Annotated in this window: 53 protein-coding genes, 4 tRNA genes, 1 pseudogene and 1 riboswitch (1 of these 59 running past the window's edge); of the genes and pseudogenes, 10 read left to right on the forward strand and 48 right to left on the reverse strand. The window is 49.5% G+C overall.

Annotated features, from left to right (window positions below):
* Together DWY84_RS07820 and DWY84_RS07825 are read right to left on the reverse strand one after the other, a co-directional pair.
* Positions 1 to 707: RNA-guided endonuclease TnpB family protein (locus tag DWY84_RS07820; protein ID WP_182434928.1), on the reverse strand; the 707-nt coding region annotated here is incomplete at its 3' end.
* A complete protein-coding gene (locus DWY84_RS07825; protein ID WP_118532094.1) occupies positions 670 to 846 on the reverse strand; it encodes a transposase in 177 nt (58 codons plus the stop codon). The genes DWY84_RS07825 and DWY84_RS07820, both read right to left, overlap by 38 nt.
* Between DWY84_RS07825 and DWY84_RS07830 the strand changes: the two genes are divergently transcribed.
* Positions 800 to 1,657 carry a hypothetical protein gene (locus DWY84_RS07830; RefSeq protein ID WP_182434930.1) on the forward strand — a complete coding sequence of 286 codons (858 nt, stop codon included), beginning with the start codon at positions 800 to 802 and terminating at the stop codon, positions 1,655 to 1,657. The two genes, DWY84_RS07825 and DWY84_RS07830, sit on opposite strands and share 47 nt — an antisense overlap.
* Positions 1,658 to 1,886: 229 nt before the next feature.
* Positions 1,887 to 2,489, forward strand: a complete 603-nt coding sequence (locus DWY84_RS07835; RefSeq protein ID WP_118532098.1) for a Type 1 glutamine amidotransferase-like domain-containing protein — start codon at positions 1,887 to 1,889, stop codon at positions 2,487 to 2,489.
* Positions 2,490 to 2,626: 137 nt separating this feature from the next.
* Here the strand turns inward: DWY84_RS07835 and DWY84_RS07840 are convergent, their stop codons facing one another.
* The 12 genes from DWY84_RS07840 to ribD all read right to left on the reverse strand — a co-directional run bounded on the left by DWY84_RS07840 (position 2,627) and on the right by ribD (position 10,510).
* The gene (locus tag DWY84_RS07840) at positions 2,627 to 2,857 is read right to left on the reverse strand and encodes a hypothetical protein (RefSeq protein ID WP_207665124.1); all 231 of its coding nucleotides are present in this window, start codon (positions 2,855 to 2,857) and stop codon (positions 2,627 to 2,629) included.
* A gap of 280 nt (positions 2,858 to 3,137) precedes the next feature.
* On the reverse strand, positions 3,138 to 3,497 hold the full coding sequence (locus tag DWY84_RS07850; protein ID WP_243024792.1) for a TIGR02452 family protein: 360 nt from the start codon (positions 3,495 to 3,497) through the stop codon (positions 3,138 to 3,140).
* A gap of 283 nt (positions 3,498 to 3,780) precedes the next feature.
* A tRNA-Thr gene (locus DWY84_RS07855) sits at positions 3,781 to 3,853 on the reverse strand.
* Between the two features lie 39 nt (positions 3,854 to 3,892).
* Positions 3,893 to 3,964, reverse strand: a tRNA-Glu gene (locus tag DWY84_RS07860).
* A gap of 27 nt (positions 3,965 to 3,991) precedes the next feature.
* A tRNA-Pro gene (locus DWY84_RS07865) sits at positions 3,992 to 4,065 on the reverse strand.
* Between the two features lie 115 nt (positions 4,066 to 4,180).
* On the reverse strand, positions 4,181 to 5,665 hold the full coding sequence (locus DWY84_RS07870) for an AAA family ATPase (protein WP_118532104.1): 1,485 nt from the start codon (positions 5,663 to 5,665) through the stop codon (positions 4,181 to 4,183).
* Between the two features lie 106 nt (positions 5,666 to 5,771).
* Positions 5,772 to 6,305, reverse strand: a complete 534-nt coding sequence (locus DWY84_RS07875) for a DUF3877 family protein (RefSeq protein ID WP_118532106.1) — start codon at positions 6,303 to 6,305, stop codon at positions 5,772 to 5,774.
* A 78-nt stretch (positions 6,306 to 6,383) separates the two neighbouring features.
* Positions 6,384 to 6,794 carry an ACT domain-containing protein gene (locus DWY84_RS07880; RefSeq protein WP_118532108.1) on the reverse strand — a complete coding sequence of 137 codons (411 nt, stop codon included), beginning with the start codon at positions 6,792 to 6,794 and terminating at the stop codon, positions 6,384 to 6,386.
* A gap of 108 nt (positions 6,795 to 6,902) precedes the next feature.
* Positions 6,903 to 7,370 carry a 6,7-dimethyl-8-ribityllumazine synthase gene (gene ribE, locus DWY84_RS07885; protein WP_118532110.1) on the reverse strand — a complete coding sequence of 156 codons (468 nt, stop codon included), beginning with the start codon at positions 7,368 to 7,370 and terminating at the stop codon, positions 6,903 to 6,905.
* Positions 7,371 to 7,419: 49 nt separating this feature from the next.
* Positions 7,420 to 8,619 carry a bifunctional 3,4-dihydroxy-2-butanone-4-phosphate synthase/GTP cyclohydrolase II gene (locus DWY84_RS07890; protein WP_118532112.1) on the reverse strand — a complete coding sequence of 400 codons (1,200 nt, stop codon included), beginning with the start codon at positions 8,617 to 8,619 and terminating at the stop codon, positions 7,420 to 7,422.
* Positions 8,620 to 8,721: 102 nt separating this feature from the next.
* Positions 8,722 to 9,426 carry a riboflavin synthase gene (locus tag DWY84_RS07895; protein WP_118532114.1) on the reverse strand — a complete coding sequence of 235 codons (705 nt, stop codon included), beginning with the start codon at positions 9,424 to 9,426 and terminating at the stop codon, positions 8,722 to 8,724.
* The gene (gene ribD, locus DWY84_RS07900) at positions 9,407 to 10,510 is read right to left on the reverse strand and encodes a bifunctional diaminohydroxyphosphoribosylaminopyrimidine deaminase/5-amino-6-(5-phosphoribosylamino)uracil reductase RibD (RefSeq protein ID WP_118532116.1); all 1,104 of its coding nucleotides are present in this window, start codon (positions 10,508 to 10,510) and stop codon (positions 9,407 to 9,409) included. Before ribD ends, DWY84_RS07895 begins: the two co-directional genes overlap by 20 nt.
* Positions 10,511 to 10,740: 230 nt before the next feature.
* A riboswitch (FMN riboswitch) is annotated at positions 10,741 to 10,855 on the reverse strand.
* A 148-nt stretch (positions 10,856 to 11,003) separates the two neighbouring features.
* Here ribD and DWY84_RS07905 point away from each other — a divergent pair.
* Together DWY84_RS07905 and DWY84_RS07910 are read left to right on the forward strand one after the other, a co-directional pair.
* A complete protein-coding gene (locus DWY84_RS07905; RefSeq protein WP_118532118.1) occupies positions 11,004 to 13,067 on the forward strand; it encodes a M28 family peptidase in 2,064 nt (687 codons plus the stop codon).
* Between the two features lie 114 nt (positions 13,068 to 13,181).
* Entirely contained in the window at positions 13,182 to 13,817 is a 636-nt protein-coding gene (locus DWY84_RS07910) for a GNAT family N-acetyltransferase (protein WP_118532120.1), read from the forward strand.
* Between the two features lie 53 nt (positions 13,818 to 13,870).
* On the opposite strand, the gene DWY84_RS07915 is transcribed toward DWY84_RS07910, so the two are convergent.
* From DWY84_RS07915 to DWY84_RS07940, 6 genes are all read right to left on the reverse strand, one after another.
* Positions 13,871 to 14,587 carry a transglycosylase domain-containing protein gene (locus DWY84_RS07915; protein ID WP_118532122.1) on the reverse strand — a complete coding sequence of 239 codons (717 nt, stop codon included), beginning with the start codon at positions 14,585 to 14,587 and terminating at the stop codon, positions 13,871 to 13,873.
* Between the two features lie 232 nt (positions 14,588 to 14,819).
* The gene (locus tag DWY84_RS07920; protein ID WP_118532124.1) at positions 14,820 to 15,386 is read right to left on the reverse strand and encodes a chromate transporter; all 567 of its coding nucleotides are present in this window, start codon (positions 15,384 to 15,386) and stop codon (positions 14,820 to 14,822) included.
* On the reverse strand, positions 15,383 to 15,949 hold the full coding sequence (locus tag DWY84_RS07925) for a chromate transporter (RefSeq protein ID WP_118532126.1): 567 nt from the start codon (positions 15,947 to 15,949) through the stop codon (positions 15,383 to 15,385). The genes DWY84_RS07920 and DWY84_RS07925 overlap by 4 nt, the downstream gene beginning before the upstream one ends.
* An 87-nt stretch (positions 15,950 to 16,036) precedes the next feature.
* The gene (nrdG, locus tag DWY84_RS07930; RefSeq protein WP_118532128.1) at positions 16,037 to 16,564 is read right to left on the reverse strand and encodes an anaerobic ribonucleoside-triphosphate reductase activating protein; all 528 of its coding nucleotides are present in this window, start codon (positions 16,562 to 16,564) and stop codon (positions 16,037 to 16,039) included.
* A gap of 16 nt (positions 16,565 to 16,580) precedes the next feature.
* Positions 16,581 to 18,260 carry an ABC transporter ATP-binding protein gene (locus tag DWY84_RS07935; RefSeq protein WP_243024796.1) on the reverse strand — a complete coding sequence of 560 codons (1,680 nt, stop codon included), beginning with the start codon at positions 18,258 to 18,260 and terminating at the stop codon, positions 16,581 to 16,583.
* A 76-nt stretch (positions 18,261 to 18,336) separates the two neighbouring features.
* Entirely contained in the window at positions 18,337 to 20,088 is a 1,752-nt protein-coding gene (locus DWY84_RS07940; RefSeq protein ID WP_118532129.1) for an ABC transporter ATP-binding protein, read from the reverse strand.
* A 185-nt stretch (positions 20,089 to 20,273) separates the two neighbouring features.
* On the opposite strand from DWY84_RS07940, the gene DWY84_RS07945 reads away from it, so the two are divergent.
* Positions 20,274 to 21,113, forward strand: coding sequence for a YihY/virulence factor BrkB family protein (locus DWY84_RS07945; RefSeq protein WP_118532131.1), 840 nt, complete (start codon positions 20,274 to 20,276; stop codon positions 21,111 to 21,113).
* 19 nt (positions 21,114 to 21,132) lie between these two features.
* Here DWY84_RS07945 and DWY84_RS07950 read toward each other — a convergent pair whose 3' ends face one another.
* The 3 genes from DWY84_RS07950 to DWY84_RS17385 all read right to left on the reverse strand — a co-directional run bounded on the left by DWY84_RS07950 (position 21,133) and on the right by DWY84_RS17385 (position 23,714).
* On the reverse strand, positions 21,133 to 22,068 hold the full coding sequence (locus DWY84_RS07950) for a M14 family metallopeptidase (RefSeq protein WP_118532133.1): 936 nt from the start codon (positions 22,066 to 22,068) through the stop codon (positions 21,133 to 21,135).
* Positions 22,065 to 23,018: a M14 family metallopeptidase gene (locus DWY84_RS07955; RefSeq protein WP_243024793.1), complete on the reverse strand. Its 954-nt coding sequence runs from the start codon at positions 23,016 to 23,018 to the stop codon at positions 22,065 to 22,067. Before DWY84_RS07955 ends, DWY84_RS07950 begins: the two co-directional genes overlap by 4 nt.
* A gap of 129 nt (positions 23,019 to 23,147) precedes the next feature.
* Positions 23,148 to 23,714, reverse strand: coding sequence for an alpha-E domain-containing protein (locus tag DWY84_RS17385; protein WP_178716653.1), 567 nt, complete (start codon positions 23,712 to 23,714; stop codon positions 23,148 to 23,150).
* Between the two features lie 237 nt (positions 23,715 to 23,951).
* Between DWY84_RS17385 and DWY84_RS07965 the strand changes: the two genes are divergently transcribed.
* Positions 23,952 to 24,827 carry a LysR family transcriptional regulator gene (locus tag DWY84_RS07965; RefSeq protein ID WP_118532137.1) on the forward strand — a complete coding sequence of 292 codons (876 nt, stop codon included), beginning with the start codon at positions 23,952 to 23,954 and terminating at the stop codon, positions 24,825 to 24,827.
* 83 nt (positions 24,828 to 24,910) lie between these two features.
* On the opposite strand, the gene DWY84_RS07970 is transcribed toward DWY84_RS07965, so the two are convergent.
* The 16 genes from DWY84_RS07970 to DWY84_RS08045 all read right to left on the reverse strand — a co-directional run bounded on the left by DWY84_RS07970 (position 24,911) and on the right by DWY84_RS08045 (position 45,155).
* The gene (locus DWY84_RS07970; protein ID WP_118532139.1) at positions 24,911 to 27,268 is read right to left on the reverse strand and encodes an ATP-dependent DNA helicase; all 2,358 of its coding nucleotides are present in this window, start codon (positions 27,266 to 27,268) and stop codon (positions 24,911 to 24,913) included.
* Positions 27,269 to 27,351: 83 nt separating this feature from the next.
* Positions 27,352 to 27,422 (reverse strand) — tRNA-Trp (locus tag DWY84_RS07975).
* Between the two features lie 174 nt (positions 27,423 to 27,596).
* The gene (gene radA / locus DWY84_RS07980; protein ID WP_118532141.1) at positions 27,597 to 28,964 is read right to left on the reverse strand and encodes a DNA repair protein RadA; all 1,368 of its coding nucleotides are present in this window, start codon (positions 28,962 to 28,964) and stop codon (positions 27,597 to 27,599) included.
* A 28-nt stretch (positions 28,965 to 28,992) separates the two neighbouring features.
* Entirely contained in the window at positions 28,993 to 29,406 is a 414-nt protein-coding gene (locus tag DWY84_RS07985; RefSeq protein WP_118532143.1) for an endosialidase, read from the reverse strand.
* Positions 29,407 to 29,545: 139 nt separating this feature from the next.
* The gene (locus DWY84_RS07990) at positions 29,546 to 32,014 is read right to left on the reverse strand and encodes an ATP-dependent Clp protease ATP-binding subunit (RefSeq protein WP_118532145.1); all 2,469 of its coding nucleotides are present in this window, start codon (positions 32,012 to 32,014) and stop codon (positions 29,546 to 29,548) included.
* A gap of 19 nt (positions 32,015 to 32,033) precedes the next feature.
* Positions 32,034 to 33,068, reverse strand: a complete 1,035-nt coding sequence (locus DWY84_RS07995; RefSeq protein ID WP_118532147.1) for an ATP--guanido phosphotransferase — start codon at positions 33,066 to 33,068, stop codon at positions 32,034 to 32,036.
* Positions 33,065 to 33,685 carry a UvrB/UvrC motif-containing protein gene (locus DWY84_RS08000; RefSeq protein ID WP_118532149.1) on the reverse strand — a complete coding sequence of 207 codons (621 nt, stop codon included), beginning with the start codon at positions 33,683 to 33,685 and terminating at the stop codon, positions 33,065 to 33,067. The genes DWY84_RS07995 and DWY84_RS08000 overlap by 4 nt, the downstream gene beginning before the upstream one ends.
* A 14-nt stretch (positions 33,686 to 33,699) precedes the next feature.
* Positions 33,700 to 34,083 carry a GntR family transcriptional regulator gene (locus DWY84_RS08005; protein ID WP_118532151.1) on the reverse strand — a complete coding sequence of 128 codons (384 nt, stop codon included), beginning with the start codon at positions 34,081 to 34,083 and terminating at the stop codon, positions 33,700 to 33,702.
* 102 nt (positions 34,084 to 34,185) lie between these two features.
* A complete protein-coding gene (locus DWY84_RS08010; RefSeq protein ID WP_118532153.1) occupies positions 34,186 to 35,799 on the reverse strand; it encodes a cadherin-like beta sandwich domain-containing protein in 1,614 nt (537 codons plus the stop codon).
* 80 nt (positions 35,800 to 35,879) lie between these two features.
* Positions 35,880 to 38,132, reverse strand: coding sequence for a cadherin-like beta sandwich domain-containing protein (locus DWY84_RS08015; RefSeq protein WP_118532155.1), 2,253 nt, complete (start codon positions 38,130 to 38,132; stop codon positions 35,880 to 35,882).
* Between the two features lie 226 nt (positions 38,133 to 38,358).
* On the reverse strand, positions 38,359 to 39,771 hold the full coding sequence (locus DWY84_RS08020) for an oxaloacetate decarboxylase subunit alpha (RefSeq protein ID WP_118532157.1): 1,413 nt from the start codon (positions 39,769 to 39,771) through the stop codon (positions 38,359 to 38,361).
* A gap of 67 nt (positions 39,772 to 39,838) precedes the next feature.
* On the reverse strand, positions 39,839 to 40,987 hold the full coding sequence (locus DWY84_RS08025; protein WP_118532159.1) for a sodium ion-translocating decarboxylase subunit beta: 1,149 nt from the start codon (positions 40,985 to 40,987) through the stop codon (positions 39,839 to 39,841).
* Positions 40,988 to 41,026: 39 nt separating this feature from the next.
* Positions 41,027 to 41,389 (reverse strand): biotin/lipoyl-containing protein, encoded by a 363-nt coding sequence (locus DWY84_RS08030; RefSeq protein ID WP_118532161.1) that lies wholly within the window; start codon positions 41,387 to 41,389, stop codon positions 41,027 to 41,029.
* A 21-nt stretch (positions 41,390 to 41,410) separates the two neighbouring features.
* Positions 41,411 to 42,187, reverse strand: coding sequence for an OadG family protein (locus DWY84_RS08035; protein WP_118532163.1), 777 nt, complete (start codon positions 42,185 to 42,187; stop codon positions 41,411 to 41,413).
* 17 nt (positions 42,188 to 42,204) lie between these two features.
* Positions 42,205 to 43,653 (reverse strand): carboxyl transferase domain-containing protein, encoded by a 1,449-nt coding sequence (locus DWY84_RS08040; RefSeq protein ID WP_118532165.1) that lies wholly within the window; start codon positions 43,651 to 43,653, stop codon positions 42,205 to 42,207.
* Between the two features lie 155 nt (positions 43,654 to 43,808).
* Positions 43,809 to 45,155 (reverse strand): D-alanyl-D-alanine carboxypeptidase family protein, encoded by a 1,347-nt coding sequence (locus tag DWY84_RS08045; protein ID WP_243024794.1) that lies wholly within the window; start codon positions 45,153 to 45,155, stop codon positions 43,809 to 43,811.
* 115 nt (positions 45,156 to 45,270) lie between these two features.
* Between DWY84_RS08045 and DWY84_RS08050 the strand changes: the two genes are divergently transcribed.
* The 3 genes from DWY84_RS08050 (at position 45,271) to DWY84_RS08060 (ending at position 49,008) form a co-directional block, all read left to right on the forward strand.
* Positions 45,271 to 46,545: a DNA polymerase IV gene (locus tag DWY84_RS08050; protein WP_118532167.1), complete on the forward strand. Its 1,275-nt coding sequence runs from the start codon at positions 45,271 to 45,273 to the stop codon at positions 46,543 to 46,545.
* A gap of 4 nt (positions 46,546 to 46,549) precedes the next feature.
* Positions 46,550 to 47,452: an RluA family pseudouridine synthase gene (locus DWY84_RS08055; RefSeq protein WP_118532169.1), complete on the forward strand. Its 903-nt coding sequence runs from the start codon at positions 46,550 to 46,552 to the stop codon at positions 47,450 to 47,452.
* Positions 47,453 to 47,571: 119 nt separating this feature from the next.
* On the forward strand, positions 47,572 to 49,008 hold the full coding sequence (locus DWY84_RS08060) for a DUF1576 domain-containing protein (RefSeq protein WP_118532171.1): 1,437 nt from the start codon (positions 47,572 to 47,574) through the stop codon (positions 49,006 to 49,008).
* 55 nt (positions 49,009 to 49,063) lie between these two features.
* On the opposite strand, the gene DWY84_RS08065 is transcribed toward DWY84_RS08060, so the two are convergent.
* From DWY84_RS08065 to DWY84_RS08080, 4 genes are all read right to left on the reverse strand, one after another.
* Entirely contained in the window at positions 49,064 to 50,497 is a 1,434-nt protein-coding gene (locus DWY84_RS08065; RefSeq protein WP_118532173.1) for an RsmB/NOP family class I SAM-dependent RNA methyltransferase, read from the reverse strand.
* Between the two features lie 126 nt (positions 50,498 to 50,623).
* Positions 50,624 to 51,025: a DUF6465 family protein gene (locus tag DWY84_RS08070; RefSeq protein WP_118532175.1), complete on the reverse strand. Its 402-nt coding sequence runs from the start codon at positions 51,023 to 51,025 to the stop codon at positions 50,624 to 50,626.
* Between the two features lie 148 nt (positions 51,026 to 51,173).
* A complete protein-coding gene (locus DWY84_RS08075; protein ID WP_118532177.1) occupies positions 51,174 to 51,482 on the reverse strand; it encodes an AzlD domain-containing protein in 309 nt (102 codons plus the stop codon).
* Complete coding sequence (locus DWY84_RS08080; protein WP_118532179.1) at positions 51,472 to 52,194, reverse strand: AzlC family ABC transporter permease; 723 nt, start codon at positions 52,192 to 52,194, stop codon at positions 51,472 to 51,474. Before DWY84_RS08080 ends, DWY84_RS08075 begins: the two co-directional genes overlap by 11 nt.
* 185 nt (positions 52,195 to 52,379) lie before the next feature.
* On the opposite strand from DWY84_RS08080, the gene DWY84_RS08085 reads away from it, so the two are divergent.
* Complete coding sequence (locus tag DWY84_RS08085; RefSeq protein WP_118532181.1) at positions 52,380 to 53,306, forward strand: LysR family transcriptional regulator; 927 nt, start codon at positions 52,380 to 52,382, stop codon at positions 53,304 to 53,306.
* A 25-nt stretch (positions 53,307 to 53,331) separates the two neighbouring features.
* On the opposite strand, the gene DWY84_RS08090 is transcribed toward DWY84_RS08085, so the two are convergent.
* From DWY84_RS08090 to DWY84_RS08110, 5 genes and pseudogenes are all read right to left on the reverse strand, one after another.
* Entirely contained in the window at positions 53,332 to 54,423 is a 1,092-nt protein-coding gene (locus DWY84_RS08090; RefSeq protein ID WP_118532183.1) for a M20/M25/M40 family metallo-hydrolase, read from the reverse strand.
* A 26-nt stretch (positions 54,424 to 54,449) separates the two neighbouring features.
* The gene (locus DWY84_RS08095) at positions 54,450 to 55,262 is read right to left on the reverse strand and encodes a M55 family metallopeptidase (RefSeq protein WP_118532185.1); all 813 of its coding nucleotides are present in this window, start codon (positions 55,260 to 55,262) and stop codon (positions 54,450 to 54,452) included.
* A gap of 124 nt (positions 55,263 to 55,386) precedes the next feature.
* Positions 55,387 to 55,629, reverse strand: a pseudogene (locus DWY84_RS08100) (oligopeptide/dipeptide ABC transporter ATP-binding protein); the annotation flags it as partial.
* Between the two features lie 223 nt (positions 55,630 to 55,852).
* Positions 55,853 to 56,947: a P1 family peptidase gene (locus DWY84_RS08105; protein WP_118532187.1), complete on the reverse strand. Its 1,095-nt coding sequence runs from the start codon at positions 56,945 to 56,947 to the stop codon at positions 55,853 to 55,855.
* A gap of 19 nt (positions 56,948 to 56,966) precedes the next feature.
* Positions 56,967 to 57,671, reverse strand: partial view of an aminotransferase class IV gene (locus DWY84_RS08110; RefSeq protein WP_118532286.1) — the 3' portion only. Its footprint extends 129 nt past the window's final position; 705 of the gene's 834 nt are visible here — the last part of the coding sequence; its start codon lies beyond the right edge, outside the window; it ends in the stop codon at positions 56,967 to 56,969.

Below are 57,671 nucleotides of genomic sequence, written 5' to 3' on the forward strand. Positions count from 1 at the left end.
ATCCGTGCCACTTTCTTCTTTTGCTTTTTATAACGGTTACTTCCTAGTTCACAGTGGCTCAGTTTACGCTGCTCCCTTGCCAGCTTCTTCTGGGCTTTTGAGAAAAAATGAGGATATGCTGCATGATTTCCATTGGAATCCACATATAATTCCTTCATGGAAAAATCAAGACCAATCACGGATTCTGCTTTCCTGATTTCGTTCACTGGTTCCTCGCAGGAATATAACAAAGCAACATAGTATCGTTCATCTGCTTCCTGAGTGATGGTTGCACCTTTCAACTGGTAACCTTCCTCAATCTTCCGATGCTGTCTGATATGGACCCAGCCAGCTTTTGGAAGTTTTAACCTTCCATTCTGTAAGGCGATGTTTTCATTCACACAATTAGTTGTATAACTTCTCACAGGTTTCTTTTTTAATTTGAATTTCGGAAAACCAACTGAGTCATCACGAAAGAAATTTTTATATGCAGTCTGCAAATGCAGCTGCGCATTGCACAGTGCCAGACTGTCTACTTCCTTCAACCACGGAAACTCGGATTTATATCTGGCCGGTGTCACGCTTAAGTTCTTTCCCGTTTTCTCATAGTAAGCTTTTTTCTCCGCAAGCATCCGGTTATAAACAAAACGAACACAACCAAATGTCTTTGCAAATAATTCCCTTTGTGATTTATTCGGATAAATCCGAAAACGGTACACGGTGTTCACTTTTACCCTCTCCCTGTGTTTCAATGTACTGACGGATGACCTCAATCGGGGCACCTCCGGCACTCAACAGGCAAAAACTCTGGCTCCAGAACATGAGCGGCACATCATTATTTTTGATTTGGATGATTGGTCTTCTCATCGAACTGGACGTCTTCCACAATAAGAAGAATATCCCGTTGGTGAAGAGTAATCATATCGGACCGCAGATCCTATTCTGGGCAGTTTTGGTAATCACCTCATTCATTGCATTCGGAGTGTTCTACAGTTCCATCAGCACAGATTTTAAACTTGCTATGGAACAGGTAGATACCAGCAAAACCGAAACTAATAAAGCCACAGAAACTATAAGTGAAGTAACAGAAACGTCACTATCTGTCGATGTGAAAAATGAGGAAAATACATCCGCTCCAGAATCTTTACCTGAAACTGAATCTGCAAATGAAGAAACAGACACCAGCACCGTGGTTTCCAAATTAATAGAAAATGAAACATATTATTTTGATGACGCTGTATTCACGGTTAATGGAATACAGCTAACTATGCACAGCATAACGCTTCATAGAGAGTACAAACCAGAGGGATACAGCCTCGAAGTTGCATACTCACTACAAAACCAAAACGCTACAGACGCTACCTTTGAGTTTTCTTCTCAATCCGGGAATGATTTCACTCTGGAAGGGCAAAAGGCCAGGATGACCAAACAAGCAACCCATTCTAACGGCCATTGTACTGATTACCATCTGAAAGCCAATGAAGAAACAGAATCCCTCATCGGTGATTTCTATGCACTTTCGAGTTCAGCTGGAAAAATGATCAACGGCGAAAGTTTTGAAGCGATTGATATATCAAACGCTTATACCGGTCAGAATCTGACGATTCATTTTCGGGTTAATGGAATATGTAATGGCCAAACGGAAACATTGACACTCTCTTTTGATATTGATCTGTAAGAACCACCAAAGCCGAGATGGAAGTTTTATTCCAACTCGGCTTCTATTCTTTATTTATATTTCAATGACCTACTGCTGTCGCTGCCCGTTCCGGGCGTTTTTGTTATCTTCCTCTACTTTTCTTCTTTGGTTTTTCCTGTTCCTGTTCTTTTCCGCCATCTTTCCAGTAAATTGTTTTTGTGGTATGATTTTGAGAGAGACAAATTGGGATTTATAAAGGAGAATATTGATGAAACTATTTTTATGTTCGCATTTTTCAAGTGTAGGAAGTCTGATAAAGGAAGAAATTGAAAATAAGAAAGTCGCATTTATTCCAACAGCTTCGCTGCGTGAAGGCTACACCGGTTATGTCGGCTCGGCTCGAAAATTATTCAAAAAGTTGGGAGCAATCGTAACTGAAATTGATATTTCAACGGAGGCTTATTCAACGATACAGTCTGTTTTTGAAGATGCAGATGTGATATATTTTACCGGCGGAAATTCTTTTTTTCTTATGGACCGGCTCCGTAAAACGGGAACTGATGGGCTGCTGAAAAAGGAATTGGCAAATGGAAAATTGATGATCGGCGAGTCGGCAGGCGCAATTATATGCGCTTCAAGCATCCAATATATCCAGCAAATGGATGAAAAGCCGGAGGACTACTCACAAGAAGATGATGCAGGGCTTGATTTGATTGATTTCTATGTTCTTCCGCATTATCTTACAGCACCATTTAAGAAAGTTACTGAGAAAATAATGACTGAATTTTCGGATTTGAATCTATGCCCAATTAACAACCGTCAGGGAATTGTAATTGACGGTGAAGGTTCAAAGGTTATTTGCAAAGACTAATTTGAAAATTCCAGTTTGTAGAGAACAACCAGAAAGATGCCGGGATGAAAACCATCTCGGCATTCTTGCGCTCTGCTGTCGCCGCCCGAAAGAAATAACCGGGCGTATTTCTTTCTTTTCCCCTTCTTTTTCCAATATCAATACCAATAATCATACGGATTGCTGATCGGCTTCTTTGCGGAGCTGGGCTTTGGAAGGCTCTGCTCCGCTTCTTCGTGCGTGGCAAAGAGGCGGTTGCGCCGCACCTGAATTCCGCCGCCGCTGTCAGTAAAGCGCACCAGAAAAAGCCCTTCGGAGCAGCGCTTGATTTGCACCTCGCGGATGGTGCAGTTGGATTCGATGATGTATGCCTTATCTCCTACCTTCATGGGGTTGATCACGTCCTTACTATCTTATGACATAAGCATAGCAACATTTTTCGGACATGACAGGGTGAAAGCAAAAACTCCCGACCATTTTCTGGCCGAGAGTTCCTTCTTATTTTTAGGTCTCGAATTTTTCTTTTTGCGCAAGCTAATCATTTCCCCAATTTGTTGATATTCCGTTCTGGATTCGTCCCAGGCCTTTTTGAAGTCGGGATCCATTTTTCTCAGCAACTCTATATCTTCTGAAACATTTATCGTTCTAAATGGTATTGCAAATTTCCCTTTACTTCTCCAAACCGCTCAGCACTCTCTTAAACACTTTAAAATTCGTATCATTCTGCGGCGGACAGTAAACTGCAAACTCTATGGTTTTGAAGGCATGTAGATATTCTGCCATCACTTCTTTGACTGCTCGTGCCACCACCTCTGGTTTATTCTGATAAGCTCCGCACCCAAAAGCGCCGAGAATCACGACTTCCGCATCATTCAGAACCGCTACATCCAGAATCCTGGACAGTCTCTTCTTATGGATTTCCAAAAGTTCCTTATCAGTGATTTTTACTATAGGAGTGACATTGTTTCGGATATCATGGAAACTTTTCTTTACGCGTAGATCCGGAGCCGCGCAGATAATTACATCCACATCATATAGAATATGGAGGATTAGAAAAACACCGAGAGAACTTTTTCTTACTTATAAATACTTATTAGCAATTAAAATATCTATTTTTCGATAAAAATAAGTTTTTTCTGGGGGAAAAGTGGGGGAAAGGTATTTTTCCCCCAGATTTCCCCCAGTTTCCCCCTAAAAACTTCTTAAAATTGCTTATTCATACTTAATCTTAAAAGTATAAAAAAATCTCCCCAAACCGCTGGAAACTCTTGATTTTCCTTGCTTTCTGGGGAGATTTTCTTTTTTCTCCATAAGCTCCTGGCCGGACTCGAACCGGCGACCCACGCATTACGAATGCGTTGCGCTACCAACTGCGCTACAGAAGCGACCTAACAAAAATGCTTTGGACTTACATCCAAAGCATATGACCTCATCGGGAATCGAACCCGAGTTTACGCCGTGAGAGGGCGTCGTCTTAACCGCTTGACCATGAGGCCATTTCTTCAGTCATAAGCTGAAGTGAGTCGAGGCGACAAGATTCGAACTTGCGACCTCTGCGTCCCGAACGCAGCGCTCTACCAAACTGAGCCACGCCTCGCTACGTTCTGTAGTATAATATAAATTGTGTTAATTGTCAACAACAATTTGAATTTTTTTGTTTTATATTTTTCAGTTACCCGGCATACGTGTGAAGAATGCCGGGTAACGAACTATCATCCCAGCAGATTCATGACCATTTCCCGGTCAAATACCACCTCGGACACATGATCGACTTCTATCTGATACAGCGCATTTGCCGCGATGTGCTCGGCCGCCTGCTCCAGATCGCGGATTCCGCTGGTTCCGGCGAAAAACTCCACAACTGCATCCAGTCCGTCTGGCGCTACCACGCACTCTCCGGCCTTTAAGCCCATACGCTTTAAAACCTTTGGCAGAGCAAACCGGGAGAAAATAATTTTCTTTTCTTCTGCCGTATAATCCGGAATATCAATCACTGCAAAACGTGACATCAGCGGAGCACTGATCTGGGCTTTGTCGTTGGCGGTCGCAATGGGATACACGCCCACAGTCGGGATCGTACACTCCATGTAATTGTCCGTGAAACCGAGATTATCCAACAGGGTTAACAGCACATCTGCCGGATTGCCGTTGCCCTTGCCGGATGCCGCCTTGTCCAGCTCATTGATGATAAACACCAGATTGGACTCACCGGCCATGGAAAACGCATCCATGATGATGCCGGGCTTTGCATTGGCATAGATACGGGAGCTTCCTGTAAGCTGTTCCGGATCATTGATAGAACTCATATCCAGGGTAGTCCACGGCAGCTTCAGGATCCGGGCTACCGCATAGGCAATCTGGGATTTACCGGTTCCAGCCGGTCCTACCAGCAAAAGTCCATAAGCCGGAAGCGTGTGGGTCCGGTTGATCTGAATGATGGTCTCAATGATACGCTGTTTTACCCGCTCCATGCCGTAAAGCTCTTCATCCAGAATGCGGCGGGCCTCCTTCGGGTCGATGGACTCAAAATAATTGCTCTTCCACTGCACATTCATCATGATGGAAAGAGCACGCTGGGCATGGCGGCGCTCCTCCGGAGACACCTCATGAGATCGTGCCACTGCCAGGTTTCTTCTTGCCCAGAGACGAATATTATCCGGCAGAGTTCTTCCCGCGCAGTTCATGAAATCAGTGATGCTCTGCAGGCTGGTGAGCTTCATGTCATCTCCGGCCTCTTCCAGACTATCATCCGTTTCCTCCTCGCCCGGCGCATCACTCGCAAACAGACGCTCGATCATAAACTGCAAAAAGCCGTCCTCCGCGGACAGCTTGGTGCCTCCGCCAAATGCCGTCTCCCGGATTCTGTAGACCGCATAGCCCTCTGGCCGGTTTTCTCCAGACAGCCGTACACTGATGTGATTCTCTCCCAGCCATTTCAACAGACTGACAAAACGGGCATCGATTTTTAAAATATCGGCACTGATCGTGCCGTCTTCTTCATGAAATTCAAAGGTGGTGCGCTTGACCGGATTTGTAAACATTCCGCAAGAATGATGCTGCCATTTCCGCCTGCTGTTATCCAGAATCAGAATCGGCTTCTCCGGAGATGCCTCCGGCTCACTGGACTGAAATGTGGTATATGTACATTCTGCCGGATTCTTTTTATCCGGCGCGTCATTGAAATCAAATACTGGCATACTCGTCCTCCCATTATCGCATGTATAATTATTGAAATAATTGTATATTTAATCACTGTATCAGTGTAACACGGTTTTCCAAAATCAACAAGTGGTTCCGCAATTCCTAAAAGTCAAAATCCGCATAATCCTCTGGAAGGAAACGATGATAAATAATATGACAGCCTTCATCCTTAAAGCAGTAATAATAAGGATCATCAGCGCCTTCTCCAAAACGAATCAGAATGTCAAATTCCTCATTATTCACCGGCTCCACGGTCACCGGCCAGGGCTGTTTCTCAAACAAAGCTTTTATTTCGTCCATAGTGCATCCATGTGTTCCCACCAGATTTACCAGATCATGAATAAATTCATTCGGACTGGTATGCTCCTTCACATACACAACGCCCTCCTCCGGGATCAGGAAGCAGAAGCGGTCCTTTTTCGCCGTAACAGTCACGCCGCCAAGGTGCTCCTTCGTCTCCTCGCCAAATTCGGACAACAGAGCCAGCATCTCCTGTTCTCCCAGATTTTCTCCGGTCAGATGGACCAGGGAGCTGAGCGGATAATACAGGCGGATGCTTTCCTTCCGGTAGCCCAGCTTCGCCTGTTCCTCCTTGATCATATCGATGATATTCTGTTCCAGTTTTTCAAATCTCATGTCCTATTCTCCTGCAAACAACAAAAACGGGGATGTCGGGCTTTCGGCCTTACATCCCTCGTTTTTCTGGTATTTTATTTATACTTCAGTCATCTGGAAACCCTTCGCTGCCAGACATTTCTCCACAAACTCGCAGTCATCGGTATGAAGTACCATGACCGGCTTGCCAGACTGACGGTTAAAGGACAGATACTGATAATTCACATTGATGTTGCTCTCCAAAAAAGCAGCCAAAACCCGGTTTAAGCTTCCGACTTCATCTTCCACCTCAATCCCCAGTACATTGGTCAGGCGGCATAAGTATCCGGCCTTCTGTAAGATTTCCTGTGCCTTTTCCGGATCGGTAACCACCATGCGGATGATTCCATACTCGGCGCTGTCGTTGGTGACAGAACCAAGTATGTTGATCTGTGCCTCAGTCAGAATTCCGGTAACAATTTTCAGCGCACCTTTTTTATTTTCCGCATAAACAGAAACCTGTTTTAACATTGCAAATTTCCTCACTTTCCAGTTCTTTATTATCTATTGTAACCGAAAAATGAAATTCGTCAATATTTTATTGCTTCACACTGCAAAAGTGCCGGTGTTTCCATACATTTATGCCTCCAGCGCGCGGATCAGGTTCACCATTTCAATGGCTCCGGTTGCGCACTCGTACCCCTTATTTCCGGCCTTGCTTCCGGCACGTTCAATGGCCTGCTCAATGTTATCCGTAGTCAGCACACCAAACATCACTGGAATATCACTGTTTAAGGAGACATTCGCGATGCCCTTGGAAACCTCGCTGCACACATAATCGTAGTGGCTTGTGCTGCCGCGAATGACAGCGCCTACGCAGATCACTGCGTCATACTTTTTACTCTTTGCCATTTTCGAAGCGATCAGCGGAATCTCAAAAGCACCAGGAACCCAGGCCACATCGATATCCTCCTCTTTCACGTCATGACGCTTCAGCCCGTCCAGGGCACCTCCTACCAGCTTTGAGGTAATGAACTCGTTAAATCTTGCTGCCACAATTCCCACGCGGATCCCCTTTGCTACCACATTTCCTTCCAGTACTCTCATGATATTCGTCCTTCTTTCTTCTATAATATAATATTTTTTCAATAAGCGTTTAGTATCTCAGCAGATGTCCCATGCGCTGCTGTTTTGTTCTCAAATAGAACAGATCATACTTCGTGGCGCTCATCTGAATCGGCACCCGCTCTTTGATGGTCATGCCAAACTCGGAAAGCTGGTATACCTTATCCGGATTGTTGGTGAGAAGCCGCATGCTTTTCACACCAAGATCTTTTAAAATCTGCGCTCCAATATAATATTCCCGCTCATCTCCGGCAAAACCAAGAGCCAGATTGGCTTCCAGCGTGTCCATGCCCTGTTCCTGCAATTCATATGCCTTCAGTTTATTGATCAGGCCAATTCCACGGCCCTCCTGACGCATATAAAGGAGAATTCCCCGGCCCTCTTTTTCAATCTGGGTCATGGCGGCGGCAAACTGCTGCCCGCAGTCACAGCGCAGAGAACCAAAGGTGTCACCGGTTAAACATTCTGAATGAATACGGGCAAGGACATTCTCTCCATCTCCGATTTGTCCTTTTACCAGTGCCACATGATGCTCTCCATTTAAACGATTCACATAGCCATATGCGGTAAATTCCCCATATTTGGTTGGCATCCGGGTTACGGTTACCCGGTCTACCAGATTCTCGTGACACTTCCGGTATGCCTGCAAAGCCTGGATGGTGATGAATTTTAGATCCCATTTCCGGGCCAGCTCCTGCAATTCCGAAGTCCGCATCATCGTGCCGTCTTCCCGCATGATTTCGCAGCAGAGTCCGCATTCTTTTAAGCCTGCCAGACGGCAGAGGTCTACAGTAGCTTCCGTGTGCCCGTTGCGCTCCAGAACTCCGTTTTTCTTTGCCACCAGCGGGAACATATGTCCCGGTCTGCGGAAATCTTCCGGCTTCGCGTCATCTGCCACACAGCGCAGGGCTGTCACGGACCGTTCCGCCGCGGAAATGCCGGTCGTGGTATCCACACAGTCAATGGAAACGGTAAATGCGGTCTCATGATTGTCTGTATTGTTGGAAACCATCTGCGGGAACTGAAGCTTCTCTGCATATGCCGCGGACATAGGCATGCAGATCAGACCCTTTCCGTGAGTCGCCATAAAGTTAATATTCTCCGTGGTGGCAAACTCTGCCGCACAGATAAAATCCCCTTCATTCTCCCGGTCTGCGTCGTCTGTCACCATAATGATATGTCCTTTTCGAAGCGCTTCCAGCGCTTCCTCTACTGTATTGTACTGAATCATAATGCTGTTCTCCTCTCACTATATGTTTTCTTTCGGTTTATCTTCCGTAACTACTACACAAATTCGTAACTGTTCAGTATCACAGTCACGGGCAAAAATCCATCAAAAGCCATATCTGGTCAAAAATTCTTTTGTAATACCGCCTCTGCCTAAATCTGCTCCGGAATCTGTTTCTGCGGATCTCATTTCCGTTCCAGCCTTCCACTCCGGCTGCGCTTTCATTGGCTGCAGCAGTCGCTCCACATATTTTCCAATGATGTCCGTCTCCAGATTGACCAGGTCACCTGCTTTTCGTTCTCCCAGCGTGGTCACCGCATTCGTATGCGGAATGGTGGAAACAGAAAAGCCATCCGTTGTCACCGCCGCCACAGTCAGGCTGATGCCGTCTATGGTAATGGAACCCTTCTCCACGATATAGCGCAAAAGCTTTGAGCTGGTACTAATAGTAAACCACACTGCGTTGTCATCCTGCCGGATTTCCCGGATTATTCCGGTTCCATCCGCATGTCCGCTGACGATATGTCCGCCAAAACGGCCGCCCGCTGCCATGGCCCGCTCCAGATTTACATGCATGCCAGGCTTTGCTCCTTTTAATGAGGAGCGGTTCAGGGTTTCATGCATCACATCGGCCGTAAATCCAGAGGGTGAAAGACTTGTGACCGTCAGACAGATTCCATTTACCGCAATGCTGTCCCCCACCGCTGCGTCCGAAAGAACGTGTCTGGCCTGAATGGAAAGCACCGCGGAATGGGCGCCCCAGACGATTTTTTTCAGCGTTCCGATTTCCTCAACAATTCCCGTAAACATCCTGCACCTCACTTTCAATCAGCAGATCTTCTCCAAGATGGCGGATTTCTTTTATTTTCAGATGGACCGCTTCGGCCGGGTCTGCAACGCCCTGACCTTCCACCGGTGTTTTCGCCTCCGCGCCGCCAAAGAGCTTCGGTGCCACATAGGTATGCACCTCCCGCACGATTCCGCTTTTAAATGCAGCCCAGTTTAAGGTTCCGCCTCCTTCTAACAGGATGCTGTCAATCTGTTCTTCTCCAAGCTTCTTCATAAGCAGCTTCAGATCCACATGCCCGTCTGTCTGGGGAAGCGTGAGGATGCGGCATCCCGCTTCTTCATAGGGCTGATACCGGGCACGGTCTGTCTCGCAGACGGCCAGGATGGTCGAAATCTCCTTTGCCGTTCTTACAATCCGGGATGTGAGCGGTGTCCGCAAATGCGTGTCGCAGATAATCCGCACCGGATTCCTTCCGCCCGGCATCCGGCAGTTTAACATGGGGTCATCGGCCAGTACCGTTCCGACCCCCACCATAATGCCGCGGTATCGGTGTCGCTCCTGCTGCACATAAGCCCTGGCCTCCTCTCCGGTGACCCACTTTGAAGCACCGGTGTAGGCCGCGATCTTTCCATCCAGGGTCATGGCATATTTCATGACCACATAAGGCGCTTTTCTGCGGATGAAATGAAAGAACACCGGATTTAACTGGTCGCATTCTTCTTTCAGCACATGGGTTTCCACGGCAATACCCCGCTCCCGCAGATACTGAATTCCCTTTCCAGCCACCAGCGGATTCGGATCATCGGAACCAACGAAGACTCTCTTTATGCCAGCCTGTACAATAGCCTCCACGCATGGCGGCTGCTTTCCATAATGGCAGCAGGGCTCCAGCGTCACATAAAGGTCGGCCCCTTCTGCCGGTTCCAGACAGGCTCTGAGGGCATTCCGCTCTGCATGATACTCGCCGTATCTTGCATGATATCCTTCCCCAATGATTCGGTCATTCTTCACAATCACAGCACCCACCAGCGGATTGGGACTGGTCCAGCCCTCTCCCCTTTTCGCCAGCTCTATGGCCCGGCGCATATATTCCTGATCTGTCAAGATCACATTCCTCCCTTTGCAGTTCTCAGGGAAAGATAAGAAAAAAGCAGATCTGAAGTTTTGCTGCTTCAGGATCTGCTTTCTGTGTTTTCCATGGTTTTGATGTTTCCGTACCAGATTTTTGTTTCCGTAACCATGTTTTCTTTATGAAACAAAAAAGCTCTGGAATTTTCATTCCAGAGCGGTGATTCTATCGTGATACGGCACATTTCTTTCAAAAACGCACACCATCTTTTCTTCTTTCATCCAGACTATACTGTCGGCTTCGGAATTACACCGAATCATACCTTGCGGCTCGTGGGCTTTACCACCGGTGGAGAATTGCACTCCGCCCTGAAGACTTATTTTGTTTTGTTAGTTGAATATTACCACTCAATTCACACAAAATCAAGTAGTTTTTTCATAATTTTTCTTTTTTCCCCTTTTTTCTTTTCTCTGCAGCCAATCAGTGCTATAATCTTGTTTGAATGTAAAAGACGGAGGTTGCATATACATGAACTTGCAGACATCAATTTTGAAAAACCTTGATATAGATTACTCCTACCATCTGGCCAAGCGCATGGAGCAGTTTCGCACCAATCCGGTTTTGGGGTACCGCCCGGCCGGTTCCCGGGCCGAATTCGAGACCGGAGAAATGCTGAAGCAGGAAATGGAGGCCATTGGTCTTTTCGACGTAAGAAAAGACGCCATCAAAGTCGATGGCTGGGAATTTAAAAAAGCAGTGCTTTCCTACACTGCGGAAGATGGCAGCCGCCATGAGATCCAGCTTGGTGCTTACCAGACCACCTTTGTGACCGAAGGGCCAAAAGAATTTTCCCTGATGTATCTCGGAAAAGGAACCGCAGCGGACTATGAAGGCAAAGATGTCACCGGGAAGCTGGTTCTGGTTGATATTAACCAGAGGGATGAGTGGTGGATCAACTACCCGGTCTATCAGGCACATTTAAAGGGGGCTGCTGCCCTGATTGCCGTGCAGAGCGGCGGTTATGGCGAGATCGATGATGAAGCGTTAAACGCCCAGGATATTGCCGGACCGGAAGACGCCCCGGCTTTCTCCATCTCCAGAAAGGACTCTGACCCGTTAAAAGAGCTGCTGGAGCACACCCAGGAAATCACCGTAACCCTGGACGCGGACAGCCGTGTCACCCGGGACTGCACCACCTACAACATTGTAGGAACCATTCCTGGAAAGCATCCGGACCGCATGGTCCTGTTATCTGCCCACTATGATTCCTACTTCAGCGGTTTTCAGGATGACAATACTGCCATCGCACTCATGTTCGGGATCGCGAAGGCCCTTCTGGCAAGCGGATTCAAACCCAACAATACCATCGTGATCTGCGCTATGGCCGCAGAGGAATGGGGCGTTGTGGATTCCAACTTCGACTGGTCCACCGGTGCCTACGAGCAGGTATTCACCGCGCATCCGGAATGGGTGGGAAAGGTCATCGCTGACTTAAACTTTGAGCTTCCGGCCCTGGCCCACGGCACCCGTGCCCGCATCCGGAGCTGCTATGAGTACACCCGGTTCCTGGAGGAGTATTTATCCGAGCTTCCGGATCTGACCCAGGCTTATCCGGAGGAAACCCGCGTCACCTCCCCCATTGAAACCTGGTCCGATGATTTTTCCATGGCCATTGCCGGTATCCCGTCCATGGTCAACGACTTTACAGGCGGAAGCTTCATGGAGACCCATTATCACTCCCAGTTTGACAACGATGATTTTTACGATGAGCAGGTTTACCGGCTCCACCATGAACTGTTCGCCCTGCTGATTGCGGCACTGGATGAAACCTGCGTCATTCCGTTATGCTTCGCCCCAGTCATGAAGCGGGCTCTGGATGGTTATAACATATCCAGTGATGTTCTCCGCCCCTTTGTTGCCATGGATCTCATCAGCCCCATGACACTGGCTTCCCTGGTCGAAAAGATTTCCGGCCTGGAAAAAATACTTGCTGACGCAAAGGATGTAGCAGAAAGCCGCTACGAATCCCGCAGGAGCTTAAACAGCCGCTACCGTGCGCTTCTGTCTGACGACAAAGAAGAAGAGGCCGAATGCCTGTATCTGGAAGCCCGTGAAGCCGAGGATGAGGCCCTGCGCCGTTTCAAATGCGCTCAGGACGAGCTGGTACGCATCGACTGGTACGGCAACGTCCACTACCCACATGAGATCCTGCTGCAGAACATCCGCCTGATTGGCGGTGCCATTGCCAACTTAAAAGAGCAGAATCTCTCTTCTGCTCTGAGAAAGCTCTATCAGGTAGACAACAATGCCTACGCTTTCATGTTCGATGAAGAAGTTTATAACCATTTCACCGATTACGTACTAAACCAGCCTCAGGATCGTTTGAAGTGGGGCTACAAGCGCCTGATGCCGCATGAAAATCTCTATGCCCTGGTCAAAGACCTGTTAAACAAAAAGGAGACGGCCCCGGAGGAGCTTTCGCTCACCTGTGAGATCAGCCACCTTACGAAAATTTTCCAGGATCAGTGCCGTCTGCTGATTCAGACAACCGACCAGATTCAAAAGCTGGTACATGACCAGTTTTTAATGTAAGTCTTTCAGATAGCACAAACACTGCAGATTCACGCACATACATTCCGATTGTTTGCGCGCGCGATCACATAACGAAATACAGAAAGGACAGGCGAGTTTTCGCCTGAACATACTATGGAAAGCGATAAACTATACCGCGTACAGCGAGAAGACCTGCCGAAGCTGGAGCAGCTTTTATACGCCTGCTTCAAGCACGATCCGCTCTATGAGACCCTGATTCCGGACCCAGAAGTCCGGGAACGTCTCATGCCAGAGCTTTTTCACTGCGATATGGATGAATTTTATGAGACCTGCGAGATTTTTTCCGACAGTGCCGATCTGAACGGTATTCTTGTGGTTTCTGATGAGGCGGAGCCTTACAATATTTTCCAGTTTTACTTTGCGGAAGCCCGGGCCACCCTCCAGACTGACACCTATCTGATCAAAGAGGACCACACCTTAAAAACCTTCCACAATTTTCTAAAAGGCGTGGACTATTTAAATTCCAGCTGGACGGATCAGCTTCACCAGAACCAGCGGCTCCACATCATCTATCTTGCGGTAGACCCAAACATGCAGCACCACGGCATTGCCGCCCGTCTCATGCAGGAAGCCATCGACTATGCCGACACCCACCGGATGATGATTTCCTTAGAGACCCATAACGAGAAAAATGTGGAATTTTATAAAAATCTCGGTTTTAAAGTTTATGGCATCATGAAGCAGAATTTCCCGCTCAAGCAGTATTGTATGATCCGGGAAATCCAGTAAAAAAAGAAGGGGCAATCCATTTCATCGGATTGTCCCTTTTCTTCTGGCCATTTTTAGTACAAAGCCACTAACTGCGCTGCCATAAGCGTTGTCTCTTCTTCAGTAATGTATCCGCAGGCTTCCATGCGGCTGATTACCTTCTGCTGGCGTTTTTCAGCTAACGCCAGGTTCTTACTCGGTGCGTATTTAGATGGCGCATTTGGTACACCGGCCAGAAGCGTGCACTCATAATCGTTCATCTCAGATGCCGGTTTTCCGAAATATCCTTCGCTGGCTTCGCCCACGCTGTAGTAGCCATCGCCAAAGTAAATGCTGTTTACATAGAGCTCCAGAATCTCATCTTTCGTGTATTTCTGCTCGATCTCCAGTGCCAGGAAAACTTCCGCGGCTTTGCGACTCATAGTTTTCTCCTGAGAGAAATACAGGTTCTTTGCAAGCTGCTGGGTGATGGTGCTGCCACCCTCCACATAGCGTCCGGCCTTGATATCATTCACAACTGCTCTGCCGATTGCGATCAGGTCCAGTCCAAAGTGATCATAAAACCGGTGATCCTCCACAGATACCACGGCCTGCACATAAGTTTCCGGCATTTCCTCCAGGGAAGTGAAATTTTCCTGTCTGCGGATCTCTGCCACCGTCTCTTCCAGGCTTTCCTCCTGGACTGCGTTCTTATATAATCCATAGCCCTCTCCGGCTAAGGCAAAACCACATCCTGTAATGACCGTGCATGCAAATGCGAATATCCATTTTACAATTCGTCTTCCTCTCATAATATTTAAGCCCCCTCTTTCGTGCTGTCTGAATTTCTGTCATTGTTTTCTTATGACATGATTCTAGCACAAAGAGGAGGCTTAAGACTTTACCGTTCTCTTAGCGATTCTGACACTATTTCTACAATTCTAACGGCAATTGGAAGATTCTGACAAAATTCTTACATCCCGTCAATAGAACCTTTTGCTTTTGGTCACAGAATGAACACAAGCTGTAACTACAGATGACACTTTACACGCCAATTGCCAAGGCTGACAGCACTTTCATGACGCCAGCCAGCACCATGACCAGAATCGGGTTCATCTTCGCTTTCTGCAAAAGCAGCAGACAGATCACAAAGATTCCCACCATGATCCAGTTGGTAGCAGAAAGGGCACTCTGTGCGCCGCTGCCCCAGAAAGCGTTGATTAAAATCGCGATGCCGGCGGAACCGATCAGCGCCACTACGGCAGGCCGCAGGGAGGCAAGCACGCCCTGCAGCACAGCCATATTCCGGTATTTTAAATACAGCTTTGAAATCAGGGTAACAATGATACAGGATGGCAGAATACATCCCAGCGTTGCCACAAACGCACCCGGAACACCGGCAATCTTTATCCCGACAAAGGTAGCAGAATTCACTGCAATGGGGCCGGGTGTCATCTGGGAAATGGTGATCAGATCGGTAAATTCTGCCATAGTCAGCCACTTATGGCCGGTTACAACCTGGCCCTGAATGAGCGGCATTGCCGCATAACCGCCGCCAAAGCTGAACATGCCAATCTGTAGAAAACTAAGGAAAAGCTGAAGATAGATCATCTGGTCTCCCCCTTTCCGGCAAGCAGCGTCCGAACAACACCAATGAGTCCGCAGCTAATCACAACAAAAATCACATTTACCCCAAACACACAGGAAGCCACAAAGGCGCAAGCCATAATCAGAACCGAGGCCTTATTTTTTCCACGAACAATCCCGGCACCCATCTCATAGGTAACGGACGCAATGACTGCTCCTACACCGGACTGCATGCCCAGCAGCATCTGGCTTACAATAAAGTTATCTTTTACCAGATTGTAAAAAATTGAAATCATAGAAATGATCAGAAATGGCGGAATAACCGTCCCCAGAATCGCGACAACCGTTCCGGCCAGGCCGGCTAGCTTATATCCCACAACAATCGCGCCGTTGACCGCAATGGCTCCCGGTGAAGACTGGGCGATTGCCACCAGATCCAACATTTCTTCTTCCTCAATCCAGTGATATTCATCGACAAATTTTTTCTTCAGAAGCGAAACAATGACATATCCGCCGCCGAAAGTAAATGCGCTTAAGTACAAGGTGGAAACAAACAAATTCCACAATACGTTCCTCTTACGTTCCATATCGAACACTCCCCAAAACCACTCTGTCTGGTTTTCTCACAAAATACGGGATTCCGTCTCTGGAATCCCGCTCATTTTTCAAATTGTCTACCGGTACTGCTCCATCCAGACTGCTTTTCCGGCCGCAAGGGAGCGCGGCACATCCAGAATCCGCTGGTTTTCGGAGCCGCGGAATTTCAGGCTTAAGTTCTTTAAGTCTTCCACAAATTTCCCGTCCACCAGAACATCAAAAAGCGGCACCAGTTCTCTGGTCACTTCTGATTCCTGCATCATGCGTCCCAGAATGTCCTTCTCGAAATCATATCCGGAAAAGCACCAGATGGTCTTTTTCGGGAAACGCTTTTTCTGTTCCGTTAAAAACGGCAGAAGTCCAGCCTGGTTTTCCGGCTCCATAGGCTCCCCTCCAAGCAAGGTAATTCCCTCCATATAGTCGTGATCCAGATAGGAGAAAATCTGCTGCCAGACCGCCTCTGTAAAGGGCTCTCCGTACTCAAAATCCCAGGCCTGGGCATTGAAACACCCCCTGCAGTGGTGCCTGCAGCCGCTCACAAACAGCGACACCCTCACGCCCGGTCCGTTGGCAATGTCCACCGGTTTAATGGTTGCGTAATTCATATTCGTATACTCCTTATCATCCTGCGAACTGGCTGTTGTACAGGTTCGCATAAAATCCGTTTTGGGCCAGCAGAGACTCATGAGTGCCCTGCTCAATGATATGGCCGTCCTTCATAACCAGAATCACATCGGCCTCGCGGATCGTAGAAAGACGGTGCGCCACGATAAAGCTGGTGCGCCCTTTCATCATGGTAGCAAATGCCTTCTGAATGCGAATCTCAGTGCGGGTATCGATGGAGGAGGTTGCCTCATCCAGAATCAGCATCGGCGGCAGGCACAGCATGACGCGGGCAATGCACAGAAGCTGCTTCTGTCCCTGGGACAGATTGCCTCCATCTTCTGAAATGACAGTATCATAGCCCTGCGGCATACGCTTAATAAAGCTGTGCGCATGTGCCTCTTTTGCTGCCTGAATAATCTCTTCCTCGGTCGCGTCCGGTTTGCCATAGGCAATATTCTCCCGGATGGTACCGGCCTTTAACCAGGTTTCCTGCAGAACCATACCATAATTGGTGCGCAGGCTCTTTCTCGTCACATGACGGATATCCTCCCCGGATACCTCGATGGAGCCGCTGACCACATCGTAGAAACGCATCAGCAAGTTAATCATGGTGGTCTTGCCGCAGCCGGTTGGTCCGACAATAGCAATACGCTGTCCCGGCTTTACATCCAGATTTAAGTCCTCGATCAGGGATGTGTCCGGAGTGTAGGAGAAGTTCACATGCTCCAGCTTTACGCTGCCATCCACAATCTGGAGATTGACTGCGTCGGCATCCTCCGGGGTAAACGGCGGCTCATCGATCAGCTCGAATACACGGGCTGCACAGGCCAGGGCATTCTGCAGCTCGGTCACAACACCGGAAATCTCATTGAACGGCTTGGTATACTGGTTCGCGTAGCTTAAGAACGCAGAAAGCTGTCCCACAGTAAGCAGACCGCGGATGGCAGCAAACGCGCCGGCAACGCCAACGCTGGCATATACCGTGCTGTTCACAAAACGGGTGGCCGGATTGGTGATCGAGGAGAAGAAAATCGCGCGCAGGCTGTAACCCTGAAGACGTCCGTTGATCTCCTCAAAACGCTTCTGCGCCTCATCCTGGTAGCCAAATGCCTGTACTACTTTTTCATTTCCCACCATCTCATCCACCAGGGAAGTCAGTTCTCCTCTTGTCTGGGACTGCAGCCTGAACATGGAATAGGTCTTTTTTGCGATAAAGCTTGCCACAAACAGGGAAAGCGGGGTCACGCATACCACCACCAGGGTGATAAACGGATTTACCATCAGCATAAATCCCAGTGTACCAAGAATGGTCAGCACACCGGTAAAGAGCTGGGTGAAGCCCATTAACAGTCCCTCAGAAAACTGATCAATATCCGCAATGATACGGCTGATGACATCGCCATACTGATGGGAATCAATGTAGCTCAGCGGAAGGACCTCCAGATGATTAAAGGCTTTGGTACGGATATCTTTTACTACCCGGTAGGTGATCTGGTTGTTGATGTGGTTCATCAGCCACTGGGCAGATGCCGTGATGGCAATGATAACCGCAATTTTTCTGAGGATTAAAAACAGTCCCGCAAAGTCTACATTTCCCGGTCCCAGGATCAGGTCCACGCCCTCTCCCACAAGGATCGGTGCATACAAGGTAGTGGCCACGGTTACAGCCGCCAGAACCAGTGACAGAACAACCATCCACTTATAGCTGCCTATATAGTCCAGAATCCGTTTTAAGGTTGATTTATGTTTTCCGATTTCAAGTTTTGCCACCTTACTGCACCTCCTCTTTCGAAAGCTGGGACAGGCAGATCTCACGGTATACCTCGCAGTTTTCAAATAACTCTTCGTGGGTGCCAATGCCCACAGCCGCACCATCATCCAGTACTACGATCTGATCCGCATGGCGGATTGTGGTCGCGCGCTGGGATACGATAAACACGGTCATGTCCTTCGTTCCCTTCTGAATGGCCATACGCAGCTTTGCGTCTGTCGCGAAGTCCAGCGCGGAGGCACTGTCATCCATGATCAGGATCTCTGGTTCCCGCACCAGTGCACGGGCAATGGTCAGGCGCTGTTTCTGACCGCCGGATAAGTTCTTTCCGGCCTGGTCAATATAGAGATCCAGGCCTTTCTCCTTGCTGTCCACGAACTCGCGGGCCTGGGCAATGTCCAGGGCACGGTAGATTTCCTCATCGGTAGCGTCCTTCCTGCCCCATTTCATATTTTCACGCAGGGTTCCTTTAAACAGGATTGCCTTCTGCGGAACCACGCCAATCTTCTCACGCAGCGTCTCCAGGCGGTAATCCTTTACATTCACGCCATCTACAAAAACCGCGCCCTCCCGCACGTCATAGAAACGCGGGATCAGGTTCACCAGGGATGATTTTCCAGAACCGGTACCGCCAATGATACCGATGGTCTGTCCCTTCTTTACGGTCAGGCTGATGTCTGTTAAGGAATCGGCCTTGGCCCCTTTGTAAAGGAAGTTTACATGATCAAACCGTACCTTCGCCGGTACGTCTGCTCCCTCTGCATCAGTTACCGGAGCCTGTTCCATACCCTTAGCAGGGCTGACAATGCTGCTCTTCTCCTCCAGCACAGCACTGATACGGTTGGCACAGGCCAGTGCTTTGGAAATAGAAACGATCAGGTTTGCCATCTTGATCAGCTCTACCAGAATCTGGGACATGTAATTTACAAGCGCTACCGTCTCCCCCTGGGTGATGATGCCGGCATCTACCTGTTTTCCGGAGATCCACACCACTGCGATGATAGAAAGGTTCACTACCACGTAAGTCATTGGGTTCATCAGGGCAGAGATCTTGCCAACAAAAACCTGGAACTTCACCAGAAGGCTGTTGGATTCATCGAAATTCCGGATCTCATCCTCCTGACGGTTGAAGGCACGGATAACACGCGCACCGGTTAAATTTTCCCTGGTTGCCTGAGTCACATGGTCCAACTGCTTCTGTACTTTTTTATACAGAGGCATACTGATGGCCATGATGCCAAAGACGATGATGGAAAGCACCGGAATAGCAACCACAAAAACCATCGCTGCCCTTGCGTTCACGGTAAAAGCCATGATCATGGCACCAAACACGATAAATGGAGAACGCAGGAGCAGGCGCAGCGTTAAGTTTACGCCGGACTGAACCTGATTGATATCACTGGTCATGCGGGTGATCAGCGTAGACGTTCCGATGGTATCCTGTTCACTGTAAGACAGGCTTCCAATATGGGCAAACAAGTCATTTCGCAGCCCGGTAGCAAAACCAACCGCTGACTTTGCCGCAAAATACTGCGCCGTGATGGAACAGGTCAGGCCGATCACTCCCAGCAATACAAGCATCCCTCCCATTTTCAGAATATATCCTGCTTCCTGGTTTTTGATGCCCACATCTACGATCTGAGCCACAACCAGCGGCACAAACAATTCAAAGCTGGCTTCCAGCATTTTAAAGAGCGGAGCCAGCACCGACTCTTTTTTGTAATCGTTTAAGTAACGCAACAACCTCTTCATGGTAAACCTCCCGGTGTCATAGGTTTTTTCGTTTTGTAATTACGCGCAAAACATATTAAAATATTATACCACATTTTTCCTGCACCCACAAGAAGCCGGACGGCTCTCCTTGCCATATTTCCCACCGCATGCTACTATGATATAGAATAAACATTCCGGAAATAACAGAAAGGGAACCAATCCTTATGATTTCTTTTTTCTTTCACTGCAAACAGATCTGGGACCGGTGCGTAAAGGATGAGATCACCGTGTACGCGGCACAGGCATCCTTCTTTATTGTAACCGCCTTTTTCCCATTTATCATGCTCCTTCTGACCCTGATCCAGTTTCTTCCAAATGTAGGTAAATCCGACCTGCTTGCTGTCATGGTACGGATCATGCCCAAGATGCTGCATTCTTTAGTGGTCAGCATTGTTGATGATCTCTATATCAAATCACCGGGAACCATTCTGTCCGCGACTGCGCTGACCGCTCTCTGGTCTGCTGCCAAGGGGATGCTGGGCATTGAACGGGGCTTAAACCGGATTTATGGAGATTTCAAACACCGCAATTATATTTTGCAGCGGCTGTTATGTTCCTTCTATACCCTGATTTTCATGCTGGTATGTGTCATGTCCCTGGTGCTTCTGATCTTCGGCAAAAACATCGAACACCTGCTATTTCGTTTTCTCCCGATTCTGGCACCTGCGGCCCGCTTTGTCATCAGCCTGCGTTTTCTGTTTGCGCTGACTGTATTTTTGCTTACCTTCATAGGACTTTACGCCATCGTTCCCTCCAGAAAACAAAAACCGCGGCAGCAGCTTCCTGGAGCTGCCTTTACCGCGGTCGGATGGCTGGTATTTTCCTATGCCTTTTCTATTTATTTTACACATTTCAGCAATTTTTCCTACATGTATGGGAGCCTGACAGCCATTGTCCTCCTGATGCTGTGGCTCTACATCTGCATTTGTATCCTGTTTATTGGAGCGGAGTTAAACAGTTTCCTGAACCGGGAGCATGTTCTGAGCCGGTGTCAGGAGCACTGACCTGATATGGAGGCGCATCCTACTCATGCAGGCGGCGGATAATCTTGAAAATAATCGTGCCCTCCATCACCGTAGGCTCATGATAGGCAAAAAAGACAATACCGTCCGTCGGTGATAAAATCTGGCTGATCACCTCACCCTCCAGTGGGTCAATGATGGAAGCCAGCACCTCCCCCCGGTGCACTTCCTGTCCCGGTTCCACATGCCTGCGGTATAGTCCCGGAAGATCGTTTTTCACATTGGTCAGATCATCTTCCCGCAGGACACTGGCAATGTAGCCGCTGTGGCTCGTATAGCGCAAAATTCCCATGCGGGTCAGGAAACGGAGCACGGATGCCACTGCCATACGCGCTGCCCGCTCATCAATCTGCACGGTAGCACTGGTATAAACAGAAAACGCGTTTGTATTCCAGATCTGCCAGTTATAATTCAATGTAGCCGTATCGATCGGCTGCGGCTGCCGGATTACCACATAGGGAAGACCGAAGAGATTTGCCAGGCTTGCATTCTGATAACCGGTATCCATCATGCGGACATGCGGCACAAAATCCCCCGGCAGGTAAAAGCTGGTAAACTGAATACCGTAATTATATCCCTGGATGGCCTGAAATACGCCGTCCGCGATCCGCTGGGTGGTCTCTCCGGCATGGTATCCTGGGAACATCCGGTTGATATCGGTATTATCCGTTGCCCAAAAGCGTTTTCCAATGTTCATAGAGCTGTGATTGACGGACGGGATCACCAGGATCTCGTTGTCATGCACAATCGCGCCCTTTTCTTCCAGTTCTTTGAGTGCCTTTACCAGCTGGGAACAGATATAAAGCTGCTGCACCTCGTTGCCCCGCATGGCACCTACAATGCAGGCTGCCTTTTCTCCCTTTCCGAAGTGGAAGCCGTATACATCCATGTCATCCCGGTAGCAGTTTTCCAGTGTGAATATTTTTTCTTTTCTCAATGGTAGTCACCTCCCAGCACACGGGCAATCAGGGAACCGCAGGATACCACCGGGTATTCCCGCAGGGTAAACAGCATTCCGTGAATCGGCGTCTTCACTTCCTGGGCAATTTCTCCGGTCAGCGGATTTAAGATCCGCCCAATGATCTGCCCCTCTTCCACATTTTTCCAGTGCTCCACACAGGGTACAAAGATTCCCGGGTGCTCTGCGTTTAAAAATCCAACCTCCCCGTCATCGGAAACGATCGGCTCTTTCGGTTCGATCACATCGCCGTCCCAGATTCCCATATCCTTCATCACACAGAAAATTCCGTCGGTAAGCTGATGGCAGAAGCTCTCCGTAATGCGCATGCCAACACCCATCTCCACCACAACCGTCGGAACTCCGATGGAGTTTAAGCTGTGGGCCAGCGTAGATTCCAGCACCGTTGCCGCTGCATGGACCCAGACAAAATCCAGATTCAGCCGTGTTGCGAAAGGCAGCAGGGTCTCTTTTGTGTTGACATTGACGCGGGCCTGGGGAATCTCCCTCAGGAAAATGTTGCTGGCATGAATGTCAACGCAAAGATCCGCTCCGGCAATGTCCTCCACGATTTTTGCAGCCACATGCTCTGCTACGGATCCCTCCTCGCTTCCCGGAAAAATCCGGTTCATGTCCAGGTCAAACATAGGAATACCCCGGGATATGGAGTCCACGCCCAGGGGATTTAATGCAGGGTAAATCTCAACGATTCCCTTCAAATGTTCTTTTTGTTCTCTTAAAATGCGGTTCAGCTCATAGCAGACGTACTGGCCTTCCAGCTCGTCTCCATGGGTGCCGGTTACCACACAGATCCGCTTTTCCTGTCCGGTTTTGTGTTCCGGCTCAATCACGTGTTTTAAGATCCGTAAGTTTTCATCGACAGCAAGTCCTACTTCTGTCACTGTTTTTATCGTAGCATCGTGTTTCACTTTTCTTCCACCTTTATTAAAATTGTCTGCTGCTGGCTGGCTGTGCCAAGGAAGCACCCCCGGTCCACGGCAGCATCCATAAAATCCCGGCCATGGCTCTGCTTGATATACCGCTCATCCACAAGGCAGTTATGAGTGGGATCCAGTCCATGCCAAAACTGACCATCCCACACCTCTGTCCAGGCATGGCTCGCTCCCTCTCCGGTCATCATCCCGGTCGCGCCAGCCATCTCCAAGATTCATGATCTCATTGAATGTGTCTATCTCTGATAGATTATAATGAATCCGGATTTTATGCAAGCGGTTTAAGAATTTATTATATTCTTTTTCGATCATACGGTATGGATAATCCAGCCGCATATACAGATCCAGGCGTTCCAGGTATTTGCCGCACTTGATGATATTGCGGCATTCCTCATCCTCCACATTGTCGTCCAGGCAGCCCCAGAACGCAAACAGGTCATCCAGAACCGGCTGAAGGTCGTAGGCAAAGGCTCCTCTTCCGGCATGCTTCTCCATGCAGTCCAGCGCCAGCTGAATATAGGATAAGGTTCTGCTGCTCAGTTCATCCCGCAGTACCACCGCATTGTCATAGGCGCGCTCCATACTGGAAGAATGTTCAAAGAATGCCGCATTGTATCGTCCCGGAGTCAGGACCACGTTGATGCCTTCTATATGATCGACCAGTTCTCTCATCAGCATACGCTCCTTTCCATTCCTTTTATACAAAAGACGGGCAAAGGCGCTCAAGATTCCTCTTCAGCGCCTTTGCCCGTCTTTTGCATTCTGAACCCATCATGGACGTGTTCTGTAATTTACTGAGAATATTACAACACTTTTCCAGCCTTGTCAATTGTAAATTGTTTTGGCTTTCTCTTTACAACTCATCAGCAGCGTGATAGAATAGCCGTAGTTTTATAAGGAGGACTAATATTGGATATCAATTACGAACTATATAAAGTGTTTTATCATGTCGCAAATACCCTAAGCTTCTCGGAAGCCTCCAAGCAGCTGTTTATTTCCCAGTCTGCGGTCAGCCAGTCCATCAAGGTACTGGAAAAGAAGTTAAACCAGCCTCTTTTCATCCGCAGCACCAAACGGGTACAGCTGACACCTGAGGGCGAGATTCTCTTAAAACATATCGAACCAGCCATGAACCTGATCCGCCAGGGCGAGAACCAGCTTCTGGAGGCTAACACCTTAAACGGCGGCCAGCTGCGCATCGGTGCCAGCGATACCATCTGCCGTTATTATTTGGTTTCTTATCTGAAGGATTTCCACCGGCGTTACCCGAATGTGCATATTAAAGTCACCAATCAGACTTCCATTGCCTGCGCAAAGCTGCTGGAATCCGGTCAGGTGGATTTTGCCATCACTAACTACCCGAACTCCGGGCTTTCCAACACTCAGAATGTACGGATCATCCGGGAATTCAAGGATGTGTTCGTGGCCAATGACGAATACAAAGAGCTGAGGGGCAAAACCATCAGCCTGAAAGATTTAAAACGCTTCCCGATCCTGATGCTGGACCGAAAGAGCACCACCAGCGAATTTCTTCACAGCATGTTCCAGCGCCATCAGCTGGATCTGGTTCCGGAAATTGAGCTTTCCAGCAACGACCTCTTAATTGACCTGGCCCGTATCGGCCTTGGTGTTGCTTTCGTCCCGGATTACTGTATCCCGGATAATGAACGCAGTCTTTTTAAGGTTCAAATTGAAGAAGAGCTTCCAACCCGCCAGATCGTGGTTGCCAGCAATGACAGCCTGCCAATTTCCCAGGCAGCCAAGCAGTTTATGGAGATGCTATAATGCCTCTCCTTTTTTTGTTGAGCCTTTGCTTTTCCTGTCTGAATATGCCTTCTGCTATTCTGTCCAGAGTCCATCTGTTCTTCCTATCTGCTCTCCCAGAAATGCTTCAGCCACCCTCCCACTGTTTCACGGGTCACCAGGCCATATTCGGTCCATTCCCGCGGAAATAGATCCTGAATCTCCGGGCGCAGAAACCGGTCATCCAGAAGCAGGATCACGCCTCGGTCCTGAGCTGTCCGGATCACCCGGCCTGCTGCCTGCAGTACCTTGTTCATCCCAGGATACTGATAGGCATAATCATAGCCATTCTCCCCCTGGTCCGCAAAATACTGCATCAGGATTTCCTGCTCACTGCATACCATGGGAAGTCCGGTTCCCACAATGATTGTCCCCTCCAGACGCTCTGCCTTTAGATCAATTCCTTCTGAGAAAATCCCCCCAAGCACGCAAAGACCCACAAAGGACTGTTCCCGTTTTTCCTCAAACAAGGCAAGGAACTCTTCCCGTTCTTCCTCTGTCATACGTTTTGTCTGCATCTGCCAGCGAAAGCTTCCGTCGTAGCGCTCATCCAGAATCTGCTCCACTACCTCCATATAACGGTAGGAAGGAAAAAATACCATATAATTTCCCACATGGCTCTGCGCCAGCATCATGATATAATCTGCCACCTTGCCAAACTCTGCTTTATTTCTGCGGGTATAACGGCTGCTGACATCCTTTGCCACCAGAATCAGCCGTTTTTCACGGTCAAACGGTGAATTCGCGTAAACCGCAAAGTCCTCCGGATTTCCGCTGAGAAGCTTCTTATAATACATGACCGGAATCATGGTCGCGGAAAAGAAAATACCTGCAATGCCCTTTTCCAGACAGGCATTTAAGCAGCGGGACGGGTCGATACAGAAGAGATACAGGCGAAAGTTTCCATCCTCCCCAAGTTCTGTGTAGATCCGGTAATGATCATCCAGCCCGTCATACATATTCAGGAAATGCCGCAGATCAAAATAAAACTGCAGCACCAGCTCCCGCTCCGGAAATTCCTTTTCCTCTTCCAGAAAGGAGTCGAATTCTCCCATGACTCCGAGAAGATTGGAAGCCAGCAGATTCGCATCCGGCAGCACCCGGTACTCTGCTGATTCCCGCTTTAATTCCAGCAGATTCCGGTTGCAGCGTTCCAGTTCCCTCTCCAGCTTACGCGAACGGCCTTTGATGATTTTTTTCACCAGCAGAATATCCTCTTTTACCAGACAGGCACTGAACATCTCCCTCGCCCGGCTCACCAGATTGTGGGCCTCATCGATCAAAAACAGATAGTCTCCCTGATTTCCATCCGCAAAATAACGCTTCAGGCGGGCGTTCGGATCAAACACATAGTTGTAATCACAGATAATGCCATCTGCCCAGCTGCTGATATCCAGACAAAATTCAAAGGGGCATACCTGATATTTCTCCGCGTAATCCAGAATAATTTTCCTGGTGATGCCTTGCTGTTCATGGAGAATATCAAATACGGCATCATTTACCCGGTCAAAATGCCCCTTTGCATAAGGACACACATCCGGGTTACACTCCGTCTTTTCCAGAGGGCAAAGTTTTTCTTTTGCCGTGATCGTCACCGTGGTAAAAAGCATCCCCCGCTCCCGAAGCAGGAAAAAGCAGTTTTCCGCCACACTCCGGGTGATGGTCTTGGCCGTTAAATAAAACAATTTTTCCCCATTCCCATTTCCCATAGATTTTAAAGACGGGTAAACCACGGAGAGCGTTTTTCCGATGCCGGTCGGTGCCTGAATAAACAGATTGCGTTTTCTTGCCAGTGCCCGGTATACGGACACCGCAAGTTCCTTCTGCCCGGCCCGGTACTTGTAAGGAAATTCCAGTTCCCGCAGGGATTCATCCCGGCGCAGGGTATGGCGGTACAGATACTCCGCCCATTTTAGATACTCGTGGATCAGCCCCTGAAACCATGTTTCCAGTTCTTCCCTCGTCTTATCCTGCTTCAGGCGGCGGATCTCCTCTGTTTCCAGATTGCAGTAGGTAATCTGAATGGTAATCGTATTCACGTTTTCATGGTCACAGCAATACATATAGCCATAGCAGAGGGCCTGGGCCAGATGAACCGGGAGCGGCTCCTCCAGCTGGCGAATATCCATGTATACACATTTGATCTCATCAATTGTGACCCCGGAGACTGCCTCAATGATGCCGTCTGCCCGGCCCTCCACCAGTATCTGGTAATCCTCCTGCTCCACTCTGTGCTTCATGGAGACTTCCGCATGATAATCCGCGCCCTGGCGCTTCTGGATTTTCCGGTGCATGCGGCTTCCTGCCTGCATGGCATCTTTTTCTGCCGAGGAAGTGCGGCGATTGTCAATATCTCCGCCCCGCATGACAAACTCCACGAGATTCCGCACAGAAATACGAATGGTACTGCGGTCAGTGTCCATGAAGCTTCCTCCTTTCTGAAATGCTGATTATGAATATACGAAAAAAGCGATAAGATCTTTCGACCTTATCGCTTTTCGCTTAGCAGGGGATGAGGGGCTCGAACCCCCATCGACGGTTTTGGAGACCGGTGCTCTACCATTGAACTAATCCCCTATGCTATTTTGCTGAGGCTTTGTTTTTTCGTTTCCCTCAACGCTCATTTATAATAGCACGGATTATTCTGACTGTCAACAATTTTTTTAATTTTTTGAAAAAAATATATTTTTGATACGAAATCAGTATTTGAAGCAGGCTGCCGGGACATAGCCCGGCCTCCGCCATTCCCCATCAGATCAACCGAATAGCTTCCCTTACATTGCTCACGCCGTACAGCGCAATCTTATCGGTTTTCTTCATTTTGTCCAGGGATACCTGCGGCAGGATGCAGGATTCGAAGCCCAGCTTGATGGCTTCATGCACCCTCTGCTCTGCCTGGGATACAGCACGAACCTCGCCGGCCAGACCAACCTCGCCAAAGATGATACACTTTGGATTCACCGGCTTGTCTTTCATGCTGGATACCAGGGCCATGATAATGGCAAGATCCAGGGCCGGCTCATTCATGCGCATGCCGCCCGCGATATTCACATAGGCGTCATAGCGGGACATTTCGTAGCGGCAGCGTTTTTCCAGCACCGCGATCAGAAGATTCACACGGTTAAAGTCCGCTCCTGCCGCAGTACGTCTTGGCATGCCAAAGTTTGTCTGGGTCACCAGCGCCTGCACCTCCAGCAGAATCGGTCTGCTTCCCTCCAGAGAACAGGCTGCCACTGCGCCAGAGGCATCCTCCGGACGGCCGCTTAAGAGATACTCGGAGGGATTTTCCACCTCCTCCAGGCCGTTTTCCTGCATCTCAAACACGCCAATCTCGTTGGTGGAGCCAAAACGGTTCTTCACCCCCCTTAAAATCCGATACGAAGCATTCCGCTCTCCTTCAAAATAAAGTACCGTGTCCACCATATGCTCCAGCACACGGGGCCCGGCCACCACGCCCTCTTTGGTCACATGGCCGACAATAAACACGGAGATACCCATGCCCTTGGCAATCTGCATCAGGACATTCGTGGACTCCCGCACCTGGCTTACGCTGCCCGGGGCGGATGTGACATCTTCCCGGAACATGGTCTGAATGGAGTCAATGATGACAATCTCCGGCTTGGTTTCACGGATTGCCTCTTCGATGGTGTCCAGATTCGTCTCACATAAGAATAACAGTTCCCCGCTGATGGTTCCAATGCGGCTGGCCCGCATCTTGATCTGCTTTAAAGATTCCTCGCCGGAAATGTATAGAACCCGGTGCCCATCCCGGGCCAGATTCCGGCACATCTGAAGCAGCAGGGTCGATTTGCCGATACCCGGATCGCCCCCAACTAAAACCAGGGAGCCGGCTACAATGCCGCTCCCCAGTACACGGTCCAGTTCCGGATATCCGGTGGAAATCCGATCCTGTTCTTCTATGGACACTTCCTCCAGCTTCACAGGTTTTGCCTGCGTACGCGGTAAGCCCCCGCCGGTATGGCCGGCCAGCGTTTTCTTTGCCACCGGCTCCTCTACCAGAGTGTTCCACTCTTTACAGGCAGGACACTGCCCTAACCATTTGCTGGATTCAAAACCGCATTCCTTACAGAAAAATACGGTTGTTTTTGCTTTTGCCATATATGTATATCCTTCCGTCAAAGGATGTTTAGCGTTTTACCACCTTAACCTGACAGGTAACACCCTCATTTAACTCTACGCTGACAACCAGCTTGCCGCTCATGTTGGTCTTCATGCCGCCCACTGCAACACCGTCTACGTATACCTCATACTCCGTGTCATCCTCCAGCTGAACGGTAATCTGCGCGTCTTTATTGCCAGACACGGTAAACTCTACGCCATCATGTTTTGCAGAAAAATGCTCTACTGCGGTTCCCGGTACGGACTCATATACGAAAGAACCATTGCGCTCTAACTTGGTGATTTCGTAAAAAGTTTTGATCTTATATAAATCTCCCGCATGTTCAAAATTCTCAAGCTTGCTCTTGGTGTCTAATTTGTAATTGCCAAAGCTGATAGTTCCATCTGCCTCGGAGCGGATTAAAGATTCGATTACTGGCATGTGTTTGCCCTCCTGGTATATTATTACATTTTACTGCTGTAGAAAATCGGAGGTCGAAAAATGGATCCCGGAATTTTCTGGAATCCATTCTCCACCTGTCCGTTTCTCATTGGATTATACAACAACCGTCAAAATTAATCTAGTTTTTTATCACTTCTGCCGACAAAAATTTCAGGCCGTCATCTCCTTTGGTAACAGTGACCTCATCCCCTGCTTTTACCTTGCCGTCCAGTACCGCCTCTGCAAGACCATCTTCTAACAGATTCTGGATCGCGCGGCGCAGCGGGCGCGCGCCGTATTTTTCATCATAGCCCTTCTCCACAAGGAATGCCTTTGCAGAATCGTCCACCGTGAGTTTTAAGTTCATCTGCGCCAGGGTACGCCTGCAGATGCCCTTTAACATGATGTCCACAATCTCCTTCATGTGATCCTGGGAGAGCTGATGGAATACAATAATTTCATCAATACGGTTTAAGAACTCCGGCTTGAACATCCGCTTCACTTCTTCCATGACACGCTCCTTCATAAAGCGGTACCGCTCCTTTGCGTCGTCATTGGACGCAAAGCCCAGACGTTTCGGGGAAATGATATTCTCTGCGCCTGCGTTGGACGTCATAATGAGTACGGTATTCTTAAAATCAATCTTTCGTCCCTGCGCATCAGTGATATGTCCGTCATCGAGTACCTGAAGCAGGATGTTGAACACATCCGGATGTGCCTTCTCGATCTCATCGAAAAGGATCACGGAGTACGGATTTCTGCGGACCTTCTCACTGAGCTGTCCGCCCTCCTCGTAACCAACATATCCTGGCGGAGATCCGATCATCTTGGAGACGCTGTGTTTCTCCATATACTCCGACATATCAACCCGGATCAGTGCATTCTCAGTGCCAAACATGGCTTCGGCCAGCGCTTTGCAAAGTTCGGTTTTTCCGACCCCAGTCGGTCCCAGGAATAAGAAGGAACCAATCGGGCGTTTCGGGTCTTTTAAGCCCACGCGGCCTCTGCGGATGGCTTTGGCCACGGCTGTCACAGCCTCTTCCTGGCCTACTACCCGCTCATGCAGGATGGACTCCAGCTTGCGCAGCCGCTCAGACTCTTCCTCTGCCAGCTTTCTCACCGGAATCTTGGTCCAGCCGGAAACGACATCGGCAATTTCACCTTCGCCGACAGTCAGCTTTCTGGACGTTTTTTCCTTCTGCCATTTTTCCCGGATTTTCTCGATCTTTTCGCGCTTCTTCTGCTGACGCTTCTTGATGTCTCCGGCCTTCTCATATGCCTCGTTCTTAATGGCCTGTTCCTTCTGGATTTCCAGCTTTTCAATATCCTCCGTCAGGCTCTTGATCTCTGCCGGCTCCACATATGTGGTCAGGCGGATTTTAGAAGCCGCTTCATCGATCAGGTCAATGGCCTTATCCGGAAGGAAACGGTCGTTGATGTAGCGGGAGGAAAGGCGGACCGCTGCTACCAGGGCCTCATCGGTAATGGTCACCTTATGATGCTCCTCATATTTTGGACGCAGTCCCTTTAAGATGGCAATGGACTGCTCCTCCGTCGGCTCTTCGACCACGACTGGCTGGAACCGGCGCTCCAGTGCCGCGTCCTTCTCAATGTATTTGCGGTACTCTTCTCTTGTAGTAGCACCGATGAGCTGAATCTCACCACGTGCCAGGGACGGCTTTAAGATGTTGGAGGCATCAATAGCTCCCTCCGCGCCGCCTGCGCCGATGATGGTATGAATCTCATCCAGGAACAGAAGCACGTTACCGTCCTCTGTCACCTCGGAAATTACTTTCTTGATCCGCTCCTCAAACTCACCGCGGTATTTGGAACCAGCTACCATGCCGGACAGATCCAGAGTCATGACGCGCCTGTCCGCAATGGTCTCCGGCACATTGCCGCCGGCGATCATCTGGGCCAGGCCTTCCACAACTGCGGTTTTGCCCACGCCCGGTTCCCCGATCAGGCATGGATTATTCTTGGTTCTTCTGCTTAAGATCTGGACAACACGCTGAATCTCACTTTCCCGGCCGATCACCGGATCCAGCTTTCCTTCCCTGGCGAGCTTTGTCAGGTCACGGCTGAAGCTGTTTAAGGTCGGCGTAGAGGCGCTGCTGTCTTTTCCTGCTCTGGATGACTGCAGTTCCTCTCTCGCATCTGCTCCATCCTCTCCCATGGCACTGCGCAGATCCACATAAAGCTTCTGCAGGCTCACATCCATCGTGTTGAGCAGCCGTACTGCTGCACAGTCGCTTTCCCGGATCATGGCAATCAGCAGATGCTCGGTTCCGATAAGCGGTGCCTTAAAGCGCACTGCCTCCCGGTAACTCTGGTTCAGCACCCGTACAGCCCCAGGCGTATAAACCGTCTCACCGATGGTGCCCACATTCTGGTTTGGAAAGATGAGCTGGCTGATCAGTTCTTTTACCTTATCTGCCTTCACACCGTTGGCATCCAGAACTCTGGCTGCCACTCCCTCCTCTTCCAGCAAAAGTCCCACCAGAAGATGTTCGGTCCCCACATAATTATGGCCCAGTTCACTGGCTGCCTGGGTAGACAGCGCAATGGCATTCCAGGCCTGTTCTGTAAAATGGTTTCTGTCTATCAAATTCAGGTCCTCCTTGTATCTAATTCAGCTGCGGCAGTTCTGCCCGCACATAAGCTGCCCGCGCCATTTCCAGTTCTTCCCGCCCCAAAGGTCTGGTGGAAAGCTTCTGAAGGTTCGCCGGCTGGATTCCCAGCATCAGGCGGTATACCGAGCACGGCTCTTCCATACGCAAAAGCCCGTCCGCACATCCGGCCATCAGTCTGGACAGCAGCGTCATGGCTTCTTTCATGGTCAGCTTTCTGGCATATTTTAATGTACCGTAGGCGCGGCAGGCATCATCCTCCCGGGACACCCGGTTCTTGTCCAGCGCCAGCTTTCGCATCTGTTCTTCCTGGGCAGTAAGCTGCAATGCCACCTTGGACACCATGTCCAGAATTTCTTTTTCCGTCATACCCAGGGTCTTCTGGTTGCTGACCTCATAAAGAGATCCACAGTTCTCCTCGCCTTCCCCGTACATGCCTTTTACCGAAGCGCCAAACCGCGTCATCTCGGTCACCATGCCGTTGAAACGCTTGCTCTGGGACAAAAGCGGCAGATGCAGCACCACAGATGCCCGAAGTCCGGTGCCCACACTGGTTGGGAAGGAAGTCAGGTAGCCATACTTTTCATCAAACGCGTAATCAAAACGCTCATTGAGATAATCATCAATCTGCCCTGCCTGGTTCATAAGTTCATCCAGATGCAGGCCAGCGGCAAACAGCTGGATGCGGATGTGATCGGTTCCGTTTAATACAATGCCCACCTGCTCATCATCGGATACCATAACTCCGGCCGGTGCCTTGCCGGAAGCAATGGTGGAATTAAACACCCGGCGCTCCCGGAGAGCTCTGCGGTCCAGATCACTCAGCTCCTGCAGCCTTGCCTGCTCATAATGGCGTCCGTCCACGCTTCCAAGCCCCTTTAACGCCTCCTCCAGGCGTCCGATCATCTCATCGGCCTGCTGTTCATCCAGTCTGGATGGAAAGGCGTATTCCTCCAGATTCCGCACAAGACGTACCCGGCTGCAGATGACCGCAGGCCTGGTCAGGTTTACTTCCTCAAACCATTTCATCATGACTGCGCCTCCTTCAGTGCCCGGATCTGGTCACGGCACTCCGCCGCCACCTCATATTCCTCCGTGCGGACTGCCTCCCGGAGTCTGGCCTCAAGCTTGCGAATCTGAGCCTGAACCTCATTTTCCCCTTTAGAAGCAACATTTGCATCCTGTCCCTCAGAGCCGGTCACCGCATTCGCCGCGATTCCTTCCACCGGCTGCCCGGAAGATGTCAGGTGAAAGGGATCTGCTTTGATCTTCTGGAATTTCGGATGTTTTCCGGTATGACGCACATTGCCCTGAAGCTGTTTGATCTTGTCATTGATCAGCAGGTCAAAGACACTGTAGCAGTCTGCGCAGCCAAAACGGCTGTCTTTCACAAAATCATCATAGCTGGTGCCACAGGTTGGACAGACGATCTGGCTGGTCTTTTCCTCTTCATCCGCTTCCCCCTGTACACCTAAAAGTCCTGACAGCAGCTTTCCTAACGGGAACTCTCCCTCAAAAATTGCGGAGTAAGGACCAAAATCCATCTCCTTTGCGCACTGGGTACAGTAGTTGTGCTCGGTGCGTACTCCATTGACAATTTCCGTATACTGAATATTTGCTTCTCTTATCTTACAACGCTCACATAACATGGCACTTCCTCCATTTAACCCTGGCCTCCGCCTGTGTAGAAATCATAGATTTCATCCACCAGGTCGTGGACCTCCTCCCTGGAAATATTTTTACAGACACTTCTGGCAAGAAGAACCGAAAGTTCCTCCCTCAGGCGCTCAATCGAACGAATCTTGTCGATATCCAGGGCAATCACGGCTCCGCGGCGGCGGTCCAGCTTGATATAACCTTCCTGTTTCAGTACGGTATAAGCCTTATTCACAGTATGCATGTTGATCCCGATATTTTCCGCCAGCTGGCGGACAGAAGGGAGCGAATCCCCTTCATGGATCCGGTCTGTCGCAATGCCCATGATGATCTGGTTCCTGAGCTGGATATAAATTGCCTCCTCGCTTTCAAAATCAATCTTAATGATCATGTCTTCACCATCTTTCGCACTCTCTGTTATAGAAATCGTATAACAGTATTATAGCAAAAAAAGCGGCGAAGTCAATACACCGCTTTTTTGCTTATTTCTTTTTTAAAGTTCATCGTCCAGATCAAATACCTCGAAATCATCATCCTCTGACTCTTTTTCTGCCTTCGGTGCCTCTTTTTCGTTTTCTCTGGTCTGCTCTGAATCTTCTGCAAGGCTCGCAGCCAGCTGTTTCTTTACCTGGTCTAACTGTGCGTCTGCGTCCTGCGCAGGATCCGGAATGTATTCCCCGGCATCCTGAATCTCCATCTCATCGTCTTCCGGTTCCTCTTCGCCTGTTTCCTGCTCCGGCTCGTAGTTCTCCTCGTAGTCGTCCTCTTCACCCATCATATAGCGTTCTTCCTGGCTGAGCTTACGGCCATTTTTACGGAATTCCTTCTTTGCTTTCTTTTCTTTTCTCTCCGGCTTTTCATCCAGCTGCGCGTAAGCATCATACTCCTCTTCATTCTTACGGCCGCGGCCTTTGCGGCTGAGAATCAGAAGGATCAGAAGAACAACTGCAACAACGCCCACAGCAGCCAGCAGAACTCTGACAATATTGTAATCGTCTACCAGATTATTGTAACGCTCCGTCACATCCTGGAGCTCCAGTGTCTGGGTGTTGCCCTCTGCGCTCTGCTCAAAGTAACGCTGAATGGTCTTATCTGTCAGATCATAGCGGTAGAATCCGGCATTTCCGCTCTCGCTCACGCCATAGAAGACGCAGTATTCAGGCTGTCCGCCCTGGGTATCCGGAACCCAGCCCTGAACCTTGGTCTCACCAATGGTAATGGAGGTTTCCTTCATGCCATATGGAACGGTTACATCTGCCGGAAGTGCAGCAATGCCGATCTTAAGCGGGGTTCTGGATGCCTCTAACTCTGCAAGGACTTCCACATTCTCAGCTTCTGCTGTGGTTTCTTCCTGGTCTGCTTCTGCCATGCTCTCACCGCCCTCTACGCGGTTCACCAGAATGGTGTAAGTGCGGCTGGTTGTGCCATCCTCTGCGGTTACGGTACAGGTTACAGTATTCTCACCATCCTGCAGGTCTGTTCCGCTTAAAGCAACGGTTGCCTTGTCGCTGGCCGGTACTGCACTTACGGTAAGCTTCTCAGTGTCCAGGCTTACGGAAGCAGTGTAGCTGTCAACCTCAGAACTGAACTCCGGGCTTAAGGTACCCGGGGAGATCTGCAGGGAGGACAGAGACGCGTCACTGGATGCCGCTGCCGCTGTGCTGCCGCTGTTGATGGTAACCGCAGAGCTTCCCAGCTGGGTAATATCAAGCAGCTGCTCGTCTGCGTCATAGCCCTCGTAATCCGTTACTTCAATCTTGCTGCTTCCTGCTTTGAGTGCCTTAAAACGAATGGTGGACGCGGACTCACTGGTCCCGCTTACGCTGCCGATGACACGGATAGCACCGTTTCCGCCGCTTACATCCGGCTCACCACTCACAAATTCCATCGCACTGGAATCATAAGAAAGCATGACTACCGTCTTGCCGATCTTTTCACCAGTGGTACAGGTAAATTTAACATTTACGGTAAATTCACTTCCTACCTCTGCAGTAGGATCAGAGAATGCAATACGCGCATTCCCCGCAAAGCTCTGAAACGGAATTGCCACAGCCAGCATCAGTACCATGGCAAACCGGATCCAGATCTGTTTCCAATTTCTGTTCATAATTGTCTGTTATCTCCTGTTTCATTTTATCAATCTTTTTATTCCAGGCAGCCGGTTTTCAGCTGCCAGGATTTTGATTTTTAATTTCCGCCCGGGCTGGAAAATGTTACACGGTTTCCACCTGAAGATGAACCGGAATTCGGGGACGTGCTCGTGGAGCCTCCATTCGGTCCCACAGTGATCACACCAGAGGAGCTGCTTCCGGAAGAGGTATTTCCAGAATTGCTTCCCGGTCCTCCCACCGTTACGCTGGAGGAACCACTATTAGAAACGCCGCTTCCAATTCCACCGTTATAGGTCGGACCGCCTGACTGGCGTACCACATGAATCGTGTAAGTACGCTCTGTGCCATTCTCTGCCCTTACAACTACGGAAATATCATTGATTCCGCTGGAAAGGGATACATTTCCATTGCCTCGTACTGATGCCTTGGAATCGATGGCCGATGCGCTTACCGTTACATTGGATACGGAATGATCTACAATCAGATCGTAAGAGTAGGTATCACGGTTAAAAGTCGGTGTTAAGGTAAAGCCTTCTACACCCAGGCCATTTAACTTGTTGTTCGGGCTGCCGCTTAAGGTCGGCTGCGCACATGGAGTTTCCGGCATGTTGTTATATACCGGGATCTTGAAGTTCAGGGCTGTACTCTTCTGCTGGGAAGTAAAGCCCTCCGCGAAAATAGTGCCCTCAGAAGCTGCGCCATTTACATTGGTCATGTACTGGTGTTTGTACATATTGGATCCCTGAACATTGTACTTCTTTAAATAGAGGGTATCCTGTCCGGCCTTTACATAGTTGGTGCCGTAGAACTGGGCACCGCCTGCGATAGAGCTTTCCGGTGTTGTCCACGGTCTGCCATAGCTGCCGCTCTGAGATGCGTACCAGAGGCCCCTCTGAACCGCTCCCATACCATCAGAGGCATAAGCTCCTACGTTAAAATAATTGTAATAGCCAGTATACCCAGCATAGTTTCCGGAAATAGAATTGCCGGTGCCGTTTCGTCCCTGCTCCTGAATGATCATGGCCGCGATCACATACGGACTTACGCCAGAGCTCTGGGCCGCACTCATAATGGCATCCGCATAACTTACATTTGAAGCAGATGTCCCTGTGTTTCCAGAAGTGCCAGGGGTCTGTACGCCTGAAGATGTTGTGCCCGAAGGGCTTCCGCTGGTAGAGCTTCCGCTGTTAGAGGATGCTGCTCCCGGTCCCACGCCAATCATGACGCTGGATGCCAGCAGCTCTGTATTTTTTCTGCTGATGGATGCACTCGGGCCCTCCAGGCGAACCTGATGCCCTCCGTTGGAAGACGGGTTCTGGCTGGTACTGCCCGATGAAGAACCTGTACTTCCGCCTGGCGTTGAAGAAGTAGCTCCAGAGTTGCTGCCTCCTGGTGCCAAAGAGGTAACTCCAGAACTGCTGTTTCCTGGCGTTGAGGATGTGGATCCGGAAGATTTATTTCCTGATACCCCCGGACCTGCGGTAACAACACCAGACGAACCAGAAGAACTGCTTCCGGATGAACTGCCGCCCGATGAACTGTTGCCTGACGCAAAGCCTCCGGTCTTCACATTCCCTTCCATGAACGTTCCCTTTAGCATGGACTGTAAGCCCTCTTTGGTGTGCAGGGAAGCATTGTAGCTCTGGTCCAGAAACTGGAAGATGTTCACTTCATCCAGGAAATTTCGCGGATCCATATAGTAGCTGATGATTTCTGTGGATGCTGCCACCCAGGTACTGCCGTCAAAACCGGTCCAGGTGCCGGAATCCCAGTTGTAGGCTCCGTCCGCCAGAGATTTATAAGAAGAAATACTGTTGGTATGTACCAGATTACGTCCGAGAACACCTTCGTTCTGAATCACAGTATTCCAGTCCAGCCCGGTCTTGACTGCCGTAAAGGTCCAGTTCGGATACTGCGCATGGATCTGACGCAGTCCTTCCTTATAAGATTCAGGGAACCCCTGTGCGGAGAGCTTTGACTCAAAGCTGGAATCATGGCTGTAGGACACCGGAAACTTCACATAGGTGCTTAATACATATCCTGTCTGAGTCGAGCCGCCGCTGGTATAACGGATCTGATACCAGGTTTTCCCGTCAGAAGCGGCCTTTTCCCCTACCACGGTAACTGCCGTGCCTTTTCCCAGTTTTCCAACCGGAGAGTAGGAGGTTCCCGCTCCGCTCCGGACATTTAAGCTGGAAGCGTTGATGGTAGCCGCACGCTCCTGCGCGTATGCGGAAAGCTGCAGCACGCTGTGTACCGCCGGTGTCTGCACGCAGAGCGCCAGTCCCAGAACCGCTGCCAGACCTTTTTTCAAGGTTTGTTTTCTCATTTGATGATCTCCTTAGTATCGCTTTTGCCGTAAAACAGATTTTCGTTCCCGACAAATTTGCGCTATGTTACATTATAATGACAAAATCCGACTGCGTCAACGGGAAGCACAGAAACTTCACAGAATCACAAAAAATTGTAAGAAATAATGTCATTGCAACGCAAAAAAACAGGAAGAAACCTGTTTCACAGATTTCTTCCTGTCCTGATCATAAATTCAGTATTAATTATACCGGATAAGCCTTGCTCTCGGTATCTGCCACGGCAGCGTCTACCTTGGTCTGCTGAGCCTCTCTGTATTTAAAGAACTCTTCTGCTACCTTCGGGAACAGAGCGTAGGAAAGGACATCCTCATCCTGCTGCTTCCACTGAGCACACTCTTTCTCAAACTGCGGCAGCTGCGGAGCGATCAGATCTGCAGGTCTGCAGGTGATCGGGGTCTCGTCGCCGATGATCTTCTTCTGTACTTCTGCGTTGAACGGTTTTACAGTCTGACCGAACTCGCCAAGCATGATCTTCTTGGACTCCTTCGGAACCAGTTTGTAGCGTTCGCCAGAGATAACGTTCATAACAGCCTGGGTACCAACGATCTGGGAAGACGGGGTAACAAGCGGCGGCTCACCGAAGTCCTTACGAACACGCGGGATCTCCTCGAGAACCTCCTGATACTTATCTTCCTTACCTGCCTCTTTCAGCTGGCTGACCAGGTTAGAGAGCATACCGCCCGGAACCTGATAACGAAGGGTCTTGATATTCACGCCAAGTACCTTCGGATTTAACAGACCGGATTTCAGAGCCTCTTCACGGATCGGTGCGAAGTAATCGGTGATCTCAGCAAGCTGATCCTGGGATAAACCGGTATCGTACGGAGTTCCCTTGAAGGTCTCTACCATAACCTCAGTTGCCGGCTGGCTGGTACCAAGTGCCAGCGGAGACATTGCAGTATCAATGATATCGCAGCCTGCCTCTACAGCCTTTAAGTAAGTCATGGAAGCTACACCGGAGGTGTAGTGGGTATGCAGGTCGATCGGCAGCTCGGTAGACTCTTTTAATGCGCTTACCAGTTCCTGTGCTGCATACGGGGTTAACAGACCAGCCATATCCTTGATACAGATGGAATCTGCGCCCATATCTTCAATTCTCTTTGCGATGTCTTTCCAGTAATCCAGGGTATAAGCATCACCCAGGGTGTAGCACAGTGCGATCTGAGCATGTGCCTTTTCCTTATTTGCTGCCTTTACAGCGGTCTGCAGGTTGCGCAGATCGTTTAAGCAGTCGAAAATACGGATGATATCAATACCGTTTGCAACGGATTTCTGTACGAAGTACTCTACTACATCATCTGCGTAGTGGTTGTAACCCAGAATGTTCTGACCACGGAACAGCATCTGTAATTTTGTATTTTTAAAGCCCGCTCTTAACTTTCTCAGTCTCTCCCACGGATCTTCCTTCAGGAATCGAAGAGAAGCATCAAAGGTTGCGCCGCCCCAGCACTCTACTGCATAATAGCCAATCTTATCCATTTTATCGATGATCGGAAGCATCTGCTCGGTGCTCATTCTGGTTGCGATCAGGGACTGATGAGCGTCACGCAGGACAGTCTCAACGATCTTAACCGGTTTTTTCTGAATCTCAGCCATGATTCTTTACCTCCAAATTTATATGTTGCGGCAACTTTATATTGCTGCAGCAAGAAATGATTGAATTTTAAACGCCGAAAATTGCCATGAATGTACCGGCTGCAACTGCAGTACCGATAACACCTGCTACGTTCGGGCCCATTGCATGCATCAGCAGGAAGTTCGTCGGGTCTGCCTCAGAACCAACCTTCTGGGATACACGGGCTGCCATCGGCACTGCAGATACACCTGCGGAACCGATTAACGGGTTTACCTTGCCGCCGGTAAGCTTGCACATGATCTTACCGAAGATAACGCCGGCTGCGGTACCTACTGCGAATGCTACCAGACCCAGGGCAACGATCTTTAAGGTGGTTACCTTTAAGAAAGCCTCTGCACTGGTGGATGCGCCTACGGAAGTACCAAGCAGGATAACTACGATATACATCAGGGCATTGCTTGCGGTTTCGGACAGCTGTTTTACAACGCCAGACTCACGGAACAGGTTACCAAGCATTAACATACCAACAAGCGGTGCGGTAGTCGGCAGAATCAGGCAGACTACTACGGTTACGATAACCGGGAACAGAATCTTCTCCAGCTTGGAAACCGGACGAAGCTGATCCATCTTGATCTTACGCTCTTTTTCTGTGGTCAGAGCCTTCATGATCGGCGGCTGGATGATCGGAACCAGCGCCATGTAGGAGTAAGCTGCTACTGCGATCGGTCCCATGAACTCAGACTGTCCGAGCTTACCTGCAAGGAAGATAGAAGTCGGGCCGTCTGCTCCACCAATGATGGAGATAGCTGCTGCTGCCTTATCATTGAAGCCCATGAAAATTGCAAGGAAATATGCACTGTAGATACCAAACTGAGCTGCTGCACCAAGCAGGAAGCTCTTCGGGTTTGCGATCAGCGGACCGAAATCGGTCATTGCGCCGACACCCATGAAAATCAGAGACGGAAGGATACTCCACTCATCCAGAATGAAGAAGTAGTGAAGAAGTCCGCCTACGCCATTGGACATATCTTCCGGGGCAGCCATAATATCCGGGTAGATATTAACTAACAGCATACCAAACGCGATCGGAACCAGTAAGAGCGGCTCGAATCCTTTTCTGATCGCCAGATACAGGAATACAAATGCCACCAGAATCATGATAAAGTTTCCGAAGGTCAGATTCAGGAATGCGGTCTGCTGAAGAAGATTGGCCAAAGTAGATCCAATATAATCCATTTTAATCCCTCCATGTGGAACTTGCTTTTTTGCAAGCTATTAGTTTAATGTAGCAAGAGTTGCGCCAGCTTCTACTGCGTCGCCTGCTGCTGCATTAATGCTTGCAACGGTTCCATCCTGAGGAGCTACGATATCGTTCTCCATCTTCATAGCCTCGAGAACCATGATAACATCGCCTTTCTTTACAGCCTGTCCGGCGTTAGCCTTTACTGCCAGGATCTTACCCGGCATCGGAGCGGTTACAACTACAGAACCCTGAGCGCCGGCCGGAGCTGCTGCCTTCGGAGCTGCCGGAGCTGCCTTCGGTGCTGCTGCCGGAGCCTGAACTACACCAGCGGTGGTTCCCTCTTCAACAGTTACATTGTATACATTGCCATTCACAGTAATTGTGTAATTTTTCATGATAAGAATCCTCCTATTCGCTTATGCTCTTTTCCATTTTGCGCCCGGTGCACGTTTGATGGAGCGTACTACCAGGGAGTCGGTTGATGAGTTGGTTGATGCTGCGATAGCCGCAGTAATGACAGCCACCAGTTCCAGATCATCCACAAGCTCTTCCTCTTCTGCTGCCGGTGCTGCCACTGGAGCTGCTGCCGGTGCCGGAGCTGCGTTCTTTGCTTTCATCTTGTTTTCGAAGACGCTGATGAACTTGAAGCAGCTGATCAGGATGCTGATGAAGATCAGTACCAGGAATACGGTACCCATACCAAGTAAGGTATTCATACCTGCCTTTGCCATATTCTCGCCTACGGTGTACTCCGGGCTGAAGGTCAGGCTGACCGGATTTAAGTTCTGGCTCTGCGGATCCATGGTGTAGAATGCTTTGAACTCTACGTTGCGTTTCTCAAACTGTGCCTGAATCACACATACATACTGATCATCCTCGCCAAGCTCGGTATCGGAGGAAAGGACGCTTACGAACGCGCCGGTGTCCTTCATGACACCGATCCAGGAAGTCAGGCCGCTTGCAAGTCCGTCCTCGCCCTGCTTTAACAGGCCGGTCTCAGACTCCTCTGCTGTGGCTTCGTCCATCTCGGCGATGGTCTGGAGCAGGTTTTCCGAGATCTGAGAAATGTAGGAAGCTGTCTGCGGATCCATAGTTTCTGCCTCAGCAGCATTCTTGTTGGAGCATGCGGACAGAGCAAAGAGGCTGACTACCATGCTTAACACTAACAAAACTCGTTTCATATACTGTTTCATATATTTGTCACCTCATTCTAAACCGTTCCATGTTTTCTGTCCGGACGATCCTCTCTTTTGGTAAACAGCATCTCGAATGCTGCGATCACACGTTTTCTGGTGTCACATGCCTCGATGATATCGTCTACATATCCTCTCTTTGCCGCTGCAAGTGCGCTGGACTGCATTTCACGATAAGCAGCTGCCTTCTCATTGATGAGTGCAACGGAGTCATCTGCCTTTGCAATTTCGTCTGCGTACATGATCTTAGCTGCAGCGGAAGCATCCATCATGCCGATGGTTGCGTTCGACCATGCATATACCACATCTGCACCGATGGACTTGGAGTTCATGGTCAGGTATGCGGTACCATAAGCCTCGCCGACTACGACGGTTACCTTCGGAACGCTTGCGTTTGCAAAAGCGTAGGTCAGACGGCCTGCGTTCTTTGCGATGCGGCGCTCAGTGCATTTGCATGCCTTGTAGCCCTTTACGTTCACCAGGGTCAGTAACGGAATGTTGAATGCGTCACAGAAGGAAACAAACTTTGCTGCCTTCTCTGCGCCGTTAGCGGAGAGAACTGCATCGAACTCGTCTTCCTTCACACCGTCTGCCGCGTAAACAGCAGTGCGGTTTGCCACGCAGCCCACGGTGGTTCCGTTCAGACGGATAAAGCCGGTTACCATGGACTTGTCATAGTCCTTCTTCACCTCTAAGAAGAAATTGTCATCGGAGATCTGTGCCAGTGCCAGATCGGTTGCTCCTGCATAATTTTCAAGATCGGAGCATACACGGTTTAAATCGTCGGTGCACTCGCTGTAGGACATATCATCCTCGTTGTTGGCCGGAAGGATGGTTACCAGGGAGCGGATCTGGGATAAGATATCCTCTTCGCTGCCGGTGAAGTCCACAAGTCCGGTTTCCTCGCTCTGGAATGCAGCGCTGGAAGTATCGCACTTCTCAACACGGTTTCCATCGATTGCGTTCGGAGAATTTACAAATAATTTTGCGTTCTTCTCTTCCATAAAAATAAAGTCAGACATAGCAGATGCAACTGCCATACCGCCGCCGCAGGTACCAAAGATAGCGGAGATCTGCGGAACTACGCCGGATGCCAGGGTCTGGCTTAAATACATCTCGCCAAAGCCGTTTAAAGCGTCGGTTGCTTCCTGCAGGCGAAGACCTGCACAGTCAACCAGTCCGATGACCGGTGCGCCCATCTTTACTGCCATGGAATAGATGTTGGAAATTTTCTTTGCGTGCATCTCGCCTAAGGAACCGCCCAGTACGGAAGCGTCCTGGCTGTACACATACACAAGGTTTCCTTCGATGGTACCGTAACCGGTGATTACGCCATCTGCCGGAGTCTCCTTAGCAGCCATGTTAAAATCAGTGCTTCTTGCTGTAATGTAAGCGCCAACTTCAACAAAACTGTTCTCATCAAGTAATGCGTTGATTCTGTTACTTGCTGATGTTTGATTACTCATTTTGCAATCCTCCATTTTGAAATATTTGACGATCGCTTTTCCTCCTCTTTTGTATTGTTAAGAGAAAGACAAACTATCGTTTAGTAAATCCAATTTCTGCCGATTATAATAATATAATGTCATCGGATAAAATTCAAGCATTTTTGAATTTTTTTTTACAATTTCAGGAACAGCCAGAAATGGAACATTTTCTCCATGCAGTAAGCCAGATCCCAGGCCGCCGCTTCTTCCTCCGTACGGTACCGGCTCTGCCCGATCAGCTTCTTCCCAAGACGGTAATATACCGCCCCGGCATATTCGCCTGCTTTCACCGGAGCATCCAGCGCCTTTTTCAGATCATATTCCGCCGTCGGCCGTTCTTCTTCTGAAACCAGAAGGCGAAACTCCCGTTCTCCCCCCTGTGTCTCCGAACCCACACAGATCCAGTCTTTATAGGCACCGTTACGCAGAGGGATTCGGACTTGTTTTTCCTCAAATGCAAAATTCCGGTAGAAAAAATGTTCTTTTCCGTAGCGGTAAAGTGTCCGTACATCCTCCCATTTCCAGGTCTTGTGCGGAGGCCAGCCACAGCCAAGCAGTGTGAGGATAAAGGTCCGATCCCCATCAGAAAGCTCCGCCGCGTAACAGTAACCGGCTTCTCCCGTAAAACCGGTCTTTCCGGTCACTGCCTCCTGCGTCATATCCAGAAGCGCATTGTGGTTTCTGCAGGAATAGGTATGTTGTCCTTTCTGGTCGGAAAAGACATGGCTCTTTGCGCGCGTTATTGTTAAAAATTCATCACGTTTTGGTGACTCTTTTGTGCAGTAACGCAGAATTTTTGCCAGTTCTGCTGCTGTTGTGCTGTGGCATACCGTCTCACCATCTGTATTCTGTTCCTTAGCATCCAGTCCGTTTGGTGTCAGAAATGTAGTATCCACGCAGCCAATCTCCTGCGCCTTACGGTTCATGGCCCTGGCAAAGGCCTCAACGCTTCCACTAATATGCTCTGCAATCACCACGGCGGAATCGTTGTGAGACTCCAGCATCAGGGAATATAGAAGATCCTGAAGCTTTAACCGGCTGCCCGCCGGCGCGCCAAGTTTCACTTTTGGCTGCGCTGATGCCTTTTTGGAAACCTCACAGAAATCTTCCGGGTTTCCCAGCTCCAGCGCAAGAATACAGGTCATGATTTTGGTAGTACTGGCCATGGGCCGGATCTGCTGCTCGTCCTTTCCATATAAAATGCGTCCACTGTCCGCGTCCATTAAAACGGCACTCTGGGCATACAGGGAAAGAGCCTGTTCCCTGTTTCCGGTGCCGTCCTGCACTGCTTTTCCTGTTCTCTGCACTGCTTTTCCGATTTCCTGTACCGCTGGCATTCTGCTTTGCGCCATCTGCACATTTCCGTTTGCCAGCCATGTATCCGGCTGAAGCCGTACGCTTCCCCACACCGCGAACCCGATACTGATTCCGGCCATCAGCCCGATCAGACGGTTTTTCTTTCCTGTTCCTTTTCTGTTCAACCTGCACTCCCCACTTTTTTCATCACACACTCTCTCTATCCTATTCTGGTAATTTTTCGGATATTCTGTTATGATAGAAGCCATAGTAAAGCCCTGAAACAGGAGGTCAAATAACATGGAAGCCAGACGGCTGATCTTTCATATTGATGTAAATTCCGCTTTTTTAAGCTGGGAATCCGTATACCGGCTTTCTCTGAATCCGGACGCACAGGATCTCCGGCTGATTCCTTCCGCAGTAGGCGGAGATGTCAGTTCCCGGCATGGCATTATCCTAGCAAAATCCACTCCGGCGAAAAAATCCGGTGTCGTCACAGCAGAAACCATTGCCTCAGCCCTGCGCAAGTGTCCGGAACTCATCATCGTGCCCTCCCGCTTTGATATTTACTCCAGTTATTCCAGACAGATGTTGAACCTGCTTTCCGAATATACCCCGGATATCGAGAAATTCAGCATCGATGAGGCCTTTTTGGACATGACAGAAACCATTCACCTGTTTGGCCGGCCAAACGAAGTAGCGGACCAGATCCGGGAACGGATCCGAAAAGAGCTGAAATTCACCGTCAATGTCGGAATTTCCTGTAACAAGCTGCTGGCCAAAATGGCTTCTGATTTCGAAAAGCCCGATAAAACCAATACGCTCTTCCCCGAGGATGTTCCCACGAAAATGTGGCCGCTCCCGCTGCGCGATCTGCTTTTTGTAGGAAAATCCACAGCAGACAAGATGGCACGGATTGGTCTTCACACCATTGGAGATGCCGCAGCCTGTGACCCTGGTATCCTGAAAGCCCATCTCGGCGAAAAATACGGCATCCAGGTACACCGCTATGCCAACGGCATTGACCATGAACCGGTGGCACCGCCGGATCCCACCAGAAAAGGCTACGGGAACAGCATCACACTCCCCCAGGATGTTTCCGATTTTGATACTGCATGTCAGGTGCTCCTGGCTTTGAGTGAGACGGTAGGAGCCAGGCTCCGGGAAGCAAAAGTCCGTTGCAACAGCGTTACTGTAGAGCTAAAGGACTGGAAATTTGCCTGTCAGTCCCATCAGTGCGTCTTAAAAAGCCCTACCGACTCCACCTCTGTTCTCTATGATACTGCCTGTCAGCTGTTAAAAGAATTCTGGAACAAAACACCGGTACGGCTGATTGGACTGCGCACCACTCAGATTCAGGAAGAGACATTTGAACAGATCAGCCTGTTTGAAGACGAACACGCAAAGAAAATGCGTGCCATGGAAAAAGCAGTGGACGCCATCCGCGGCCGTTATGGCATCGACAGCGTCCAGCGCGCCAGCTTCTTAAAAGAAAACACACTGATTCCTCACGCAGTGAGCCGCCAGAAGCATTTGGGCAAAGCATCCGAACAAACACCAGGAAAGGAATTTTAACATCATGAACCCGATCATCCACCACTCCTACAAAGCCATGGAAAACGGGCGGACCGTCGAGGAGCTGCTGCGCTCACTTGGCTATTCCAAATCCCTGATCAACCGGATTAAACTGACCGACAACGGTCTCCTGATTCACGGTGAGAAAGTCTATACCACACACCACATGCAGCCCGGCGAACGACTTGAGGTAACGCTTCCGCAGGAACCCTCCTCAGAACACATTGTTCCAACGCCCATGTCTCTTTCTATTCTCTATGAGGACGAAGACCTGATGGTCATAAATAAGGCAGCAAATGTTCCCATTCATCCTTCCCAGGGAAACTTTTCCAATTCCCTTGCCAACGGGCTGGCCTGGTATTTTGAACAGAAGCAGCAGACCTTTGTGTTCCGTGCCATCAACCGTCTGGACCGTGACACCACAGGTCTTCTGATTGTTGCTAAAAACGCTCTGAGCAGCTGTATTCTTTCCGATATGGTAAAAAAGCGCCAGATTCACCGTACCTACCTGGCTGCGGTAAACGGAAATCTTTCTGATCAGCCGGAAGGAACCATTGACGTTCCCATAGCCCGGCTCCCAGGATCTACCATTGCACGCATCCCGGACCCGGTACATGGGGAATCCGCAGTCACCCATTACCGGCTGCTCTCCTATCAATCCGGGACGGACACCTCCCTTTTGGAAATCCGTCTCGAAACCGGGCGCACCCACCAGATCCGTGTTCATATGAAATACATCGGACATCCGCTTTACGGGGATTTCCTCTACAATCCGGATTACCGTTTTTTAAACCGCCAGAGCCTGCATTCCTGGAAACTGTCTTTTCTGCACCCTGTTACAAGGGATCCCATGGAGTTTACGGCTGATATTCCGGAAGACATGCAGCAGTTCTTCCATTGCACTTAATTCCGTACAAGTTTCGTTAAGGTTTTATCTTGCAATGAAAAAACTCCTGCTCTATAATTGAGAATCAGAATACTACTCAGGATCAATAAAAACACCAATACATACAGGGGATTTATTTTATGGAAGGGAAAAAACTATCCAACAGCACCCTCATCAACGGAGTGGCTCTTGGTTTCTCTATTGCATTTCTGATTTCATCTCTGGCTGCCGGTATCTACACCAGAGATCTTCACAACATTTTTCACGGCTGGTATCTTATCATGACTTCTCCCAGCCCACTTGTAACTGATTATCTTGAGATTGGCGGCCTGCCAAGTGCCATGCTCAATGCCGGAGCCTGCGGTATGGCCTGCTGGCTCTTTATGGTGGGATTAAAAGGGGAATCCCGCCCAAGCACATTGGCCGGTTATTTTCTTGTAGTAGCTCACTGCTTTTATGGTCTGAATTTTCTGACCATGTGGCCATGCTTTCTGGCACCGTTCCTCTATCTGCACTTAAAGAAGCTGGACTACAAAGGCAACCTGCATGTCTGCATGTTCACGACCTCCTTTGGTCCGTTCATCGGAGAACTGCTCTTCCGCTACACCCAGGATACTTTCGTATTTGGCCACCCAACCCTGACGATAAGCGGAGTGCTTTTAACACTGGCCTTTTCCCTAATGCTCGGCTTCATTGTACCGGCAATCCTGCCGGGTGCCCATGCATGGCACAAGGGCTATAACCTGTACAACGGCGGCCTTGCTTTCGGACTTTTTGGTTTTTTCCTGTTCAACTTCTTCTATAATACAATGGGAATTGACCCATCCTCCAAGCCGACCCGTTTTAATCCGGTCTACGAGCAGTTCGGACACTCCTTTCAGCTTTACGCGAACTGCTTTTTCCTGATCATTTTTGTCATCTGTATTGTAACCGGATTTTTCTTAAACAGCAAAAGCTTTCGCGGATATGAAGAGCTGACCCGCGACACCGGACATCAAAGTGATTTTGCCACCAAATATGGCATGCCGCTCTGTCTCATCAATATCGGCACAGTTGGGCTGTTCTTTCTGTTTTACCTGGATATTATCATGATCTACACGGAAGGAGCTGGCTTTACCGGTGCCACCATCGGCGTAATCCTTGCGGCTCTGACCTTTACCTGTATGGGACAGCATCCAAAAAATATCTGGCCAATCCTTGCGGGATACCAGCTGCTTTACCTGTTCACCCTGGCCATTTGCTACCTCAATGGCCGGGAGATCAGCTGGACCATCACGACCCAGGGATACATAAACGGCGTAGCTTTCGCCACCGGCCTGTGTCCGATTTCCGGTCGTTATGGCAGACGTGCAGGCATTGTGGCAGGTTTTATGTGCGCTTCCATGTGCACAGCAACCAGCGCCCTTCACGGCGGTCTGGTGCTTTATAACGGAGGATTTACCAGTGGTATCACGGCGCTTATCCTTCTGCCGATTCTGGAACATTACATTCCAAAAACCAGAGACTTCATGAACAACAAAAAGCTGAACAAAGAAGAGATGATCGCAATCGTTGAGACCTTCAAAACCCACGACTGACCATGTCGTACGATCGTTACCGTCTGGCTTAGATAAAAGGGCTTCGCACACAGGTTTAACCCTGTATGCGGAGCCCTTTTGGATAATGGTTCTTCACGGTTCCGGAGACTGCTTTTCCCCAGCCCAGAGGATAACCCTCTATGCAGACTAAGGTCCATCCAGACAGATCCGACGGTCCATTTACCGTATTTCCTTTTAGATAAGCCAGAATCTGTGCATCATCCCGTTCAAGCTTTAAAACTGATGCGGCCTGCTCCGGCTTCAGGTAATGAGAAAGCGCATGAGACGGCTCAAACCGTTTAGTCTTGAATGCCCCGAGATGCAATCCCGGACGAAGGACACGCAGACGGTCCAGCGCCGGTGTTCCCTCCGGCAGCTGATACAACTGGTCTCCAAACAGGATCAGACGATCCAGGCCAGCTTCCAGTGCGTCATGTCCGGCCTTTGTCAGCGATTTTTTTAAAAATTCCTCCAAATAGGAACGGCCAGCCTTCTCATTCCAGTATTTCGGTATTTTTCGCTTTCGGTCATCTTCTGCCGCCCAGGTTGCTTCCTTGCGCAGCAGCGCCAGATAGTGTCCCTCTCCCTCTGACTTATGGGGCCAGATACGGAACGTGTACCTGAGGTCCGGATTCTGATCCTGACTCCATTCCGGACACCCACAAGACAACCCCTCCGGATATTCTCCCGCTTCCAGGCGTAGAATGGAAAACTCCGGATGGCGTTTCAGAAAGCTGGAAATACCGTCTTCATCCTCCTCCGGCGCAAAGGTACAGGTAGAATACACCATTCTTCCGCCGGGCTTTAACATCTCTGCCGCGTTGTCCAGAATTTCCTGCTGGCGTTCTGCGCAGAGCTTTACGTTTGCCTCACTCCACTCGTTTCTTGCCTGTTCGTCTTTTCGGAACATACCTTCGCCAGAGCAGGGCGCATCCACTACTATGCAGTCAAAAAAATCCGGGAAAAATCTGGCCAAACTGCCAGAATCCTCGTTGGTTACAATGGCATTGCCAATCCCCATACGTTCCACATTCTGGGACAGGATTTTCGCCCGGGCCGGATGAATCTCATTGCTGACCAAAAGCCCGCAGCCTTCCAGGCGTGACGCAATATGGGTGGTTTTGCCGCCTGGAGCCGCACACAGATCCAGTACTTTTTCTCCCGGTTTCGGCTCCAGCAGGGATACCACAGCCATGGCGCTCGGCTCCTGAATATAATAGGCTCCGGCTTCATGATATGGATGACGGCCCGGACGGCTTTCCTGCGCATAATATAAACCTTCTCTGCACCAGGAAACCGGACGCAGGGAAAATGCTGCCTGGTTTTTTTCGGCAAATTCTGCTGCTGGAACCTTCAGGGTATTTACCCTGAGTCCTAGCGCCCGTTCTTTTTCATAACTGGCAAGAAATGCATCACATTCGTCTCCCAGCATATCTTTCATTCTTGCCACAAATGCATCTGGCAGTCTCCAGGTTTCCTGCTGTCCCATCCGTGTCTCTCCTTTAGCTTTCTGAATTACATATTATTTTTCTTATAATAACAAATGAGTGAGGCCTTGAAACAAAGCCCCACTCCACTCTTTACAAAGTGTACAGATACAACTGAGATTCCTGAATTATAAGGTTACCTTATAATCGTCAGAACCTTCTCCGTTTACTACATAGTAAGCAACATTTTCTTCCGGTTTTACATAAACTTCAATGGTTTTGATCTCTGCGCCCTTATGAGCTTCCGCATATGCCTTCACTGCCTTGTCCAGAACGTCTTTTGCAACGATCTGCTTGCCAGCGAATTCAATGTATACGCAAGCCTTCGGGTCTGCCTTCTTTGCAGGAGCTTTCTTAGCTGGTGCTTTCTTGGTGGTCTCGACTGGCTTTGCTGCCGGTGCCTCAACAACTGCCTTTACCGGAGTTTCTGCCTTAACCTCTGCTGCAGTAGTCTTAACTTCTGCCTTTACGGTCTCAGTCTTCGGTGCTGCTTTTGCTGCTGCTTTAGCTGCGCTTCTTCTTGTTGCCATAGTTCTTATCCTCCTCATTCGATTCCAAATATGGATTGCTCCCCATCGCCCGCTTTAGGACAGACGATGAGGGAATTATAAATCTGTTTCCCGTTTTTGTCAATGTTTTCCAACGGTTTCCCGTGAGTGAAGTCCGGTTGTTTTCGTTTTAGTGCAGGATCATTTCCGCAATATAAACGACCACACATGCACCGATGGAGACCCGGAACAGATTGCCGTCAATCCAGGCCAGGATCACGCCTGCCGCAAAGCCAGCCAGTCCAGTAATCCGGTTTCCCGTTGCGGACAGGATAGATGGGAATGTCATGACGGACAAACTGACATATGGCACATAATACAGAAAAGACTGGATAAACGGATTTTTGATTTCCTTTCGAATCAATGTCAGCGGGAGAGCCCGCACAGCGTAGATTGTCAGGAACATCACCAGAATAGACGCGTAAATATTATGATTCATGCTGTTCCTCCTTTACCGGGAACAATACCGCTGCAGCCGCTGAAATCAGCACGGTCAGCAGGATGATCTGAAATCCCGATGAAATATTTTTAAGCCCTGGAAGGCTCTGAAATAAAAAGCTTACCGCCATAGATACCACAACCACCGCGGCAATGATCTTATCCTTTCTTGCCGGCGGAACAACCACTGCAAGGAACATGCCGTAAATGGCCACACTCATGGCACTCATAACCGGCACCGGAAGAATCATGCCTACTACTGCACCAAGGAATGTACCAAGCACCCAGCCCGGAGCCGCCACACTGGCTGCTCCGTACTGGTAAAAGGGATTCAGTTTTCCCGGAACAGCCATGGAAATTCCAAAGATTTCATCCGTTACTGCATAAGACATAAAAATACGGTGAAGAAACGGCCGGTTCTGCTGTACCTTCTGGGACAGCGCACTGGACATCAGCAGATACCGCATGTTGATGACCACAGTAGTGATGATCATCTCCATAAATCCGGCACCCGACGCGATCATACTAATAGCCGCAAACTCTCCAGCCGATGCCAGCATCAGTGCAGACATCAGAGACGACTGCAGTGCATTCATTCCCGCCTTTCCTGCTGTAATGCCAAGGGTAAAAGCTACGGCAAAGTACCCAAGTCCAATGGGAACTCCGTCGCGCATTCCCGCAAGAAAACTTGTTTTATTGTCTTGTTGTTCCATTGTAAAACCCCTTCTCAATTGTAAAATCCTGGTTTCTTCTGCAAAACCTGTTTCATTCTATCTCAGTCCATGAAGCAAGTCAAGCTGCAGTTCATGTGCTACGCGGCGGCCTTTGTGTTTTTTCCGGTTTTGTATTATAATCCTTTTATCATGCAGTGCAGAAACCATGCAGAAAAGAGGATTCCATGACTACGAAAGAACTTCTCTATGTTAAAACCGTGGCCGATGAAAAAAACATTTCGAAGGCTGCGAAAAAACTTTTTATCGCACAGCCATCTTTAAGCCAGTCCATCCAGCGAATTGAAGAATCTGTTGGAACGGAGCTGTTCAACCGCACATCCGGCGGCCTGACCATGACCTTTGCCGGTGAGCGCTACTACCATATGGCGGTTCAGGTTTTAAAACTATATCAGGACTTTGAGATGGAAATCAGCGATATTAACAACTTAAAGACCGGACGCATCCACCTTGGTACTACCAACCATCTGGGGACTCTGGTGCTCCCTAAGGTCCTTCCCCGCTTTCACGAACTCTGCGCCAATATCGAGCTGAATATCAGTGAAGAAAACACGACTATACTGGAACAGCTTCTTCTGTCCGGGGAGTTGGACTTCGCCCTGATGCATGCGCCCTCTGATCCGGCGCAGCACCCTCAGTTTCACTATGACATCATGAAGCGGGATCCCTTTGTCCTGGCCATCGCGCCAGACCACCCGTTAACCGCCCTGGCTGAAATCCGGGAAGGATACCCATACCCAGTTCTGGACATCCGCCTTGCGGCAAAAGAGCCATTTTTAATGCTTCACACTTCCCAGCGTATCCGCCAGATTACCGACAACGTACTGCGCCGGGCCGGAATCACACGGCCGCGCATTTCCATGACGCTGCGCAACTTTGAGACCACACAGCTTCTGGCCGCCAAAGGCATGGGCCTGGCTTTGATTCCGCTGGAATATTCGCGTATTTCCCCTTCGGATTTCCAACCATCCCTCCTCTGCATCGACAAAAAATATCATGCCTACTGGGACACCTGCATTGCCACTCTAAAAGACGGCTTTCTGTCAAAAGCAGACCAGCTCTTCATCCGCATCGCAAAGGAAGAGCTGGCCTGAACAGGTCTTTTATTCAGTTTCGTAATTACAGCACATCCTGTCGCATAATATGACGGATACGCTCTTCATTTAATCCGCGGATGACCTCAACTGCCATTTTGATAGTAGATTCGATGTCTTCCTTTGCGCAGAAGTTGTAGTGGGTGTGCACATAACGGGACGGGATGCCCAGAACCAGAACCGGAACTGCCTGATGCGTCAGATGAATTTTACCTGCATTGGTGCTGCCGCCGCGTCTCACCGCATCCTGGCATTTGATTCCGTATTTGTCAGCGATCTCATGGGCATAAGCCATAAACGCGTCATTGGCCACATAGCTGTTGTCCATATGACGGATCTGCACACCCTTCTTTAAGCAGCCCTGGGCTACACCGGTACGGTAATAGAAATCGTCTGCCGGAGATCCCTCAAACACAATAGCAAGATCCGGCTTTACCTGCTGTGCAGTGACGGTTGCGCCGCGCATGCCAACCTCCTCCTGGGAAGCAAAGGCACCGACAACATCCACGGCCAGGCTCTCTGTCTCCTTCATCAGGGCTTTCATGGTCTCAATGATGCAGACACAGCCAAGACGGTTATCAAACGCCTTTCCGGAACAGATGCCGTGTTTTTCATCATAGGAGAAGGTCACATCCGGCATGATCGGATCGCCGACGTGGATTCCGTAATCCTCTTCGATCTCCTGTCTGCTGCTGGCTCCGACATCCACCTTTAATTCCTCGATCGTCAGGGAATTGTCGGCCTTCTGGGCTGCCGTTAAGAAATGTACCGGCTTGGATGTAATGATTCCCTTGATTTTTTCGCCTTTACTATTGCGCACAATGACACTGTGGGCCGGAAGGCTGGTCATATGAAATCCGCCCAGGGTGATGATGCTGAGAAGTCCGTTATCCTCCACGTTCTGGACCATAAAGCCGCATTCATCGGTATGCGCATCCAGCATAAACACCGGGCGGTTTCCCTTTGCGTCCGGCATCGTCGCATATACATTATACATCGCGTCGTTTCTTAAATTCAGCCCCTCGCAATGCTTCTGTACTGCTTTTACAACCTCTTCCTCAAAACCGCTCGGGCCGAAAGCGTTGGTTAAATCCTCAATTGTCTTTAAATCTGCCATGGTTCATATCCTCCCTGTATGTTCTTCTAATATACCACAAATGAATGAGCTGTCACAATATCCATCCAGTTTTTGCTGGTAAGACGGTTGGTGCGCGCGTCTACCGCCTCCATGCCCGGATAAAAGGACATCTGGTAAGCTTTTTTCAGATCCTTGTAGTTTACCTCATAAGTGAACTGCTCCGGAAGCGTGACTCTGCATGCAGCAAGCTTTGCCTCTACATCACCGGAAAGCACTTCTGTGACAGAAGCTTTCAGATCTGCGATCACAGTCTTTGGTGATACATTCCAGGCACTTCCGCCCACACCCTTCTTGGAAGACACCGTCGTGATCTGCGGAACCAGCTCCTTTGAGAGCTCACAGATGCGCTCGTCACCGGATAAGAAGAGCACCGGAACACCATACATGGCCGCCGTATAAGTGTTCAGCATGAATTCGCTCATCCGTTTTCCGTTTAACTCAATAAAATTGCTGGCCCCCGTGGAGGTATGGCTCAGCGGACTTCCCGGATCGCCGGCCGGTGCATGGTATCCTATATAAAATACTGCATCGAATGCCTCATCAAGACCATACATCATGTTGATGGGATGACCGCTCTTTCCACGGATCAGGGTGACATGCTCCGGCATGGCCATCACATCAATGTTCGTGGCATCTCCGTGTCCGTCCTTTACTACGATCTCATCCACACCAGCAGCCAGAGCTGCCTCGCAGACAGCCACGACCTCATCGGTCATCTGCTTTGCGTATTTCTGGTAAGCCGGTTCGTCTTTGTGGGTTTCATAATTGAGGGTTGTTCCGGCACAGCCTTCAATATCCGCACTGATAAACAGTTTCATTGTTCGTGCCTCTCTTTTTATGAAAATTTTAATTGCGTTTTTTCAAAAGGCGGCAAAAGAGCCGGTTCATGGCATCTAGTCATGAAACCGGCTCCTCTGCCATGTAATTGCTATTCTGACTGCATTACTGATGAATCACTGCGTTCTCCGCAGCTTTCGCGTTCTTCTTCGCTTCCTCGGTGTCGTACAGATGGCAGTATACAAAATGATCGTCACCTACCTGGTACTTCTGCGGAGCCTCCGTTTTGCAGCGCTCCATGCACTTCGGGCAGCGGGTGTGGAATTTACATCCACTCGGCGGATTCAGTGCAGAGGGGATATTGCCCTCCAGAATGATCCGGTCTTTCTTTGCCTTCGGGTCCGGGATACGGTCTTGGAATCCAGTGGCACCCGGAAGCCATGCTGGTGGCATCCGATGATATGCTTCCGGTCTTTACCGGACTGATCGAAGCAGCGAAAAAAGCCGCTGACAAATAATCCTGCTCAAATACATTCAACGCCAGAAGCGGACTGCAGGCAGAGAAATCGTTTCTCTCATCCTGCAATCCGCTTTTTCTATACAGTTTCTGTTGATTGTCTGAACGAATTTGTTACTGTTTCGGATCCTGGTCTTCAAGATACTCCGCCAGACTGTAATAAAGTTCTCCTGCCAGTCCGCGGGTCCGCTCTGCTGCTGTCATGGAATTTAAGATTGCTTCCTGCTCTGCCTCCGCAGCAGCAAGAAATGCCCGGTTGATCACATGCTCCGGAATCGCCTGAATCTGCAGCAGTTTCTCTTCTGTGCCGGATGGAATCCGGTTTTCTGTGGTAAATCCGATCATGACCTCGCCGCTTCCGTGACCGGTATATCCGCCGGTGCGGGCAATGCCAACGCCGGTTCTCCGAAGAATCCGTTTTAACTGGCGGCTGGTCAGCGGAAGGTCCGTGGCCAGAATACTCATGATGGAGCCCTTGTCTTCTTCCGATGCCGCCATATCGTCTTTTTCCTGCTTCCAGTCCAGAATCTTCGCTCCAACAGCCTCTCCGTTTAACACAAAATCCTCTGTTGCGCCAAAATTGGACTGAACCAAGACACCAATGGTGTATTCTTTCTCTCCGATCCGGATCACACGGGACGCAGACCCAATCCCGCCTTTCATGCCATAGCAGATGGTTCCGGTTCCGGCCCCAACAGCTCCTTCTTCAAAGTCATCTGCAACAGACGCAAACGCCTGGCGTACTTCAGCCGCCCCCACAGCCCGCTTTTGAATCCGATTGATGCGGCTATCATTACATTCACCCACCACTGGATTGATGCTCATGGGTTCCAGACCGTCTTTTTCGCACTGTTCCACCACAATATCCACCATAACATCCCACACTTTTCCTACATTTAAGGTATTGGTCAGGGCAATGGGCGTTTCCAATGTGCCAAGTTCTTCTATCTGCACCAGGCCGGCACTTTTGCCAAACCCGTTATGAACATAGGCGGCTGCGGTGTATTTCTTCGCAAAGGCATTGTCCTCTCCTGGAAGAATCACGGTCACCCCGGTATGATTTTCTTCTGTTTTTATGGTACAGTGCCCGACCTTCACACCAGGCACATCCGTAATCTTATTTCGTTTTCCAGTCTCCAGGCGTCCTGGCACAATGCCAAAATCCCGAATTCGTTTTTTCTCCACGTTATCTTCCTCTCTTCTTTCCATTCTGGACCGCCACGACAGATTATTTTCCAATCTCATTGAAATATTGGTCGCGCAGCTTCTGTATCAGTTCCGGATTCTTCATGCCGACTGCCCTTTTGTTTAACTCCATAGCCCGCATGCTCGGATGACTGGTACTGGTCACCAGGATCTCATCTGCCGTGTAAAGCTCCTCCAGGGTAAATGCTCGCTCCTCCACCGGAATCCCCAGCTCAACGCACCAGCGGATGATGTGTTTTCTCTCTGTGCCAGGAAGAATCAGATTGTCCAGCGGATGTGTAATAAACACACCATCCTTTACCATGGAAATATTGGAATGAGAACACTCCGTTACATAGCCGTCCCGGACAAAGACCGTCTCATTGCAGCCTGCCTCGGATGCCTGCTGGGCTGCCATCACATTGGGGATCAGATTTAAAGTCTTGATGTTGCAATGGTAGAAACGGGTATCAGGAATACTGATGAGACGATATTCATCGGACATCTGTACGCCGTTCCACGGTTTGCTGTATACATACAGATTACTGGAAACGCCCTCCCCTGGGAAGAGATGGTTACGCGGAGAGGTTCCTCTGGTCGCCTGCCAGTAAAGGAACTGGCAGCTGCTCTCTAACTTCTGCACCAGATCCGTCAGAAGCGCGCCGACTTCTTCTTTTGTATAGGGAAGCTCAATGCGAAGCATGGCTGCACTGTTAAACATGCGGTCCAGATGATCCTGCAGAGCAAA

It is taken from the genome of Clostridium sp. AF27-2AA, from assembly GCF_003478505.1.
In the GTDB taxonomy this organism is placed as follows: domain Bacteria; phylum Bacillota; class Clostridia; order Lachnospirales; family Lachnospiraceae; genus Brotaphodocola.

Coding starts and splice junctions, on each gene's coding strand:
- DWY84_RS07830 (WP_182434930.1), top strand. CDS start 800: ATGAGCGGCACATCATTATTTTTGATTTGGATGATTGGTCTTCTCATC.
- DWY84_RS07825 (WP_118532094.1), bottom strand. CDS start 846: ATGAGAAGACCAATCATCCAAATCAAAAATAATGATGTGCCGCTCATG.
- DWY84_RS07835 (WP_118532098.1), top strand. CDS start 1,887: ATGAAACTATTTTTATGTTCGCATTTTTCAAGTGTAGGAAGTCTGATA.
- DWY84_RS07840 (WP_207665124.1), bottom strand. CDS start 2,857: ATGAAGGTAGGAGATAAGGCATACATCATCGAATCCAACTGCACCATC.
- DWY84_RS07870 (WP_118532104.1), bottom strand. CDS start 5,665: ATGCCAGTATTTGATTTCAATGACGCGCCGGATAAAAAGAATCCGGCA.
- DWY84_RS07875 (WP_118532106.1), bottom strand. CDS start 6,305: ATGAGATTTGAAAAACTGGAACAGAATATCATCGATATGATCAAGGAG.
- DWY84_RS07880 (WP_118532108.1), bottom strand. CDS start 6,794: ATGTTAAAACAGGTTTCTGTTTATGCGGAAAATAAAAAAGGTGCGCTG.
- ribE (WP_118532110.1), bottom strand. CDS start 7,370: ATGAGAGTACTGGAAGGAAATGTGGTAGCAAAGGGGATCCGCGTGGGA.
- DWY84_RS07890 (WP_118532112.1), bottom strand. CDS start 8,619: ATGATTCAGTACAATACAGTAGAGGAAGCGCTGGAAGCGCTTCGAAAA.
- DWY84_RS07895 (WP_118532114.1), bottom strand. CDS start 9,426: ATGTTTACGGGAATTGTTGAGGAAATCGGAACGCTGAAAAAAATCGTC.
- DWY84_RS07905 (WP_118532118.1), top strand. CDS start 11,004: ATGAACTTGCAGACATCAATTTTGAAAAACCTTGATATAGATTACTCC.
- DWY84_RS07910 (WP_118532120.1), top strand. CDS start 13,182: ATGGAAAGCGATAAACTATACCGCGTACAGCGAGAAGACCTGCCGAAG.
- DWY84_RS07915 (WP_118532122.1), bottom strand. CDS start 14,587: ATGAGAGGAAGACGAATTGTAAAATGGATATTCGCATTTGCATGCACG.
- DWY84_RS07920 (WP_118532124.1), bottom strand. CDS start 15,386: ATGATCTATCTTCAGCTTTTCCTTAGTTTTCTACAGATTGGCATGTTC.
- DWY84_RS07925 (WP_118532126.1), bottom strand. CDS start 15,949: ATGGAACGTAAGAGGAACGTATTGTGGAATTTGTTTGTTTCCACCTTG.
- nrdG (WP_118532128.1), bottom strand. CDS start 16,564: ATGAATTACGCAACCATTAAACCGGTGGACATTGCCAACGGACCGGGC.
- DWY84_RS07935 (WP_243024796.1), bottom strand. CDS start 18,260: ATGGTTGTTCTGTCACTGGTTCTGGCGGCTGTAACCGTGGCCACTACC.
- DWY84_RS07940 (WP_118532129.1), bottom strand. CDS start 20,088: ATGAAGAGGTTGTTGCGTTACTTAAACGATTACAAAAAAGAGTCGGTG.
- DWY84_RS07945 (WP_118532131.1), top strand. CDS start 20,274: ATGATTTCTTTTTTCTTTCACTGCAAACAGATCTGGGACCGGTGCGTA.
- DWY84_RS17385 (WP_178716653.1), bottom strand. CDS start 23,714: ATGAGAGAACTGGTCGATCATATAGAAGGCATCAACGTGGTCCTGACT.
- DWY84_RS07970 (WP_118532139.1), bottom strand. CDS start 27,268: ATGGACACTGACCGCAGTACCATTCGTATTTCTGTGCGGAATCTCGTG.
- radA (WP_118532141.1), bottom strand. CDS start 28,964: ATGGCAAAAGCAAAAACAACCGTATTTTTCTGTAAGGAATGCGGTTTT.
- DWY84_RS07985 (WP_118532143.1), bottom strand. CDS start 29,406: ATGCCAGTAATCGAATCTTTAATCCGCTCCGAGGCAGATGGAACTATC.
- DWY84_RS07995 (WP_118532147.1), bottom strand. CDS start 33,068: ATGATGAAATGGTTTGAGGAAGTAAACCTGACCAGGCCTGCGGTCATC.
- DWY84_RS08000 (WP_118532149.1), bottom strand. CDS start 33,685: ATGTTATGTGAGCGTTGTAAGATAAGAGAAGCAAATATTCAGTATACG.
- DWY84_RS08005 (WP_118532151.1), bottom strand. CDS start 34,083: ATGATCATTAAGATTGATTTTGAAAGCGAGGAGGCAATTTATATCCAG.
- DWY84_RS08010 (WP_118532153.1), bottom strand. CDS start 35,799: ATGAACAGAAATTGGAAACAGATCTGGATCCGGTTTGCCATGGTACTG.
- DWY84_RS08015 (WP_118532155.1), bottom strand. CDS start 38,132: ATGAGAAAACAAACCTTGAAAAAAGGTCTGGCAGCGGTTCTGGGACTG.
- DWY84_RS08020 (WP_118532157.1), bottom strand. CDS start 39,771: ATGGCTGAGATTCAGAAAAAACCGGTTAAGATCGTTGAGACTGTCCTG.
- DWY84_RS08025 (WP_118532159.1), bottom strand. CDS start 40,987: ATGGATTATATTGGATCTACTTTGGCCAATCTTCTTCAGCAGACCGCA.
- DWY84_RS08030 (WP_118532161.1), bottom strand. CDS start 41,389: ATGAAAAATTACACAATTACTGTGAATGGCAATGTATACAATGTAACT.
- DWY84_RS08035 (WP_118532163.1), bottom strand. CDS start 42,187: ATGAAACAGTATATGAAACGAGTTTTGTTAGTGTTAAGCATGGTAGTC.
- DWY84_RS08040 (WP_118532165.1), bottom strand. CDS start 43,653: ATGAGTAATCAAACATCAGCAAGTAACAGAATCAACGCATTACTTGAT.
- DWY84_RS08050 (WP_118532167.1), top strand. CDS start 45,271: ATGGAAGCCAGACGGCTGATCTTTCATATTGATGTAAATTCCGCTTTT.
- DWY84_RS08055 (WP_118532169.1), top strand. CDS start 46,550: ATGAACCCGATCATCCACCACTCCTACAAAGCCATGGAAAACGGGCGG.
- DWY84_RS08060 (WP_118532171.1), top strand. CDS start 47,572: ATGGAAGGGAAAAAACTATCCAACAGCACCCTCATCAACGGAGTGGCT.
- DWY84_RS08065 (WP_118532173.1), bottom strand. CDS start 50,497: ATGGGACAGCAGGAAACCTGGAGACTGCCAGATGCATTTGTGGCAAGA.
- DWY84_RS08070 (WP_118532175.1), bottom strand. CDS start 51,025: ATGGCAACAAGAAGAAGCGCAGCTAAAGCAGCAGCAAAAGCAGCACCG.
- DWY84_RS08075 (WP_118532177.1), bottom strand. CDS start 51,482: ATGAATCATAATATTTACGCGTCTATTCTGGTGATGTTCCTGACAATC.
- DWY84_RS08080 (WP_118532179.1), bottom strand. CDS start 52,194: ATGGAACAACAAGACAATAAAACAAGTTTTCTTGCGGGAATGCGCGAC.
- DWY84_RS08085 (WP_118532181.1), top strand. CDS start 52,380: ATGACTACGAAAGAACTTCTCTATGTTAAAACCGTGGCCGATGAAAAA.
- DWY84_RS08090 (WP_118532183.1), bottom strand. CDS start 54,423: ATGGCAGATTTAAAGACAATTGAGGATTTAACCAACGCTTTCGGCCCG.
- DWY84_RS08095 (WP_118532185.1), bottom strand. CDS start 55,262: ATGAAACTGTTTATCAGTGCGGATATTGAAGGCTGTGCCGGAACAACC.
- DWY84_RS08105 (WP_118532187.1), bottom strand. CDS start 56,947: ATGGAAAGAAGAGAGGAAGATAACGTGGAGAAAAAACGAATTCGGGAT.